Origin of the sequence: Thalassotalea nanhaiensis, assembly GCF_031583575.1 — a bacterium.
Classification (GTDB): domain Bacteria; phylum Pseudomonadota; class Gammaproteobacteria; order Enterobacterales; family Alteromonadaceae; genus Thalassotalea_A; species Thalassotalea_A nanhaiensis.
Genome location: NZ_CP134146.1, coordinates 4,036,999 through 4,094,669 on the forward strand (window position 1 = coordinate 4,036,999; position 57,671 = coordinate 4,094,669).

50 protein-coding genes (2 of these 50 only partly in view) are annotated in these 57,671 nt (G+C 38.9%); 34 read left to right on the forward strand and 16 right to left on the reverse strand.

Translation table 11 applies throughout. The features are described 5' to 3' along the window. Window positions 1-918, reverse strand: the 5' portion of a protein-coding gene (gene xdhA, locus RI845_RS17520) for a xanthine dehydrogenase small subunit (RefSeq protein WP_348387461.1). 543 nt of this gene lie to the left of the window's left edge; the window shows 918 of its 1,461 coding nt (coding positions 1-918); its start codon is at window positions 916-918; its stop codon lies beyond the left edge, outside the window. A gap of 526 nt (window positions 919-1,444) precedes the next feature. Here xdhA and RI845_RS17525 point away from each other — a divergent pair. Further along, window positions 1,445-2,173, forward strand: coding sequence for a helix-turn-helix domain-containing protein (locus tag RI845_RS17525; RefSeq protein WP_348387462.1), 729 nt, complete (start codon window positions 1,445-1,447; stop codon window positions 2,171-2,173). 140 nt (window positions 2,174-2,313) lie between these two features. Here the strand turns inward: RI845_RS17525 and RI845_RS17530 are convergent, their stop codons facing one another. Both RI845_RS17530 and RI845_RS17535 read right to left on the reverse strand, forming a co-directional pair. After that, entirely contained in the window at window positions 2,314-3,045 is a 732-nt protein-coding gene (locus tag RI845_RS17530) for an LrgB family protein (protein ID WP_348387463.1), read from the reverse strand. Next, window positions 3,035-3,403, reverse strand: coding sequence for a CidA/LrgA family protein (locus RI845_RS17535; protein WP_348387464.1), 369 nt, complete (start codon window positions 3,401-3,403; stop codon window positions 3,035-3,037). The genes RI845_RS17530 and RI845_RS17535 overlap by 11 nt, the downstream gene beginning before the upstream one ends. A gap of 208 nt (window positions 3,404-3,611) precedes the next feature. Here RI845_RS17535 and RI845_RS17540 point away from each other — a divergent pair, with 208 nt between their 5' ends. From RI845_RS17540 to RI845_RS17555, 4 genes are all read left to right on the forward strand, one after another. Further along, window positions 3,612-5,408, forward strand: a complete 1,797-nt coding sequence (locus tag RI845_RS17540; protein WP_348387465.1) for an acyl-CoA dehydrogenase C-terminal domain-containing protein — start codon at window positions 3,612-3,614, stop codon at window positions 5,406-5,408. A 227-nt stretch (window positions 5,409-5,635) separates the two neighbouring features. Further along, the gene (locus RI845_RS17545; protein ID WP_348387466.1) at window positions 5,636-6,505 is read left to right on the forward strand and encodes a mechanosensitive ion channel family protein; all 870 of its coding nucleotides are present in this window, start codon (window positions 5,636-5,638) and stop codon (window positions 6,503-6,505) included. A gap of 98 nt (window positions 6,506-6,603) precedes the next feature. Beyond that, window positions 6,604-7,230, forward strand: coding sequence for a DUF938 domain-containing protein (locus tag RI845_RS17550; RefSeq protein ID WP_348387467.1), 627 nt, complete (start codon window positions 6,604-6,606; stop codon window positions 7,228-7,230). After that, entirely contained in the window at window positions 7,220-7,531 is a 312-nt protein-coding gene (locus RI845_RS17555; RefSeq protein WP_348387468.1) for an antibiotic biosynthesis monooxygenase family protein, read from the forward strand. Before RI845_RS17550 ends, RI845_RS17555 begins: the two co-directional genes overlap by 11 nt. A gap of 27 nt (window positions 7,532-7,558) precedes the next feature. Here RI845_RS17555 and RI845_RS17560 read toward each other — a convergent pair whose 3' ends face one another. Next, entirely contained in the window at window positions 7,559-8,914 is a 1,356-nt protein-coding gene (locus tag RI845_RS17560; protein WP_348387469.1) for an APC family permease, read from the reverse strand. Window positions 8,915-9,251: 337 nt separating this feature from the next. Between RI845_RS17560 and RI845_RS17565 the strand changes: the two genes are divergently transcribed. From RI845_RS17565 to ubiB, 15 genes are all read left to right on the forward strand, one after another. Beyond that, window positions 9,252-9,713 (forward strand): hypothetical protein, encoded by a 462-nt coding sequence (locus tag RI845_RS17565; protein ID WP_348387470.1) that lies wholly within the window; start codon window positions 9,252-9,254, stop codon window positions 9,711-9,713. 80 nt (window positions 9,714-9,793) lie between these two features. Continuing rightward, complete coding sequence (locus RI845_RS17570; RefSeq protein WP_348387471.1) at window positions 9,794-10,498, forward strand: DUF445 domain-containing protein; 705 nt, start codon at window positions 9,794-9,796, stop codon at window positions 10,496-10,498. A gap of 123 nt (window positions 10,499-10,621) precedes the next feature. Further along, window positions 10,622-11,809 (forward strand): amino acid aminotransferase, encoded by a 1,188-nt coding sequence (locus RI845_RS17575; RefSeq protein ID WP_348387472.1) that lies wholly within the window; start codon window positions 10,622-10,624, stop codon window positions 11,807-11,809. Window positions 11,810-12,033: 224 nt separating this feature from the next. Further along, window positions 12,034-16,233: an alpha-1,6-glucosidase domain-containing protein gene (locus RI845_RS17580; RefSeq protein ID WP_348387473.1), complete on the forward strand. Its 4,200-nt coding sequence runs from the start codon at window positions 12,034-12,036 to the stop codon at window positions 16,231-16,233. Window positions 16,234-16,704: 471 nt separating this feature from the next. Continuing rightward, window positions 16,705-17,628, forward strand: coding sequence for an aminotransferase class IV (locus RI845_RS17585; protein WP_348387474.1), 924 nt, complete (start codon window positions 16,705-16,707; stop codon window positions 17,626-17,628). Window positions 17,629-17,661: 33 nt separating this feature from the next. After that, window positions 17,662-18,390 carry a sulfotransferase-like domain-containing protein gene (locus tag RI845_RS17590; RefSeq protein WP_348387475.1) on the forward strand — a complete coding sequence of 243 codons (729 nt, stop codon included), beginning with the start codon at window positions 17,662-17,664 and terminating at the stop codon, window positions 18,388-18,390. Window positions 18,391-18,493: 103 nt separating this feature from the next. Further along, a complete protein-coding gene (gene gmk / locus RI845_RS17595; RefSeq protein ID WP_348387476.1) occupies window positions 18,494-19,123 on the forward strand; it encodes a guanylate kinase in 630 nt (209 codons plus the stop codon). A 108-nt stretch (window positions 19,124-19,231) separates the two neighbouring features. Continuing rightward, on the forward strand, window positions 19,232-19,507 hold the full coding sequence (rpoZ, locus tag RI845_RS17600) for a DNA-directed RNA polymerase subunit omega (protein WP_348387477.1): 276 nt from the start codon (window positions 19,232-19,234) through the stop codon (window positions 19,505-19,507). A 157-nt stretch (window positions 19,508-19,664) separates the two neighbouring features. Next, a complete protein-coding gene (gene spoT / locus RI845_RS17605; protein WP_348387478.1) occupies window positions 19,665-21,782 on the forward strand; it encodes a bifunctional GTP diphosphokinase/guanosine-3',5'-bis pyrophosphate 3'-pyrophosphohydrolase in 2,118 nt (705 codons plus the stop codon). A gap of 9 nt (window positions 21,783-21,791) precedes the next feature. Beyond that, complete coding sequence (locus RI845_RS17610) at window positions 21,792-22,184, forward strand: RidA family protein (protein ID WP_348389557.1); 393 nt, start codon at window positions 21,792-21,794, stop codon at window positions 22,182-22,184. Between the two features lie 14 nt (window positions 22,185-22,198). Further along, window positions 22,199-22,909, forward strand: a complete 711-nt coding sequence (trmH, locus tag RI845_RS17615; RefSeq protein WP_348387479.1) for a tRNA (guanosine(18)-2'-O)-methyltransferase TrmH — start codon at window positions 22,199-22,201, stop codon at window positions 22,907-22,909. Beyond that, window positions 22,909-25,011, forward strand: a complete 2,103-nt coding sequence (gene recG / locus RI845_RS17620; RefSeq protein ID WP_348387480.1) for an ATP-dependent DNA helicase RecG — start codon at window positions 22,909-22,911, stop codon at window positions 25,009-25,011. The genes trmH and recG overlap by 1 nt, the downstream gene beginning before the upstream one ends. Before the next feature lie 138 nt (window positions 25,012-25,149). Further along, on the forward strand, window positions 25,150-25,905 hold the full coding sequence (gene ubiE / locus RI845_RS17625; protein WP_348387481.1) for a bifunctional demethylmenaquinone methyltransferase/2-methoxy-6-polyprenyl-1,4-benzoquinol methylase UbiE: 756 nt from the start codon (window positions 25,150-25,152) through the stop codon (window positions 25,903-25,905). A gap of 5 nt (window positions 25,906-25,910) precedes the next feature. After that, window positions 25,911-26,531, forward strand: coding sequence for a ubiquinone biosynthesis accessory factor UbiJ (locus tag RI845_RS17630; RefSeq protein ID WP_348387482.1), 621 nt, complete (start codon window positions 25,911-25,913; stop codon window positions 26,529-26,531). A gap of 26 nt (window positions 26,532-26,557) precedes the next feature. Continuing rightward, window positions 26,558-28,189 (forward strand): ubiquinone biosynthesis regulatory protein kinase UbiB, encoded by a 1,632-nt coding sequence (gene ubiB / locus RI845_RS17635; protein ID WP_348387483.1) that lies wholly within the window; start codon window positions 26,558-26,560, stop codon window positions 28,187-28,189. Between the two features lie 29 nt (window positions 28,190-28,218). Here the strand turns inward: ubiB and RI845_RS17640 are convergent, their stop codons facing one another. After that, window positions 28,219-29,097 (reverse strand): hypothetical protein, encoded by an 879-nt coding sequence (locus RI845_RS17640; protein WP_348387484.1) that lies wholly within the window; start codon window positions 29,095-29,097, stop codon window positions 28,219-28,221. 354 nt (window positions 29,098-29,451) lie between these two features. On the opposite strand from RI845_RS17640, the gene tatA reads away from it, so the two are divergent. From tatA to RI845_RS17675, 7 genes are read left to right on the forward strand one after another with little or no spacing between them, the layout of a single operon-like run. After that, window positions 29,452-29,691, forward strand: a complete 240-nt coding sequence (tatA, locus tag RI845_RS17645; protein ID WP_348387485.1) for a Sec-independent protein translocase subunit TatA — start codon at window positions 29,452-29,454, stop codon at window positions 29,689-29,691. Window positions 29,692-29,693: 2 nt separating this feature from the next. Beyond that, complete coding sequence (gene tatB, locus RI845_RS17650) at window positions 29,694-30,062, forward strand: Sec-independent protein translocase protein TatB (RefSeq protein WP_348387486.1); 369 nt, start codon at window positions 29,694-29,696, stop codon at window positions 30,060-30,062. After that, window positions 30,052-30,822, forward strand: coding sequence for a twin-arginine translocase subunit TatC (gene tatC, locus RI845_RS17655; RefSeq protein ID WP_348387487.1), 771 nt, complete (start codon window positions 30,052-30,054; stop codon window positions 30,820-30,822). Before tatB ends, tatC begins: the two co-directional genes overlap by 11 nt. Further along, on the forward strand, window positions 30,800-31,390 hold the full coding sequence (locus tag RI845_RS17660; RefSeq protein ID WP_348387488.1) for a hypothetical protein: 591 nt from the start codon (window positions 30,800-30,802) through the stop codon (window positions 31,388-31,390). Before tatC ends, RI845_RS17660 begins: the two co-directional genes overlap by 23 nt. Window positions 31,391-31,398: 8 nt before the next feature. After that, complete coding sequence (locus RI845_RS17665; protein ID WP_348387489.1) at window positions 31,399-32,184, forward strand: TatD family hydrolase; 786 nt, start codon at window positions 31,399-31,401, stop codon at window positions 32,182-32,184. Between the two features lie 8 nt (window positions 32,185-32,192). Further along, on the forward strand, window positions 32,193-33,206 hold the full coding sequence (gene hemB, locus RI845_RS17670) for a porphobilinogen synthase (RefSeq protein ID WP_348387490.1): 1,014 nt from the start codon (window positions 32,193-32,195) through the stop codon (window positions 33,204-33,206). Further along, complete coding sequence (locus tag RI845_RS17675) at window positions 33,188-34,078, forward strand: DMT family transporter (RefSeq protein ID WP_348387491.1); 891 nt, start codon at window positions 33,188-33,190, stop codon at window positions 34,076-34,078. The genes hemB and RI845_RS17675 overlap by 19 nt, the downstream gene beginning before the upstream one ends. Here the strand turns inward: RI845_RS17675 and RI845_RS17680 are convergent. Both RI845_RS17680 and rhlB read right to left on the reverse strand, forming a co-directional pair. Continuing rightward, complete coding sequence (locus RI845_RS17680) at window positions 34,071-35,576, reverse strand: Ppx/GppA phosphatase family protein (protein ID WP_348387492.1); 1,506 nt, start codon at window positions 35,574-35,576, stop codon at window positions 34,071-34,073. The two genes, RI845_RS17675 and RI845_RS17680, sit on opposite strands and share 8 nt — an antisense overlap. 7 nt (window positions 35,577-35,583) lie before the next feature. Continuing rightward, the gene (rhlB, locus tag RI845_RS17685; RefSeq protein WP_348387493.1) at window positions 35,584-36,867 is read right to left on the reverse strand and encodes an ATP-dependent RNA helicase RhlB; all 1,284 of its coding nucleotides are present in this window, start codon (window positions 36,865-36,867) and stop codon (window positions 35,584-35,586) included. A gap of 211 nt (window positions 36,868-37,078) precedes the next feature. On the opposite strand from rhlB, the gene trxA reads away from it, so the two are divergent. From trxA to rluF, 4 genes are all read left to right on the forward strand, one after another. Beyond that, entirely contained in the window at window positions 37,079-37,405 is a 327-nt protein-coding gene (gene trxA, locus RI845_RS17690) for a thioredoxin TrxA (protein WP_348387494.1), read from the forward strand. Window positions 37,406-37,657: 252 nt separating this feature from the next. Beyond that, entirely contained in the window at window positions 37,658-38,917 is a 1,260-nt protein-coding gene (rho, locus tag RI845_RS17695; RefSeq protein ID WP_348387495.1) for a transcription termination factor Rho, read from the forward strand. Window positions 38,918-39,111: 194 nt separating this feature from the next. Beyond that, window positions 39,112-39,348: a hypothetical protein gene (locus RI845_RS17700; protein WP_348387496.1), complete on the forward strand. Its 237-nt coding sequence runs from the start codon at window positions 39,112-39,114 to the stop codon at window positions 39,346-39,348. A gap of 199 nt (window positions 39,349-39,547) precedes the next feature. Further along, window positions 39,548-40,378: a 23S rRNA pseudouridine(2604) synthase RluF gene (rluF, locus tag RI845_RS17705; RefSeq protein WP_348387497.1), complete on the forward strand. Its 831-nt coding sequence runs from the start codon at window positions 39,548-39,550 to the stop codon at window positions 40,376-40,378. A gap of 168 nt (window positions 40,379-40,546) precedes the next feature. On the opposite strand, the gene RI845_RS17710 is transcribed toward rluF, so the two are convergent. The 3 genes from RI845_RS17710 to RI845_RS17720 all read right to left on the reverse strand — a co-directional run bounded on the left by RI845_RS17710 (window position 40,547) and on the right by RI845_RS17720 (window position 43,879). Continuing rightward, on the reverse strand, window positions 40,547-41,827 hold the full coding sequence (locus RI845_RS17710) for an amidohydrolase family protein (RefSeq protein WP_348387498.1): 1,281 nt from the start codon (window positions 41,825-41,827) through the stop codon (window positions 40,547-40,549). After that, window positions 41,824-43,239 (reverse strand): amidohydrolase, encoded by a 1,416-nt coding sequence (locus RI845_RS17715; protein ID WP_348387499.1) that lies wholly within the window; start codon window positions 43,237-43,239, stop codon window positions 41,824-41,826. Before RI845_RS17715 ends, RI845_RS17710 begins: the two co-directional genes overlap by 4 nt. A gap of 145 nt (window positions 43,240-43,384) precedes the next feature. Continuing rightward, the gene (locus RI845_RS17720) at window positions 43,385-43,879 is read right to left on the reverse strand and encodes a hypothetical protein (protein WP_348387500.1); all 495 of its coding nucleotides are present in this window, start codon (window positions 43,877-43,879) and stop codon (window positions 43,385-43,387) included. A 109-nt stretch (window positions 43,880-43,988) separates the two neighbouring features. On the opposite strand from RI845_RS17720, the gene ubiD reads away from it, so the two are divergent. Further along, window positions 43,989-45,488, forward strand: coding sequence for a 4-hydroxy-3-polyprenylbenzoate decarboxylase (gene ubiD, locus RI845_RS17725; RefSeq protein ID WP_348387501.1), 1,500 nt, complete (start codon window positions 43,989-43,991; stop codon window positions 45,486-45,488). 23 nt (window positions 45,489-45,511) lie between these two features. Further along, window positions 45,512-46,207, forward strand: a complete 696-nt coding sequence (gene fre / locus RI845_RS17730) for an NAD(P)H-flavin reductase (protein ID WP_348387502.1) — start codon at window positions 45,512-45,514, stop codon at window positions 46,205-46,207. A 19-nt stretch (window positions 46,208-46,226) separates the two neighbouring features. On the opposite strand, the gene RI845_RS17735 is transcribed toward fre, so the two are convergent. After that, window positions 46,227-48,755 (reverse strand): bifunctional diguanylate cyclase/phosphodiesterase, encoded by a 2,529-nt coding sequence (locus tag RI845_RS17735; RefSeq protein WP_348387503.1) that lies wholly within the window; start codon window positions 48,753-48,755, stop codon window positions 46,227-46,229. A gap of 375 nt (window positions 48,756-49,130) precedes the next feature. Next, entirely contained in the window at window positions 49,131-49,895 is a 765-nt protein-coding gene (locus RI845_RS17740; RefSeq protein ID WP_348387504.1) for a hypothetical protein, read from the reverse strand. A 273-nt stretch (window positions 49,896-50,168) separates the two neighbouring features. Here RI845_RS17740 and RI845_RS17745 point away from each other — a divergent pair, with 273 nt between their 5' ends. Next, window positions 50,169-53,042 carry a M14 family metallopeptidase gene (locus tag RI845_RS17745; RefSeq protein ID WP_348387505.1) on the forward strand — a complete coding sequence of 958 codons (2,874 nt, stop codon included), beginning with the start codon at window positions 50,169-50,171 and terminating at the stop codon, window positions 53,040-53,042. A 68-nt stretch (window positions 53,043-53,110) separates the two neighbouring features. On the opposite strand, the gene RI845_RS17750 is transcribed toward RI845_RS17745, so the two are convergent. The 4 genes in view from RI845_RS17750 to nirJ are tightly spaced (at most 18 nt apart) and all read right to left on the reverse strand, a layout consistent with a single transcriptional unit that may run on beyond the window. Next, entirely contained in the window at window positions 53,111-54,061 is a 951-nt protein-coding gene (locus RI845_RS17750) for an NAD(P)-dependent oxidoreductase (RefSeq protein ID WP_348387506.1), read from the reverse strand. A gap of 15 nt (window positions 54,062-54,076) precedes the next feature. Beyond that, entirely contained in the window at window positions 54,077-55,666 is a 1,590-nt protein-coding gene (locus tag RI845_RS17755) for a cytochrome D1 domain-containing protein (protein ID WP_348387507.1), read from the reverse strand. A 9-nt stretch (window positions 55,667-55,675) separates the two neighbouring features. Then, window positions 55,676-56,527 (reverse strand): uroporphyrinogen-III C-methyltransferase, encoded by an 852-nt coding sequence (gene cobA, locus RI845_RS17760; RefSeq protein ID WP_348387508.1) that lies wholly within the window; start codon window positions 56,525-56,527, stop codon window positions 55,676-55,678. A gap of 18 nt (window positions 56,528-56,545) precedes the next feature. Then, window positions 56,546-57,671, reverse strand: partial view of a heme d1 biosynthesis radical SAM protein NirJ gene (gene nirJ / locus RI845_RS17765; RefSeq protein WP_348387509.1) — the 3' portion only. Its footprint extends 65 nt past the window's final position; only the last 1,126 of its 1,191 coding nucleotides appear in the window; the start codon falls outside the window, past its right edge; the stop codon is at window positions 56,546-56,548.

Below are 57,671 nucleotides of genomic sequence, written 5' to 3' on the forward strand. Positions count from 1 at the left end.
AATGTTGCCGCCTAAGGTGCCATTGTTTCGTACTTGTTTGGAACCTATACGTTCTATCATTTCACCTAAGTCAGGGTAGTAATGATGCAACGTTTCAATAAACTTACTATACGGAAGTGCTGAGCCAATAATTATCTCACTGTCTGTTTCTTCAATATTGGTTAATTCTGCAACGTTACCAACGTAAACAAGTTTATCTATTGTCGCTAAGTTTTGTGTGACAGATAATGCTAAGTCAGTACCTCCTGCCACTAATGTAGAGTCTGGCTCACTGGTTAATTCATACGCTAACTCGTCGATATTTTTTGGGGCGATAAAATTATGACCATTACCACTTAATGTCGGGGCAGGTAATTTTTGTAACTCAGTGAGGGTTGCAACAGTTTGTTGGTAATGTTTTGCAAAAGAATCATCATCGGTATTGGTGCTCGACGTGATAGCCGCTTCTATGATTGAGCGGTATCCTGTACAACGACATAAGTTACCCGCTAATGCTTCGAGTACTTCAGCGCGAGTAGGTGTTTTATTATGCTTATGCAAAGCAAATGACGACATAACAAAACCAGGAGTACAAAAACCACATTGTGTGCCATGATTATCAACAAGAGTTTGTTGAGCATGATGCAACTTGGCACCGTCTTTTAAATCTTCTACCGTGATCAATTGCTTACCATGCAGATTACCAACAAAGGTAATGCACGAATTAATCGAATTATAAGTAAGTTGACTAGCGTTATCACTGTCCAACTCTGCCAGTACTACGGTACAGGCACCACAATCACCAGATGCACATCCTTCTTTGGTGCCAGTATTAAATTGTATCTCGCGCAGGTATTGCAGAACCGTTAAATTCGGGTCTATGTTTTCTATGGTCACAACGTCGTTGTTTAATAAAAAACGAACTGTACTCTTAGTCATAATTTCTTCCGTAGTTGATCTTGTGTTAATAGAATGTGATCAAATTCAATAACCTAAATATATCAGATTAAAAAGTTGACACAAGTGTCAATTTTATAAAATAACAATATTTAAGCCGCCAAAAACAAAAAATGGCAGTTAAATCATGAGGAAAACGTTATATAGAAATGACTAAAAAAAATTTAAATTAGCCCCCTTATATAAGCCATTTATCGCTTTTTCTTTCTAAGACTAAAAGCTGAAAGTCACTGAAAACCTGACTTTGATTGTTATAACTAAAAAGATTACTAAGCATCATTAGCTTAGCCTCACTCATTATTTCTGAGCGCAGGCTCTGCTAACTCGGCTTAGTTACACGTTTTGGTCTTTGCCTTAAAAAATAATTTTTGCATTTGTTTTAATCAAAGGAATATTCATCATTATTCACTGATATTCAGCTTTTTATCCCTGCAAGAATAACCAAGAATAAATCATGCAAAACACAGTAAATGTGATCTAGAATGGTTAACAATGCATGGAGTATGAAATGACATTTGGTAAACAATTAAAAAAATTACGCAGTGAAAGAAACTTAAGCCAACCACAATTAGCAGAGCTGGTGGGTATTGAGCAGTCGTATTTATCAAAACTTGAAAATGATAAGTCGATCCCCTCTAATGAAATTTTTCGTCAAATTCTACAAGCGTTAAATATAAAGCTAGGCGATTTTTTAACATCGATTAAATCGGCCAGCGACAGACAAAATTTGACGCAAATTCCTGACATAGAATTATGGTATCGACAACAAGACAATATAAATTTTAAACAACAACGACGTTATTTATATTTTTGTAGTGGTTTAATTGTTTTAGCGGTGACTCTATTTTATCTTGGTTTTAGTAAGCTAGCATTTAGTGAACTGCGCTATAAATACTATTCTCCAGGAGTGATTTTGGCAGGCGAACCGAAAAATATATTTAACGACTGGTCACGTTTGCTTGAAGCACCAATGGGAAAAATACATGAAATTCGCAAGAAAAAAGAAATTGAAATGACTAATCGAAAAGATGAAATAGAGATAGATTCAGCAACCTATCTTGGCTCATCTTTTATGCAAAAGGTCGAAGGTGGACAACGACACTTTTCACAACGCGATAGCATCAATATTCCTCGTACGATTAACTCCTGGTTGCAGGTGCTTGGTGTGTTATTGTTTGCGTGTGGTTTTATGGGTTTTGTTTTAGAACGAAGATTGTTTGCATCGACTAAGACATAATCTAAATTACTCAAAGCAGCTGTAGCTGCTATATCTTGCCATTAAAAAGTAGATACATTTTTAGCTATTTAATGGCAAGAAATAAGTGACATTGCTAAGACGTGATCTTTAACGAATAATTACCAATAAGCAGTTATCTTTTAATTGATGGCGAGCATGCCAAGTATCCAGGGCAACATAAATGCCGTAGTAAATGATGCTAAGGCCATACCTAGGCCAGAGAAAGCGCCCATGGTATTACTTTCTTTAAAAGCAACTGCGGTACCTAAACCATGTGAGGTTAACCCCATGGCAAACCCTCTAAAGCGGTCGTCTTTAACCCCAACCAGTGAAAATATTTTCAATCCTATTACACCACCTAAAACCCCGGTGGTAGCAGCTAACCCGGCAGATAATGACACTATCCCGCCTATTTGTTCAGATATGCCCATAGCAACCGGAGTGGTAACTGATTTCGGCGCTAACGATATTTGTGTAGCAAGGCTGGCACCAAATAAATCAGCAATACCTATAGCACTTAATGAACCAATAAATACCGATGCTATCAGGGTGATCAAAATAGGAATTAACAACTGTTTAATTCGGTGTAATTGGTGATACAAAGGTACGGCTAATGCTACGGTCGCCGGCCCCAGTAAAAAGTGAATAAACTTGCCGCCGGCAAAGTAATCTTCATAACTGATCCCAGTAATTAACAGCACGCTAATAACAACGATCATGCAGGTAATAAACGGGCTTAATATAGGTTTATAATTTGATTTTTTATAAAGATACATAGCAAGCATATACGCTAGCAAGGTTAAAATAATCCCTGTTAATGGCGAGCCTTGGATCATCAACCAAATCGCTGAAAGTTTCTCGTTAAATGTCATGCTTTGTCTCTTTAACCAAGAACTTGCTAGCAAAAGACATTAACAATGCCGTACTCGCTAGCATAATAATGGTACTTAGGATCAACGTTGCTGTAATTGGCAACCATTCATTCACTAACAATTCATAATGCGCCATCAACCCAACACTGACAGGGACAAACATTATTGATAAATGTCCCAACAAAGTTGTTGATGCTGTATTTAATGGCTTGCCAACACTGCCTTTTATAATAAGAGCAGTGAGTAACAGGACGATACCAACTACAGGTCCTGAAACGGGTAAATCGAGAAGAATAACCAACGCTTCGCCTAGTAGTTGGAATATTAACAACAAAGTGAAACCTATGATGAAGTCCATGATGAGCCCTTTAAATACGGATAATTTCTAAGCCAAAGGTATAAAGAAAGTAAATAATAACAGCACTATTGTTGAAATTCATTTGATTTATTGAAAACTAAGTTTTATTGTACCTATACAGGTCAGTGGTCTGATGAGTGTAACAATTGATATGATTCAACCTAATCTGACCAAAGATAAAAACAAGTAAATTACCTTTGAGTGAACCATGCCAGAATATAAAGCGCCAATCCGTGACACAAAGTTTGTCATGCAAGAATTATTAAATTGTGAAGATCATTATCAACGTTTGGGTTATGAAGATGCCAGCATCGAAATGGTTGATGCCATTATCAATGAAGCTGCAAAACTAAATGAACAAATCATTGCCCCTATTAACCAAGTTGGTGATCAACAAGGCTGTACTTTCGATAATGGGAAAGTTACTACGCCTGATGGCTTTAAAGAAGCCTATCAGCATTATGTTGAAGGTGGCTGGCCTACGCTTTCACAATCTTTAGAGTTTGGTGGCCAAGGCTTGCCACATTCTTTAAGTACCGCTATTGGCGAATATACTTCGGCAGCAAACCACAGTTTTGCGATGTATCCGGGATTAAGCCACGGTTGTATGGCTACTCTGGAAGCTCATGGTACTGAACAATTAAAGCAAATGTTTTTACCAAAACTGGTAGAAGGTACCTGGACCGGAACCATGTGTTTAACAGAGGCACACTGTGGCACTGATTTAGGTATGCTGCGCACTAAAGCAGAATTAAATGCCGATGGTACTTATCGTTTAACTGGCAGCAAAATTTTCATCTCTGCCGGTGAGCACGACTTATCAGACAATATTATTCATGTTGTTATAGCGCGTATACCAGGTTCACCAGAAGGCACTCGCGGAATTTCTCTATTTATCGTGCCAAAGTTTAACGTTAATGCAGATGGCACTGTTAGTGATCAAAACGGTGTCACCTGTGGTTCGATTGAGCACAAAATGGGTATTAATGGCAGCGCCACTTGTGTTATTAATTTTGATAATGCTACAGGTCATTTAATTGGTGACGTTAACCGTGGTTTAAACTGTATGTTTACCTTTATGAATGCCGCAAGGTTAGGGGTTGCAAACGAAGGGGTAGCTCATGCAGACGCTGCTTTTCAAGGCTCATTAGCTTATGCCAAAGACCGCCTGCAAATGCGTTCAATGTCTGGCCCTAAAAATCCAGATGGCCCTGCCGACCCTATTATTGTTCATCCTGATGTGCGCCGCATGTTACTTACCCAAAAATCAATAAGTGAAGGTGGCCGAGCATTAATTGGTTATTTAGCGCAATTAGTGGATGTTGTTCATGCCAGTAAAGATGAAGCTGAAGTAGCAAAGGCGGAAGCTAACTTAGCGTTACTAACCCCAATCGGAAAAGCATTTTTAACCGAATTAGGCTTAGAATGTGCTGGCCATGGCGTACAAATTTTTGGTGGTCATGGTTACGTCAAAGAATGGGGCATGGAACAGTTAATGCGCGATGCTAAAATAAGCTGTTTATATGAAGGCACAACAGGCATACAAGCGCTCGATCTATTAGGCCGTAAAATACTTGGCTCTAAAGGCGAGCTATTGAAAGGTTTTGCCACTGAAATAGGCACCTTTTGTCATATGAACGGTCAAAACCCAGAATTGACAAGCTATTGTATTACCCTTGGAAAATACAGCGAGGAATTAGCAAAGCATACTCAGCAACTTGGTGCTAAAGCTATGCAAAATCCTGATGAAATCGGTGCAGCTTCAGTGGATTACCTAATGTATGCCGGTTATGTCACCCTCGCTTATTTTTGGGCTAAAATGGCTAAAACCGCTGCTGAAACATTAGCAAAAGGAACTGCTGAAGAAGATTTTTATCAAGCAAAAATTAAAACTGCCAAGTTTTATTTTGAACGCATATTACCAAGAGCTGAAGGTCATGCTGCCTGCATGATTAATGGTGCTGATAGTATGATGGCCTTAGACAGCGAAGATTTTATTTTTTAATAAATAGCTAATTTAACTTTTCCATAACGCTCTTAATGTCTTCATTAAGAGCGTTTTTTATTTTATATAAGGCTGTTTGTTTAACTAAATAAAAATTCCTCCTCATACAATTTTATCAAAACAAAAAATAACAGCCTTTTTTAACATTCTATTCATCACTTTTATTTATTTTCTACTATATTCAATAGAGTAATAATTCATTGACTTAAAAGAATAAAGGTACATTTATGGATGCAATAGAATCCTCTGAGGTGTTAGAAAATATTGATATTGAAGTTATTCAGAAACATTTGGATACCTTTATCGATTTGGCCATAACATTCAGCACAAAAATATTGGTTGCGGTATTAGTTTTATGGATAACAACTTGGATTGTTAAGCGAATTGTTAGACTTGTCGATCTCGGTATGACCGCGCGTAAAGTTGAAGTTACTTTGCATAAATTCTTATTAAGCATTATTAATATTGCCCTAAGAACAATTTCAATTATTATATTTGCCTCTATGATAGGTATTGAAACAGCCTCTCTTATTGCTTTATTAGGTGCCGCAGGTTTGGCAGTTGGTTTAGCATTACAAGGCAGTTTAGCCAACTTTGCCGGCGGTATTATTATCTTATTCTTCCGCCCATTTAAAGCTGGAGATGTTATTGAGGCACAAGGTTTTGAAGGTACAATTCATGAAATTCAGATCTTTAACACCATCATGATCACTTATGATAATCGTAAAGTATTTATCCCTAACGGGTTATTATCGAATGGCTGTTTAGTAAATGATTTTACACAAAAAGTACGCCGGGTTGATATGAAGTTTGGCGTAAGTTATTCAGATTCAATACCAAAAGTTAAAGAAGTGATTCAAAGTGTACTTGACGCAGATGAGCGGGTATTGAAAAAGCCAGCAGCAGATATTTGGTTAGCGGAACATGGCGATAGCTCGATCAACTTCTTTGTGCGTCCCTGGGTAAGAAGTGACGATTACTGGCCAGCCTATTTTGGCATTCATGAGGAAATAAAGTTAGCATTTGATCGTGAAGGCATCAGTATTCCATTCCCACAACGCGATGTACATATGATCCCAGTAGAAAACAAAGCATAAAAGATATTAAATAACCAATAAGCAGCCACTAATTACTGGCTGCTTTATTTTTATCACCCTGCTATATTTGGTAAATATCCAATTAACCAATAAATGCCGTGTTACTCATCAACGAAGAAAACACCTTAAATTACTCGCCATCATGTGAGCGCAATCAAGATGTTATTTTAAAACAACTGTTACCTATTTTATCGTCGGTAAGTTCTGTGCTAGAAATTGGCAGCTACTCCGGTCAGCATGCTCTGCATTTTTGTTCATCACTAAGTCATTTAAATTGGCAACCTAGTGATCAACACAGCCTAGTTGCAAACTTAAATGAAAACTTGCATCGTCATAACATCGACAACATTAAACCAGCGATAGAGTTAGATGTAAGTGATCCCGTACAATGGCCAGAAACAAAGTTTGATTTAATATTTAGCGCCAATACGTTACACATAATGTCTTGGCAACATGTTGTTGAAATGTTTAACAATTTACCGAAATGCCTAAACAACCAAAGTTATTTATGCATTTATGGGCCGTTTAAATATAATGGTCAATATACCAGCTCAAGTAATGCTAACTTTCAATTGTGGTTGCAAAATAGAGATCCGGTTAGTGGTATTAGAGATTTTGAAAAAATTAATGAATTGGCTGAGGACATTGGTCTTACTTTACTACAAGACATCGCCATGCCTGCCAATAACCAACTTTTAATATGGAAATACGAAAATGTTTGCTAACACACCAAAGCCTCCTTATTACGCGGTTATATTTACCTCGACATTAAAAGCCGATGATCCTGAATATGACAAAATGGCAGACCTGATGGTTGAACTGGCCAGTAAACAAGATGGTTTTTTAGGTATCGAATCAGCACGTTCAGAAATAGGTATTAGTGTTTCATATTGGCGAGATCTTGATGCTATTAAGCAATGGAAAGCACAAACAGATCATCAAGTGGCTCAATCAAAGGGTAAACAACAATGGTATAGCCACTATATAACCCGGATCAGTAAAGTAGAACGAGACTATCACATGTAACGATGCTGCAATGTCTCGTGTTTAAATTCAGGCGTGTTTTCTTTTCGCCATTAAAAATAAGATTAAGCCAAGCACTGACCAAGCAATAATCATTACCCACTCATACGGCCATAACAATGAACTTGGCCCCCATGGTAGATATATCCACGCAAGGCAGATACTAACAATAAGTGCGCTCCATCCTACCAACTTGCCGTGCTTTACTTTAAATGGCCTTGGCATATCAGGTTCGGTTTGTCTTAACTTTAAAAATGCATAGGCGACCATGCCATAACCAATAACCACCGCAAAACTTCCGGCATTAATTAACCAAACTAAAATAGTTTTCCCAAAGAAAGGCGAGATACAACACAGTAACCCAATAAACAAAATCGCGACATATGGGGTATTGTATTTAGGGTGAAGTTTGGCAAAAGCTGCGGGCAATTGCCCTGCTTTTGCTAATGCATAAATTGCCCGACTGCCGCCTAAAATAAAAGCATTCCAACTTGTAATTATACCCGCGATACCGCCAAAAACGGTTAAATTGCCAGCCCATTGACCATGCCAAACATTCGCATGTGCATCAGCGGTGGCCATACTGCTATTACTTAATTGCTCCGAATTCATAGAAAGCGCCACACCAAAGCAAATAAGGCAGTACCACAATACCGCCATTGCTACAGAAAAGACTAAAACTTTACCTATAACTTTAGGATCTAAGTTTATCTCCTCGGCAGATTGTGGAATAACATCAAAGCCGATCATAAGTGCAGGTATCATTGCCAGAACAGCAAAAAAGCCTTTGTGATCATCAACAAATAGCGGTGTTAAATAAGTTAGGTCGAACTCACTAGCCACGCCCATTAAGAACATTAAACCCACAATTATGAAACAACTGGTAATTGTAGTTTGCACAACAGCCATAAACTTAATGCCTAAAACATTAATCGTTGTCATTGCAATAGTTGCAACAACTCCAATGATTGCATAGCTAATATATACTTCAGCATCAAACACTGACCATAAATAACCGACTTCTAAGTTTGGAAGTAAATATTCTATTGCCAAAGGTAACGCCGCAGATTCAAAGGTTGGAACAGTGACATAGGCCATAATAATTGCCCATGTACATATAAATGAACCGGTTCGACCAAACGCTCGTTCGGTATAAACATGCTCGCCGCCAACTTTTGGCATAGCAGAAACCAATTCAGCGTAAGTTAGACTTATCAGTATTATCGCAAAACCGCCCACTAAAAAGGCTAACAAAGTGCCTAAACTGCCCGCGGAGCTTAACCAAATGCCGGTCATGATCACCCAGCTCCAGCCAATCATAGCGCCAACAGCTAATACCAGCACTTCTCTTTTTGACAACGTTCGAATTAAGCCTTGACCCGACATAGTTACATGTTCTCTTTGTTTTTATTAATATTTTTTGTTTTAAACAGTATTATATGTTTTAAATTAAAAAGCCATTTTTGTGCTTATTTTTTCACCGGTAACAAACTCCCCCCTAACAATTACATCTCGGTAACAGCTTTTAATTTAAAGCGCTTTATAATGACAACTATTGAATGAATTATTCATTCGTTTTCTCTCCCTGAGATATCCCTTTAAGCACCTGATTAGGTGCTTTTTTTTTGCCCTAAGAAAGCTAAGCACTACTGTAATACTATCCTTGTTCCCCACACTGAAAATTTACGATAAACTATGGTCAAATTTACTACTGACCAACACTATGCGCTTACTTTCTTTTTTCTTATTATTCAGCTTTAGCAGTGGACTATTCGCTGCCACCCAAACTAAACCTGCAAATCCAGATGAAATGGTGAAACAGTTTTCTAAAATGCACGAACAATTAATGCCTATAGTTGCGGTTGCCGATATGTTTTATGGCTGTCATTTAAATAAAGCACAAGAACAGTACACACTTGAGTTTCTAATCAATGACATGGATAAAGAGTTATTGGCCACTAAATTAAGTGAATGTTTGGGTGAAGAAAACCTAGCTTCTGATAACGCGCTTAATTACGGAATAAAAGCATGTTTCAGTGATCAAATGAGTCACCTGCCAGATGATGAACAACAGAAAAACATTGAACAAGTCGATAATGTTTTAGCTGAACTGCCAAGATCTGAAAGACAGAAAAGCTTTACTCAATGTGTGAACAATCAAACCCTTAAGTATTTGGGCAATTAAACAGCTAAAACTTGAGTTTTCAAGGTGATGATTGATACCATAACGCCAACGTTCTTCCTAATGACTAAAATGGTTTTATTGTGAATAAAAGTATCATCACTAACTTAATTGCTCTTGCAGTTGCAATTTCTGGCTATGTGTTAAATCAGAGCATTCTATTTTCTATTGGTATTTTTGCAGTATCCGGTGCCATAACTAATGCCCTGGCTATACACATGCTGTTTGAAAAAGTACCAGGCTTATATGGCTCAGGTGTAATTCCGGCCAGATTTGAAGACTTTAAAGCTGGTATTCGTGACTTGATGATGAAGCAGTTTTTTACCACTGAGAACATTGATAAATTCTTATCTGAAAAAAGTGGCGCTGCCAGTAATTTTGATTTAGCACCGGTAATTCAAAAAGTTGACCTTGAACCTGCATTTAACTCATTAGTAACCACCATTGAAGAGTCTTCATTTGGCAGTATGCTTGCAATGTTTGGTGGCACAGAAGCGCTTACCCCTTTAAAAGAGTCTTTTATTGAAAAAATGAAAGCCTCACTTGTCGACATTACTGAAAGTGATAATTTTAATGAATTGGTTCGTGAAGAATTAGAGCAACCCAGTGTTGTCGGATCAATGAAAGAGAAAGTAGAAGACATCATTAACAAGCGTTTAAATGAATTAACCCCACAATTGGTGAAAGAAATCATTCAAGAAATGATAAGAAAACATCTTGGCTGGTTAGTCGTTTGGGGTGGTGTATTTGGTGGAATTATTGGCTATATTTCAGCATACGTAATGTAAAAATCATAAATATCTCAAAAAGACGGTAATTTAGCCTTAATTTTAACCGCTAACTGAGATATGCTTGCGCTTTAACACTGTAGTATTCACTCGGAATGCTCATCATAAAAGGTAAAAGGAACAATGTTCGGTAATCTTACAGCTCTACCAGCCGATCCTATCTTAGGTTTATTGGCAAAATATAGAATTGATCAAAACCCAAACAAGATTGATTTAGGTGTTGGCGTCTATAAAAACGAAGCAGGTCATACAGCAATTTTAGATTGTGTAAAATCGGCAGAGAAATTTCGTTTAGATACTGAAGATACCAAGGTGTATATTGGCCCTACGGGCTCAGCATCTTTTAATGATGAGATGGCCAAGCTTGCTTTTGGTGAGCATGATGTTATTGCTCAGAATAGAGTTCGCACAGTTTCAACACCAGGTGGTACAGGTGCACTTCGTGTTGCCGCAGAATTTTTAAAAGCCTGTAAGCCAGATGCTACCATTTGGGTAAGTGACCCAACGTGGGCCAACCACACAGGATTGTTCCAAGCAGCAGGCTTAACCGTAAAAACTTACCCTTATTACGATTATGAGAATAAATCTTTAAAGTTTGATGAAATGCTGTCGACTCTTGCCAACGTAGGTAAAGGGGATGTGGTATTACTGCATGCTTGTTGTCATAACCCAAGCGGCATGGACTTAAACCAAGAGCAATGGCAGCAAATTTGTGCCTTAGCATCTGAAAATGGTTTTACGCCACTAATTGATATGGCATATCAAGGTTTTGGTGATGGTCTGGAAGAAGATGCATACGGCTTACGATTAATGGCAGCCAGTGTTGAAGAAATGATTTTATGTAGTTCATGTTCTAAAAACTTTGGCCTATACCGTGAACGTATCGGTGCATGTAGTATTATTGGTAAAGATGCTTCGTCAATCGACGTTGCTAACTCAGTACTATTAAGTGTAGTGCGTTGTATTTATTCTATGCCACCAGCACATGGTGCAGCAATTGTTGAAACAATTTTAACATCAGATGAATTACGCAACCAATGGTATGAAGAATTAGCGATTATGCGTAATCGCATCAATGGTAATCGTCAACTGCTTGTTGATAACCTAAAAGCACAAGGTGTTACCCGTGACTTTAATTTCATCACTCAACAAAAAGGGATGTTCTCATTCTTAGGTGTTACACCTGAGCAAGTACAACAGTTGCAAGATGAGTACAGCATTTACATGGTTGGCTCTAGTCGAATGAGCATTGCAGGCATTGCGAATAGTAATGTTGAGTATTTAGCAGCAAGCATTGCAAAAGTGCTTTAATACTCCAACACTTTGAATAAAAAGCTTCCTCTGGGAAGCTTTTTTTTGCCTAAAAACACCACTTCACAGCGCTTTAACCAGATAAAATCTTCGTCAATGAATACGTATGCAAATGTATCGAAATCAACTGCATCTGTTATGAATACGTATGTAAAAACCATTAATTCTCATAAAAATAGGCTAGGTTAGAAATGTTAATTAGATGATAATAAAAGGCTTAGAAAATGTTACCAACAATGAAAAAGCTACTGTTAGTAACCTCACTCTCTTGTGGTGTGGTTGCTTGTGGCGGCTCTGATTCAAGCAAAACTCCAAAAGCAACGTCTACCAACAACCAAGCGCCAACGATTGCCGAGTTTACCGCATCGGTCGATCCAGCAGCACCTTTGGTGTATACATACACTTGGTCTGTTGCCGATCCAGATGGCGATACGTTAACCTGTACTTTAAATCCAGGGGACGGCCAACAAACACCAATCATTAGTGATTGTGCTAACAATAATTCAATTGAAATTACCTATGAATCCGCAGGTGATTTCACTCCCAGCTTTCGTGCTAATGATAGTGAAAACGCTTATGCCACGGCAGATATCGATATAAGTGTGACTACCGGCATCGTTATGCCTGAGCCTGTGCTTGTTGCAAGTGCGAACCAATTAGTCGTTTTTTATAATCGCCCTGATAATCTTTACACTGATTGGGTTTTACATTTATGGAACAATAGCGATTGTGATGCGTACGCAGATTTTCCTGCAGACGGTGGTACCGACTGGAACACAGGGCAAACCCAAAGTGGTGTCGATGAAAATTATGGCGCCTACTGGGTACTTAATTTAAAAGATGGCTATGGTGAATGTGCTAATTTTATTGTGCACAAAGGCGATGAAAAAGATTTAGGTGGTGGTGATCTTCAAGCCGATCTAACCGGTGGTAGAACATTTTGGACCTTATCTGGAAAAAGTTTCTTATACAACCAACCTACTTTATTCCCTACAGGCGTACAAATTGAAGGTATTGCTGCTCATTGGGCTAACGCCAATACCATGTACTGGAACGTACCAGCAGCAGACGTAACCAAAGTAAGAATTTACAGTTCTGCGTCTGATGATATGGAATTTGACAGTGCCTCCGGTATTGAGGGTGATAATTACATCGAATATATGACTGATATGTCAGAGACTCATCCAGCTATCACCTTAGGCATGCCTAGATACCAAGGGCAGGCAGCATTTACCACCAGCAATGCCGATGAGACTAAAGTCAAACAAATGCTTACAGGGAAATTGTTGGCCATTGCTTATGACGATACCGATAAACCTATTGCCGCTACTCACGTACAAACCCCGCGTATTCTTGATGCACTTTATACTTCAGGTACGATGGATGCCGACGAAGCAGAATTAGGCTTGCTTTACGACGGCAATGACATTATTAGTAACTTATGGGCACCAACCGCTCAGAGCGTTAAATTAAACATTTTTGATGCTGACAAAGTGTTACTTACAAGCAACGAAATGAGCTTGGATGCTGATACGGGTATTTGGTCATTCTCTGCGCCAAATACAGTTGATCGTTCTTTCTATCGTTTCGAGCTAACGCTTTACCATCCTCAGAATCACCGCTTTGAAACCGTACATGTTACTGACCCATATTCGGTATCACTGTCAACGAATGGTATGTACTCTCAGTTTGTAAATTTAGCCGACAGCGATTTAATGCCAACCGGTTGGGAAGAACATATGATCCCTACCGTTGTTGATCCAGAAGATGCCGTAATTTACGAAGGCCATATTCGCGATTTTAGTGTTCGTGATGCCAGTACAACAGAATTAAACCGTGGTAAATATTTAGCATTTACCGAGGAAAGCTCTGTACCCGTTACGCATTTAAAGTCTATGGTAGCCGCTGGTTTAACGCATTTTCAAATGTTGCCTGCAAACGATATTGCCAGCATAAATGAAGACAGCTCAACTCGTGTAAACATTACCGATACCGTTGCGGATTTATGTGCACATAACAGCTCTGCACCTGTATGTGGTGTTGAAGATGATACAGCAACGTTATTATCCGTATTTGAAAATTTCGATGCGAGCAGTACAGATGCGCAAGCCTTATTGCAAGCAATGCGTGGCTTAGACAGCTTTAACTGGGGTTATGATCCAAAACATTACACCACACCAGAAGGCAGCTATGCCTCAAACCCAGATGGTGTAGCTCGAATTTTAGAAATGCGTAAAATGAACCAAGCTCTACATGAAATGGGCTTACGCGTTGTGTTGGATGTAGTCTATAACCATACAAATTCTTCGGGTTTATATGATGATTCTGTATTAGATAAAGTAGTACCGGGTTATTACCATCGTCGTGATTTAGTGACGGGAAATGTATTAACCGATACCTGCTGTCAAGATACTGCGCCAGAGCACAAAATGATGGACAAGTTAATGTCCGATTCATTGATGACTTGGACCCAAGCGTATAAGTTTGATGGTTTCCGATTTGATATTATGAGCAACAATTCAGTTGATTCTATTTTAAATGCTCGCACCAGAGTACAAGCTGTCGACACTGATAATTACTTTTACGGTGAAGGTTGGACTCGTGCAGATCAAGGTTATAACCAAGCTCAACAAAACAACATGGCAGGCACTGAAGTTGCAACTTTCAACGATCGTCCTCGTGACATTATTCGAGGTGGTGACTTATTTAACGGGTCAAGTAATTTAAATAACCTCGACATTATCCGTTTAGGTCTGGCAGGAACATTAGAAAACTACGAGCTGCAAGATAAGAATGGTATTAAAAAGTTAGGTAAAAACTTCTCACAATCTGCCTACGCGAAAGACCCAGCAGATGTTATTAACTACGTCTCAAAACACGATAACGAAACCTTATGGGATCAGTTACAGTATGGCTTAGCAAGCGACATGTCGGTTAGCGACAGAGTTCGTGCGCAAAATATCGCAGCTACGTTACCATTATTGAGTCAGGGGATTCCATTTTTCCAATTTGGTGGTGATTTTATTCGCTCCAAATCAATGGACCGTAATACTTACGATGGCGGTGACTGGTTTAACTATGTTGATTTCACCAAGTCTAGCAACAACTGGAATGTTGGCTTACCATTAGCCGAAGATAACGAGTCTAAATGGGAGACAATTTCAGGCATTATCAGCAACAGTGAAACAACTGTTCAAAGCAATGATATTGCCATGGCAAGTATGGTGTTTAATGAATTTTTAAGCATTAGAAATACCAGTAAGCTTTTTCGATTAACCAGCGAAACTGATGTTCTACAACGTGTAGGCTTTCACAATACCGGCCCAAGTCAAACTCCAGGCTTAATTGTGATGAGCATTGACGATGGCGTAGGTTTAACTGATTTAGACGCCAATAACGATGCCATAGTAGTTGTTATTAATGGTTCATCACAACAACAATCGCATTCTGTAGCGACTGCGGACGGTTTTGAATTACACACTGTTCAACAAAACTCAGATGACGGCACAGTACAAGCTGCAAGCTTTATCGCTGATATTGACTCAGGTACATTTACCGTGCCTGCATTAACAACTGCAGTGTTTGTTAAACCGCAAGGAGATACACAAGGTACAGGTTTAGCGGCTGATGCTACTTCAAATCAACCAGACGTTGCGCCATATGGTGATACAGTTGTATATCTTCGAGGCTCAATGAATAACTGGGGTAACGATGGTTTAACTGAGGCTGATAGTTTTGTGTATGAAGGTAATAACACGTATAGCATAGACGTTACGTTAACTGCTGGTCAGCAAATATTTAAAATTGCCTCAAGTGATTGGTCTGCGGTTAACTTAGGCTATTACGAAATGACCTATGCTGCAGACTCGGTTGCTGTGTCAGACGATGGCGGCAACCTTACTTTTAATGTTGCAGAAGACAGCCTATATACATTCACTTTAGATGCATCAACAACCACGCCAGTACTGAAAATTGTTGCTAAAAGTGAATCGGTTAATTGTTCTGCACTTGTTGACTCTGCCGATCCTGCACCATTTTCCATTACCGGTGGCGGACATTTATATGTTCGTGGTTCACATTCCGGCTGGAATGCAGAAGCAGATTATCAATTGCATTACAAAGGTGAAAATAAGTACCAGGCGGTTGCAAACTTTGATGGAGAATTCCAATTTAAACTTGCATCGGACGATGGCAGCTGGACTACACAACTGTGGGCACAAGCACCAGGTACTACCGATTTAAATGCTGAAAACCTAGAAGTTGGTATTAACTATGCTGTTGCTCTTGGCGATGGCGGTCTAGGTAATAATCAAACAAACTTGGACGCTGGACAATACAGCATTTTACTCACGTTAAATGAAGACAACCCAAGTGCTGGCTTTGATGTGGGCAATATGATAATTCAGAAGTGTTCAGTTGAGTAATTTATCCTAAAAACTTAGAACACTAACTATTTAAGGCCACTCAATGAGTGGCCTTTTTAATATAAACATTTGAAAAGAGCTCAAATTTCATTCACCTATTTTCAAGCACCTTCATTAACCATATGAAATTTAACGATTATAATATTAATCAATACATTTAAATAATTAATCAATTCAAATTAGAACATTATTCAATCAAACGAGGGTTGTTTACATCGCTCCGCTGGTTTAACTTTTCAATTGCAAGGTTTACTCCCATTACCTTTTTTAAAAGTAGTAACAACCAATTGCTAAACTTTTAAAAAACTGAAAATTAACCATAGAAGTAATTATCAGCAGCTCTGTCTTTGGCCACTCTTTGAGTGGCCATTTTTATTTCCGCAATTTTCCAACGAATACCAATAAGATTATTAGACTTAGGATTAATTTACCGATAAGTTAAATTATCTGTATTTTAAATTAGAGTAATTTATGGGAACTGGTAGCCACCATAGTAATGACGACCCGCGTAATGCTGATATACAAATAAACATTAATGGCGAATTATTCCATCGTGACCAAGCAAAAGTGTCGGTATTCGATTCCGGATTTATTCTTGGTGACGGCGTTTGGGAAGGTTTGAGGCTGCACCATGGAAAATTGCCATTTATAAACCAACATATGCAACGCCTTTATGAAGGCGCTAAAGCATTGGATATGGAAATTGGCATCAGTAAAGTCGAACTTATAAATCGTATATTTGATACCTGCCAAGCTAATGATATGCAAGATAACGTACATATTAGATTAATGGTAAGTCGTGGGGTTAAATCGACCCCTTATCAAGACCCACGAGTGACTATTACGCCTGCAACCATCGTTATTATTCCAGAATATAAAATGCCATCGGAAGACTCCTTAGATAAAGGCTTAAACCTGTATACCGTATACGTTCGACGTGGATATCCCGATGTTCAAGACCAAAAGTTAAACAGTCACTCTAAACTCAATTGTATCTTTGGCTGTATTCAAGCAACCAAGGCAGGAGCCGATGAAGCGTTGATGCTCGATCCTCATGGCTTTGTTTCTACCTGTAACTCCACTCACTTTTTCATCGTTCGTAACGGTGAGGTTTGGACTTCAACGGGTGATTATTGCCTTTCCGGGATAACTCGTTCGAATATCATCAAATTATGCGAAGAAAATAATATTAAAGTTTATCAAAAAAACTTTACGCTTTCTGAAGTGTACGGTGCTGAAGAAGCGTTTGTTACAGGAACATTTGCCGGAGTTACACCGGTTAAATCTGTAGATGGCAGAGACATAGGTGAATACCCTGAGCGACAAGGCAAAGGGGAAATGGTATCCCGTTTACAAGAGCTTTATAAAAACATGATCGCGACAGATTTCGGTTAAAGTAAATCCTCAATTATTAGCAAAGGAAGTAAAATGACGTTAAAAATTGCAATGTGGTCTGGTCCAAGAAATATCTCTACTGCAATGATGCGCTCATGGGAAAATCGTAAAGACACACAAGTTGTTGATGAACCATTTTATGCTTATTATTTGGCGCAAACTAACGCTGATCATCCAATGGCGAAAGAAGTATTGGCTAGTCAATCAACTGACTGGCAAGACGTTAGCGAGCAGTTGAGCAAAGTAAAATACCAACACAATATTTTTTATCAAAAGCATATGACTCATCACATGCTCGAAGATATCGATTTAACCTGGACCAAAAAATTAACTCATTGCTTTTTAATTCGTGACCCCTTGTGTGTGATCAATTCCTATGTAAAAAAAATGCCTTCGGTAAGTAACGATGACATTGGCATTAAACGCCAGCTCCAATTATATAAACAAATAACTGATATTACCGGACAAGATATACCCATTATCGATAGCAAAGATGTGCTGCTCAATCCTAGAGGCATTTTGAGTAAATTATGCGAAACATTAGGCATTGCTTTTGATGAAAACATGCTTAGCTGGCCAACAGGTTCACGCGCTTCTGATGGGGTTTGGGCAAAGCATTGGTATGAGAATGTCGAAGCATCAAATTCATTTGCTGCCTATCAAAAGCCATTGCTCAAACTTACCGAACAACAAAGGCTGTTAGCACAAGAAAATGATAACGATTATCAACAGTTATATCAAAAACGGTTATTAGCCGATTAAGGACACAGTTCTATAATAAAAGAATCATTTATAAAGTCGTATGTTTTCAGTTAGAATAGCTCGATTAAAACAATGAAAACTCATTAAATATTTGGAAACTGTTGTGGCTACTATCGGCAATTTATTTATTTTATCAGCACCAAGTGGCGCTGGAAAATCAAGCTTAATCAAAGAATTACTTGAGCAGAACAATCCTCGTCCACTGCAAGTTTCAGTGTCACATACAACTCGTGCACCGCGCCCAGGTGAAGTTGATGGTGTTCATTACCATTTTGTCAGTGTTGAGCAATTCAAAAAATTAATTGCTGAAGGCGCATTTTATGAGTGGGCAGAAGTATTTGGTAATTATTACGGTACATCTGAAACAGCTATTGATCATCAACTGCAACAAGGAATAGATGTATTTTTAGATATTGATTGGCAAGGTGCCCAGCAAGTACGTTTGAAAAAACCTCAAGTAACCACTATTTTTATTTGCCCACCAAGTAAAGAAGAATTACAACAAAGGTTACGTAATCGTGGACAAGACAGTGAAGAAACTATTGCCGAGCGAATGGCAAAAGCAGAATCTGAATGTTCTCATTATCAAGAGTTTGACTATATTGTAATTAATAATGATTTTGATATCGCGGTTACAGATTTAAATACCATTATTAACAATCAGCGTTTAAAACAATCCCAGCAAGCTGAAAAATATAACCAGTTATTAACAAAGCTTGCAGGTAAAGCATAAAGAAGGATCAAAACATTAGTTGTTTTGATCAAATTGCTAGCATAAAGTTTAAGCATTTAGTAAACTATGCGACTTATTCAAAAATTTTTTGTTCTCTGGAGTAGTTTAATGGCTCGCGTTACTGTTGAAGATGCAGTTGATAAAGTTGGAAATCGTTTCGATTTAGTATTAATAGCGTCACGTCGTGCACGTCAAATCGCCACTGGCGGTAAAGATGCATTAGTTGATATTGAAAATGATAAGCCTACCGTTCTAGCACTTCGTGAAATTGAACAAGACCTTATCAACGAAGAAATTATGGACAACGCTGATCGTCAAACACAGGTTCAACAAGAATCTGCTGAACTTGCCGCTGTTGCCGCAATTGTTGGTAGTCAAGTTTAAAACTAAAAGGTAAGCCTTACCAATTTAGTTAAAAATTAGATTTAAATAGGAAGCCAATGGTATTTGCCATTGGCTTTTCTTTTAATTTAACCATTAATACCATATTATTTAGTTAAACCAGATAAAATCACCCTTCATCGAGCATTTGGAGTAATAGGTGTACCTTTTTGAACCGCTGAAAAAACAAGCTGAAACCTATTTACCGGCAGAGCAAATTGAATTGCTGAAGCAGGCTTATGTCGTTGCCTTTGATGCCCACGATGGCCAAATGCGCTCAAGTGGCGATCCTTATATAACCCATCCAGTTGCTGTTGCCCGCAATCTTGCTGATATGCACCTTGACCATGAAACGTTAATGGCGGCTTTATTACATGATGTTATTGAGGATACCGAAGTAACCGGCGATGAATTGGCTGAATTATTTGGCAATACCGTTGCTGAATTAGTCGAAGGTGTGAGTAAGCTTGATAAAGTAAGCTTTAGTGACAAACAAGAAATGCAGGCGGAAAATTTCCGCAAAATGATCATGGCGATGGTGCAAGATATACGGGTCATATTGATCAAACTTGCTGACCGTACCCATAATATGCGTACTTTAGGTGCTTTACGTCCCGAAAAACGTCGCCGAATAGCCAAAGAAACACTCGAAATATATGCACCAATAGCCAACCGCTTAGGTATTCATGGCATTAAAAGCGAACTTGAAGTGCTCGGCTTCGAAGGTTTATATCCAATGCGTGCCCGTGCTTTAAAAGAAGCCGTAAATCAAGCTCGTGGTAACCGCAAAGAAATCATCGATAACATTCGTGAAGAAATTCAAACTCGCCTAGAAGAGTCTGGTATTCAGGCTGAAGTTATTGGTCGTCAAAAACACTTGTATTCCATTTACCGTAAAATGCTGAACAAAGAACTAATGTTCAATGAAGTAATGGACATTTATGCATTTAGAATTATTGTCGATAACGAATTTGATACCTGTTATCGCGCTTTAGGTGCCGTACATAACTTATTTAAACCTATTGAAACCCGCTTTAAAGATTACATTGCCATACCAAAAACCAATGGTTATCAATCGTTGCATACTTCATTAATTGGCCCACATGGTATTCCTGTAGAAATCCAGATAAGAACCTGGGAAATGGATCAAATGGCTGACAAAGGTGTCGCCGCGCATTGGGTTTATAAACAAAAAGGTGATGATGTTACAGGTACAGCAGCACAAGTACGTGCCCGAAAATGGATGCAGAGTTTAATGGAACTGCAACAAAGTGCGGGTAGTTCATTTGAATTTATTGAAAACGTTAAAACCGATCTTTTCCCTGAAGAGATTTATGTGTTTACTCCTGATGGTAAAATCATTGAATTGCCTATGGGCGCTACTGCTGTAGATTTCGCCTATGCCGTACATACTGACGTTGGTAATAGTTGTGTAGGTGCAAAAGTTGAGCGCAAACCTTATCCACTTAGAAAACCTTTATTGTCAGGTCAAACCATTGAAGTCATTACTTCAACCGGCGCTCGTCCAAATGCGACCTGGTTAAACTTTGTTGTAACGGCAAAAGCTAGATTACAAATACGTAATTATCTACGCTCAATGGAACAAAACGAATCGCTCAATTTAGGTAATCGCTTATTGAACCATGCCTTAGGCCAAACTAAACTGGAAGACATCGATTCAGATCGAATTCAGCAGGTCGTTGTTGAAGCTGGCTATGAAACCTTAGATGAGTTAATGGTTAATATTGGTTTAGGTAATGCCCTGAGTATTGGTATTGCGCGTCGTTTAACAGGCGAATTTACCAGTGATAGCGAAGAACCAAATTACGGCAAGGCAAAAATGCCAATTAAAGGCTCTGAAGGCATGTTGGTTACTTATGGTAAGTGCTGTCATCCGATTCCAGGTGACGATATTGTCGCTTACATCAGTTCCGGCAAAGGCCTAATGGTGCACCAACACGGTTGTCGTAACATTAGTGGTCGAGAAAAAGAATTAGGTAAATTCTTCCCGGTGAAATGGGATAAAGACATCGATAAAGAATTTATCGCGGCGTTAAGAGTTGAAATAATTAACCATCAAGGTGCATTATCTAAATTAACCTCAGTGATCACTAAAAATGAATCAAATATTAGAACCTTATCGACTGAAGAGAAAGATTCAAATTTATACCTAATAAGTTTAGAAGTTACCTGTCGAGATCGTATACATATTGCCAATATTATCCGTCAAATAAAAATTATGCCTGATGTGCAACGTGTGATCAGACCAAGAAAATAAAAAGAGACAATTATGAAAACAATTATTTCTACAGAAGATGCGCCAAGCGCAATCGGTACATACAGCCAAGCAGTAAAAGTTGGCAATACAGTATATTTATCAGGTCAAATACCATTAGACCCTAAAACTATGGAAGTTGTTAGCCAAGATTTTGCCGAGCAAGCAGATCAGGTATTCAAGAATTTATCTGCCGTTTGTGAAGCCTCTGGTGGCGATATCAATAATATGGTGAAAGTAAATATTTTCATGACTGATCTTTCTAACTTTGCCACCGTCAATGAAATCATGAGCAAATATTTCTCACAACCTTATCCTGCTCGAGCAGCAATTGGTGTTAGCCAGTTACCTAAAGGCGTTGATATTGAAATTGATGGCATAGTTGAACTTCCAAATACAAATTAATCTATAGGACAATTATGACTCCTGAAAGACACCAACGCATTCTTGAAATGTTAAATAAACGCCAAGTAGACTTAACAGTATGCATGGAAGGTGTACATAAACCGCATAACCTAGCCGCCGTAGTTAGAACTTGTGACGCCATTGGTGTGAATGATGTACACGCCATATGGAAAAATGAAGTAATGCGTGTTGGTGGCGGCACTTCTGTTGGTTCACAAAACTGGGTGAATGTTCACAGTCATGAATCAACAAAAGAAGCAATAACCCGCTTAAAAGAACAAGGCATGCAAGTACTGGTAACCAACTTATCAGATACTGCAGTAGATTTTAGAGAAATTGATTACACCAAACCAACGGCTATTATTCTTGGCCAAGAAAAATTTGGCGCATCTGATGAAGCACTGGCTTTAGCCGATCAAGATATTGTTATTCCTATGGTTGGTATGGTGCAATCGTTGAATGTATCGGTTGCTTGTGCCGTAACTCTGTACGAAGCACAACGTCAACGTCAAGCCGCTGGTATGTACGACTCGCCTTCAGACTTAACTCAAGAGCAACGTAATAGAGTTCTGTTTGAAGGTGGTCACCCTATTTTTGCCGAAGCTTGTAAACGCAAGGGCTTACCTTATCCTGAGATTGACGATGATGGCCAAATTGTTGCTGCTGATGATTGGTGGGTTAAAATGCAAATGACCAAAGATGCCTGGCAGGATCTCGATCAGTAATGAGCACGGCGTTACGCGAAGGACTGCATAACCTAGCAAGCACTCCGGTAACTGTACTAAAAGGTGTAGGTCCGAGTATTGCCACCAAACTAGAAAAGCTTGGTCTGTATACCCTACAAGATGTGCTTTTTCACTTACCACTTAGATATGAAGACAGGACCCGGGTTTATCGTATTCGCGATTTGATGCCCGGCTTGCACACCAGTGTAATTGGCGAAGTAGTAGACAGTCAGGTGTCTATGGGCCGCAGACGAATGTTATTGGTTAAGATCAATGATGGCAGCGGCGAACTCACCTTACGTTTTTTTCATTTCTCGGCCGCACAAAAAAACAACCTCAGCAAAGGTACGCAAGTTCGCTGTTTTGGTGAAATTCAACGTGGTGGTCGCGGTTTTGAAATCATTCACCCTGAATATAAACCCGTCGATAGTACCGCTAACATTGTGCAAGTGGAAGAAACATTAACCCCGGTATATCCAACCACTGATGGCTTAAGGCAAATTAGCTTACGTAATATATGCGACCAGGCATTATTGCGCCTACAGCGGGGAAATATTGAAGAGTTGTTACCAGATAACTTTTTTGCAGAGCCTATCAGCCTGAGTCAAGCGATCAAACTTATTCACCGTCCACCGCCTGATGTTTCTATTACTTTGATTGAAGAAGGCAGACATCCGGCACAATTGCGACTGATTAAAGAAGAGCTGTTAGCACATAATTTAAGTATGCTAAAGCTGCGTCAATCCAGTGATAAACACCCGTCTATTCCACTTACTATAGATAAAGAGTTGGAGCAAAAGTTTCTGCAAAGCTTGCCATTTTCACCAACGAATGCACAGCAGCGAGTAGTGAAAGAATTAAGGGAAGATCTTGCTAAAGAACTGCCCATGATGCGTCTGGTACAAGGCGATGTTGGCTCAGGTAAAACCCTAGTTGCAGGCTTGGCAGCACTAACCGCAATTGGCCAAGGCTATCAAGTAGCCTTAATGGCGCCTACGGAAATTTTAGCCGAACAACACGCCATTAATTTTGCCAATTGGTTTTCTCCACTAGGTATTCAAGTGGGTTGGCTGGCAAGTAAAAGCAAGGCGAAAATAAAACAACATGCCCTTGCAGCAATTAGCGACGGCAGCATGCAAATGGTTATAGGGACGCATGCACTTTTTCAAGAGCAGGTAGTATTCAACAATATGACTTTGTTGATCATTGATGAACAGCATAAATTTGGCGTACATCAACGCTTATCATTGCGTGAAAAAGGCAAAATTGGTGATTGTTACCCACACCAACTAATTATGACTGCAACCCCGATCCCAAGAACACTGGCAATGACTGCCTATGCCGATTTAGACACCTCTGTAATTGATGAGCTACCTCCGGGCAGAACTCCAATTAAAACCGTTGCAGTTGCCGACATTCGCCGTGACGATGTTATAGAGAGAGTAAAACATAATTGTTTAAATGAGCAACGCCAAGCGTATTGGGTATGTACCCTAATTGAAGAGTCAGAAGTGCTCGAATGCCAAGCAGCAGAAGACACCGCAGCATATTTGCAGCAACAATTAGGTGAACTGAAAGTAGGCCTGGTTCATGGCAGAATGAAAGCCGATGAAAAGCAAGCAGTGATGGACGAGTTCAAAGCCGGCAATATTGATCTGTTGGTTGCAACAACCGTAATTGAAGTTGGCGTCGACGTTCCTAATGCCAGTTTGATGATAATAGAGAATCCTGAGCGCTTAGGCCTGGCGCAATTACACCAGTTACGCGGCCGGGTTGGTCGTGGCTCAGTAGCTTCACATTGCGTGTTAATGTATAAAAGTCCGTTATCTAAAACAGCAACCAAACGGCTTGGCGTGTTACGAGAGTCTAATGATGGCTTTTTAATTGCCGAACGTGATCTTGAAATACGAGGGCCAGGAGAATTGCTCGGCACTAAGCAAACTGGCTTAGCTGATTTAAAAATTGCCGACTTGGTTCGAGATGGTGAACTTATCCCTGAAGTTCAACAACAAGCTTATTTGCTCTGGCGCCAATTTCCTGAAAAAGCGGAAGCTCTGATAAAGCGCTGGCTAGCCAATAAAGAAAAGTATTCAAACGCCTAATATAATTAGATCAGAATCAAGTTTATTTATTAAACTTTACTCTCCCCCCAGATTTTGCATATTTAATTTAGACCTGACCCTAATTATTCAGTAAACTAAGGCTATTAATTGTGATTCACTTCCAACGAGCAAAAATCAATGAGCACTGAAGAAAAAGATACTACTCACTTTGGTTATAAAACCGTAAAAACTGATGATAAAGAAACTATGGTTGCCAGTGTTTTTCACTCAGTTGCTAAGCAATACGATGTTATGAATGATCTTATGTCATTTGGCGTACATCGTTTATGGAAAAGATTTACCATTGATGCAAGCGGGGTTCGTCCTGGCAATAGCATTTTAGATTTAGCCGGTGGTACAGGTGACTTAACCGCTAAATTTTCAAAACTTACTGGCCCGCAAGGCAAAGTAATTTTAGCCGATATTAACTCTTCAATGCTGAATGTTGGTCGTGATAAATTGCGCGATTTGGGCATAGTGGGCAATGTTGATTACGTACAAGCCAATGCTGAAGCGCTACCTTTTGACGATAACAGTTTTGATATTGTCACTATTGCTTTTGGTCTTCGTAATGTAACCGATAAAGATAAAGCGCTTCGTTCAATTTATCGTGTGTTAAAACCGGGTGGTCGCTTACTGGTGTTAGAATTCTCTAAACCTGAACATGATTTACTCAATAAAGCCTACGACTTTTATTCATTTAACATTCTACCTAAAATGGGTGAGTTAGTTGCAAAAGATGGTGAGAGCTACCAATACTTAGCCGAATCAATTCGTATGCATCCTGATCAAGAAACATTAAAGTCGATGATGGAAGAAGCCGGGTTTGAACAAACAACGTACCACAATTTAACCGGTGGTATTGTCGCCTTACATAAAGGTTATAAGTTTTAGTCACAATGGATATTGAGCAATTGCTACCCAAGCAACTATTTACCGCTTTGTTAGAGATGATCATTAACAAAGCGCTTAGCTTAGATCCAAAGATTAATAACGCCTTAGCCAAGGTGAATAATAAAAGCCTAACCTTATTATTGTCTGAACTTGGCTTTCCAATAACCATTCAAGTTCATCAGCATGAAGTAACCGTTTTAGCCAGTAAGCTATCAACAGACTGTGTCATTCAAACCAGCATTAAAGCGTTACCCAAATTAGCTCAACCAGAACTGTTAACATCACTGATTAAAACCGGTGAACTAGACATTATTGGCGATCCTAAGCTGGCACAACAGTTTGCCAGCATTGGTGAACAATTGGATATTGACTGGGAACAGCAAATTGCCAGCAGAGTTGGCGATGTGCCAGCATTTAAATTAGGCCAACTAAATAAAACAGTATTGGATAAGTTACACTTCGCTAATCAACAAATTGGCCAAGATGCCAGTGAATACTTATTACACGAACAACGAATATTGGTTTCTGAAACTGAACTTAAGCAGTTTAACCAACAAGTTGACGATGTAACGCAAGCCGTTGATAACTTAGTAGATAGATTGACAACATTGACTAATACTTTATAACAGATTCATCATTTTAGGGAATTCGAGTGCGCAGTAAACGCCTTTATCAAATAGTAAAAACATTTCTAAATTACGGTTTAGATGAATTGTTGCCTGCACATAAAAAACCGTTTATCGCTAAAGTAGCTCGGCATAGTTTATTTTGGTTACGTAATAAGCATAAAAATGAACCCATTGAGCGACGTTTTCGCTTAGCGATTGAAACTCTCGGGCCAGTATTTATCAAATTTGGACAAATGCTTTCTACCCGACGCGACTTGCTATCAATTGAATTAGCCAACGAATTGGCTTTATTACAAGACAAAGTTAATGCCTTTGACGGTGAGCAAGCGAAAGCAATTATAATTGACGCTATCGGTGAACAAGCTTTCCAAGAGCATTTTAGTGATTTCGACACCACGCCATTAGCTTCCGCCTCAATCGCGCAAGTTCATACTGCTACTTTTACTGACACACAGTCACAAGAGCAACAAAACGTAGTCATCAAAGTTTTACGTCCTGGTATTGAAAAAATCATTCATGCCGATCTAAAGGTAATGCAAACGTTCGCACGTTTAGTCACCCGTTTTTATAGTGAAGGTAAGCGACTTCGTCCTGTAGAAGTTGTCAATGAATATAAAAAAACCATTCTTGATGAGCTGGATTTATTACGCGAAACAGCGAATGCGATTCAACTTAAACGCAACTTTGTTAACGACAAAGTATTGTATGTTCCAGAAGTACACAGCGAATATTGTTTTAAAAACGTTATGGTTATGGAGCGTATTTATGGCATTGGCGTTGGTGAAATTGAACAGTTAAAAGCAAATAATGTTAATTTGCAGCTGCTCGCCGAGCGTGGCGTTGAAGTGTTTTTTACGCAAGTATTTCGTGATAGTTTTTTCCATGCAGATATGCATCCTGGCAATGTATTTGTGAACGCAACCAACCCAGATGACCCTACTTGGATAGCGATTGATTGCGGAATAGTCGGAACGCTAAACAAAGAAGATAAACGATATTTAGCAGAAAATTTTGTCGCCTTTTTTAACCGTGATTACCGTAAAGTTGCACAATTACACGTTGATTCGGGTTGGGTTCCTGTTAATACCAGTGTTGACGAATTTGAATTTGCCATACGTACCGTTTGTGAGCCTATTTTTGAAAAGCCTTTATCTGAAATTTCTTTTGGCCAAGTATTGGTTAACTTATTTAATACTGCTCGTCGCTTTAATATGGAAGTACAACCACAGTTGGTATTATTACAAAAAACGTTACTTTATATAGAGGGCTTAGGCCGACAACTATACCCACAGTTAGACTTATGGAAAACGGCAAAACCATTTCTAGAAGACTGGGTTAAAGAGCAAATGGCACCAAAAACACTGTTTAATTCAGTGAAAAGCAGCTTTCCATTTTGGGCTGAAAAAATGCCTGAATTACCCAACTTAGTCTATGACTATTTAAAAGCCGGTAAAGAAAGCGCTATCGCTCAACAAACCTTGTTGGAAGAATTAAAACTGCAACAGCAAAGGCAACATAAACGCCTGCGTTCGGCAATATTGGCAAGCACTTTACTGCTTGTTGCTACAGTGCTTTTTATTGATCAACAACATCAATTTGCAGCACTGGTATTAGCCCCTAGCGCTATTTTTGCATTGCTAGCTTTTAAGAAATAGCTAATCACTATCTCGACAATTGCTAATAGCTAGTCTGCTTGAAAATAACCTTCGACACGTAACGCTATACCAGGTGTTGTTTTGTAACTTTCGTCTTCTGGCCATTCAATAAAAGGCTCTACTTCAAAATAAAGCCAACGCCGATAAGCGTTAACTCGATAACGCCAACTCAATGTATAGTTATCAACAACAAAGCCCCTACCTGCATTGTTTTCACCGTTAATGGACACACCTAAAGCCGAGGCGCGAAAACGATCAAGTTGGTGAAGATAATAATAACCATTTCTCCAACGTGTGCCTTTAAAAGCTTCTGAAGTTTTAACACTGTAATTAGCGCGAAATTGTTTTCTATCAGCAAAGTTAAAATCATATTCAAAAAATAATCTACTGCCAAAACCGTCATCCAAATAATAAAAAATTGATGGCTGAAATTTAAACAAATGCCTCTCAGAATACTCTGCTTTTATTTTTGCTCGAACTTTTGCAAAAATATCTCCTCCTGATATACCGACTCTTGAATCGACAAAATCATCAATTGTGTCGAGGTTAATGAGGCGGATAGCAGCAGTAAAGGAGTCGTTATTATGGTCGCCAGTTAACGCTCTGCCAGAATTATTTTGGTCATCCGTATTATCATCATCTTCTTCATCTGAAAGTATTATATCGACTTTATTTTCAAGATTAGGTAATTGCAGGCGTAGACGAAATTTTTGCGTAAACACCTGAAGGTCTCTGGCCCTGGGTTCGAAACCAAGGCGGATACGAGCTAAAGTTTTAGGTGAGGTTTCTTCCTCCTCGTCAATGGCAAAAAAGCTATCAAACCACTTTGCTGAGCCAAAAACTGAATCACTAATACTATTATGAAAACCAAATAACCAATCATCCTCAGGGTCGGGATGAATGATCATTTTTTCATCTATTGGTGGTAGAGGTTGCTCGTCTTCACTGGCTAAGCAATCTACACATATCAATAAACTCAATAGCAACACATATTTTAGCAATTAATTTTCCTTAACTAAGCTCTTATGTTGATTAATATCAATACCCATACTTGTAAAATATAAGTAAATAACCCCATACCGATTCATCAACATGGTATAAGTATAACAATCACAATAAATAATATGAAAATCAATAACAATTGTATAATTTATAGTGAAAATAATTACTGAAAACAAGCATCAATCATAGTATCTTGCTATGATGTGAAGAATACCAATATTATTGGTAATATATATTTTTAAGCATTTAAGGAATACATCATGGGCGGCATTAGCATTTGGCAATTATTGATCATTTTTGCAATTATCATTTTATTATTTGGTACTAAAAAATTACGAAATATTGGTGGTGATCTAGGCTCTGCAGTTAAAGGTTTTAAAAAAGCGGTCAGCGATGAAAAAGAAGAAGCTAAAGAACCTGAAAAGTTAAGCGAAACATCACAAAAAAGTGAAGAAGCTCCTGTTACAAAAGCAGAAACTAAAGAAAAAGATCAGGCGTAAATATGTTTGATATTGGTTTTTGGGAACTAACAGTAATTGCCGTTATGGGCTTAATTGTACTTGGGCCTGAACGTTTACCAACAGCAATACGCAGTATTAGAGGCTGGATTAAAAACATAAAACAGTTTAGCAGCAGTGTTCAAACTGAGCTCAAAGAAGAACTGCGTATTCACGAGTTACATGAAAATTTAAAAAAAGCAGAACAGCAAGGCTTAAAAGATTTAGCGCCTGAACTGCAAGAATCTGTAGATAGCTTAAAAGCAGCGGCACAAGAAGCTACAAGACCTTATGCTAAAGATTCAGACGATACAAAATTAAATGATCGTGCAACCACCCACAAACCAGAAAGTGATGTAAACAATGACAAATGATGCCAATACTGGCGCGTCCTCTTTATTTGAACATTTATTAGAGCTACGTAGTCGTTTACTCGCGATAGTACTTAGTATTTTATTGATATTCATTTCTCTGGCTTATTTTGCTCAAGATATTTATCAATACTTGGCACTACCATTGTTGGAGGTAATGCCCGACGGTAGCAATATGATTGCAACAGATGTTGCCTCGCCATTTTTTGCCCCATTCAAACTAACATTAGTAGTCTCTATTTTTGCCGCAATGCCTTACATTTTGTATCAAGTTTGGAGCTTTATTGCTCCAGGGTTATATCAAAATGAAAAACGTTTGGTAGCACCATTATTGTTTGGCTCCAGTTTACTGTTTTATGGTGGTATTGCCTTTGCTTACTTTATTGTATTTCCGCTGGCATTTGCTTTTTTTAGCAGCGTAGCTCCTGAAGGGGTAACAATAGCAACGGATATATCAAGCTACCTGGATTTTGTGTTAAAGTTATTTTTTGCATTTGGTGCCGCTTTTGAAATTCCAATAGCCATTATTTTGATGTGTTGGACCGGTTTCACCACCCCAGCAAAATTAAGAGAAAAACGTCCCTACGTTATTGTCGGAGTATTTGTTGTCGGCATGTTATTAACTCCTCCAGATATTATTTCTCAAACGTTATTAGCAATTCCGATGTGGCTATTATTTGAACTAGGCGTGATTTTCGCTTCTTTTTATACAAATAACAGCGATGAAGATGAACAACAGAATGAGCAAGCAAACGATGTTTAACAAGATACCTTCAGTCCTACTATTAACCTTATTTAGCACAACGTGTTTTGCCGATATTCCAAAAGAATTAGTCGCTTGTGCTGATATTGATAATAAAGAAACGCGCCTTCAATGTTATGACAATTATATGTTAAAACAAAGCCGTACTGAGAGCGAAGGAACAGCAGTAGCTGTAGAAACACCGCAACCATTGGTTTTATCTTCAGAGCCAGAAAGTGAAACATTGATCAGTACCCCTGTGCCACCGCAAGTAAGCAGTAAGAAAGAACAAGGATCAGTGCAGAAAGAAGAGCAAGCAATTAAGAAAAATTTTGGCTTGGAACATAAAAAAACGTCGGTAGAAGAAGCTACAGATTCACTTATTTTCACCATTGCAACAGCCAAGAAATCAGTTCATGGCAAGTGGACTTTGACCTTTACTAACGAGCAAAAATGGGTGACCATTTCCTCTGAAAGAATGAAGTTTAAAGCAGAACAAGAAGTTATTATCAGCCGCGGCATGTTCAATTCATTTATGTTAAAAGTTATGAACTCTAATCGTTCAGTTAAAGTTAAAAGAATTAAATAGGTCACCTTTTGTTGATTGATATTGGTGTTAACCTTACCAACTCTCGCTTTGATAAAGACAGAGATGATGTCATATTGCAGGCGCAATTAGCGGGGGTAGAAAATCTACTGATTACTGGCACCAATGTGTTGGAAAGCCAACAAGCATTAGATATTTGTCAGCAACACAGCCACCTATATTGCACTGCAGGCGTTCATCCGCATGATGCAGATAATGTTAGCGAAAATTATTTAGATGAGTTAACTGCTCTAGCCCATCATGAGCAGGTTAAAGCGATTGGTGAATGTGGCTTAGATTTTAATCGCAACTTTTCAACACCTGACAATCAGCAGCGCGTATTTAGAGAGCAGTTAGCGCTTGCTAAAAAATTATCAATGCCAGTGTTTTTGCATCAACGCGATGCCTTCAATACTTGGCAAGCTATTTTAAACGAAGAGTTAAATCATATTCCCGGCGGTGTAAGCCACTGCTTTACCGGCAATCTAACCGAATTAAAGGCGTGTTTAGACATGGGGCTCTATATTGGTATCACCGGATGGATTTGTGATGAGCGTCGCGGACAAGAGCTATTTGATATCGCTAAATACATTCCTTTAGACCGAATTATGGTTGAAACAGATGCTCCTTATTTAACCCCGAGAAATTTACGACCAAAGCCGAAAAGTAGCCGTAACGAACCAAAATATTTACCTTATGTTGTTCGCACATTAGCGAGTGCTATGAAGGTAGATGAAGATGAATTAATAAATTGTTCCAGCACAAATGCAAAGCAACTATTTAAGCTTGCTGGATAGGAGAAATCATGAATAACAATAATCAATTTGGCCAATACCCAGCTCGACGTTTACGCCGCATGCGTAAAGATGATTTTTCGCGCCGTCTGATGGCAGAAAATCAATTAACCGTTAATGATTTGATTTATCCGGTATTTGTTTTAGAGGGTGAGAATCAAGTCGAAAAAATTGCTTCAATGCCTGGTGTTGAGCGAAAGAGTATCGACCTTTTACTCGAAGAAGCAGCTGAATTGGTTGAATTAGGTATTCCGGCAATTGCCCTATTTCCGGTTACCCCTATGGATAAAAAATCATTATTAGCTGAAGAAGCATTTAATGATGATGGCTTAGCTCAACGAGCAGTCAGAGCGTTAAAAGAAAACTTTCCTGATCTCGGCGTCATCACCGATGTTGCACTAGACCCATTTACCACCCATGGTCAAGATGGAATTATTGATGATGAAGGCTATGTATTAAACGAAGTCACCAAAGAAATTCTAGTTAAACAGGCGCTATCTCATGCAAAGGCTGGTGCTGATATCGTCGCGCCTTCAGACATGATGGATGGTAGAGTTGGAGCTATCCGCGAAGAGCTGGAAAATCAGGGTTATGTGAATACCAAAATACTTGCTTACTCAGCAAAGTATGCATCAAATTATTACGGTCCATTTAGGGATGCCGTAGGCTCTGCCAGTAACATCAAAGGTGGTAATAAGCATTCTTATCAAATGGATCCAGCTAATTCAGATGAAGCCTTACATGAAATTGCCCAAGACATTTATGAAGGGGCCGATATGGTGATGGTAAAACCTGGGATGCCATATTTAGATATTGTGCGTCGGGTAAAAGACAACTTTCAAGTACCGACTTACGCGTATCAAGTAAGTGGCGAATATGCCATGCATATGGCTGCAATACAAAATGGCTGGCTTGCTGAGAAACCATGCGTTATGGAAGGTTTATTAGCCTTTAAACGTGCCGGTGCAGATGGCATTTTAACCTACTTTGCTAAACAGGTAGCTCGTTGGTTAAAAGAGAGCTAAACAGTACTCACACGTCATTTTTATCTCTGCACGGGGCAGTAATATTACTTGCCCTGTGCGCATTATTTGCAAAATGGCTAACCTTGCCAGCGATTTATATTGTTGTTGGTAGAAGTTTATTTGCAGCCCTTGCCTTATTCATTTTTTGCAGCTTCACAGCTAAACGTCTCAATATATCAAAACAATTATTATTAAAGCTTGCGGTCAGTGGATTGTTACTTGCCATACATTGGTGGAGCTTTTTTCATACGATACAAATTAGTAGTGTAACGCTGGGCTTATTAACCTTTGCCTGTTTTCCATTATTCGTCGGGGCAATCTCTGTCATATTAAAGTGGCAAGAATTTAAAATAACGACGTTTTTGCAAGCCCTACTGTGTATCATCGGAATTTACTTAGTGGTATCTACCCGACCAATAGACACTATTAACTTATCTGCATTGGGTTATGGTTTATTTTCGGCGCTCAGCTTTGCGGTACTAACATTGTTTAATAAAATTGTTGTTAAAAAGAATACCGCGATCACGGTTGCCTTTTGGCAAAATTTATTTGCCGGTATATGGCTTTGTCCGGCCTTTTTCATCTATCAAATGTTACCGTCTAATGATGAGCTAATGTTAATCGCTTTACTTGGAATTGTGTTCACCGCGTTCGCCCACAGTTTGTTACTGCATTCACTGCAGTTGTTCAGCGCGTTTACCGTCAGTCTAACGCTAACATTAGAGCCCTTATATGGTATTGCCGCTGCCTGGTTTTTTCTTGATGAGAGATTAACGATGGTAATGCTGATTGGTGCTACTTTAATAGTTGTTGTTAATTACTGGGCAGGAAAAGAGCAAGTTAAAACACTGACAAATAAAGAACCTACTTAGAATTTATTACCAGCGTCACACCCAAGGTTGATAGATCGATACACTCTTGTTTTAAATCTGCAGAAATTAATGGATGATTACGAACAAAAACTTCCGGTAGGTGTAAGCTAACATTCATCTGATCAGCCGTTAGACTGAAGCTTGGCATCACATCATCTGTTCTGCGCTTAGATAAAATCACCGCAATACGTAATATCACAATAAGAAATATTGCTTGTTGCTTACTGGTAAGGTATTGATTTTCAATCGCGGTTTCATCAATATCTGTTTTGTGGTTTGTCACCAGCGCAATTAATAATTTCCGCTCAGAGTTAGAAAAACCTGCTAAGTCAGTATTTTCCAAAATATATTTGGCATGTTTTTTATTACCTTTGTACTCAAGTAATAATCCGATTTCATGTAGAACACACGCTGATTGTAAAATAGTCCCAAGCTCATTGGTTAATTGCCACTGTGTTTGCAATTGTTCAAAGGCGTTATTGGCAATATCAGCGACACGATAAGCATGGCGCTCATCGATACTAAAACGCTGAATTAAACCTAATAGAGTACGCTGTCTGATATTTACATTGCGCATGTTTGGCAATAATTCGTACAACACACCTTCCCTAATTGCGCCGCCGGCAAGATATACCTCAGCGATGTTAAATTCAGCAAAGATAGCAGTTAATATTGCTAATCCAGGTGCGAATACAGGTTTTCGTTCTGCTTCTAAACCTAGAATATTAAGCTTGTCGATAGTCTGAAAACTAACAACTTGTTGTTGAATATCTTGCAAATTTGCTAGGGTGATTTTTTGCACTTTACCTTGCGCGGTTAACACCTCTGCAACGGCTTGTAACGTACCTGAGATCCCTAAAGCAGTATCCCAGCCAATACCTTTATATTGTGCAGATACGTCGGACAAAATAATTCGGGCTTTATTAATTGCTTGCTCAAAGGCGTTTTCGCTAAATGTTCCATCAGCAAAAAACTCACCATTAAATGTAACGCAGCCCATATTTAAAGAGCAGGCTTGTTTAACATCAAAACCACTACCAACAATAAGCTCAGTACTTGCACCACCAATATCAATCACTAAACGCTTATCGGCACTACTTGTGGTATGCGCAACGCCTAAATAGATATTATGAGCTTCTTCAATGCCGGAAATTAAGTTAATTTTATGGCCAAGAATTGTTTCAGCTTTAGTAATGAAGGTATTTGAATTAGTCGCTAAACGAAGGGTAGCTGTGGCAACTATTTTAATATTTTGATCGGGAATATCTTGTAAACGTTCGGCAAAAAGGCTTAAACACTCCCAGCCACGCGCCATGGCTTCATCACTGAGAGCATTGTCAACATCCAAGCCTGAAGCCAAACGTACTTTACGTTTTACTTTATCAACTACCTGGACGCTGTCTGCGACCAGGCGAGTGATTAACATATGAAATGAGTTGGAGCCCAAATCAATAACCGCATAAAGCGGCTGTGAGCAAGAAGGTACGCTTGCAGACACCGTTTAACTATCTCGGATTATGAGGGCGACGATGGCCACGGTTATTAGAACTACCTTGTCGACCACCTTTGCCACGGTTGGCATTTGGTTGATGACGACGAGGCCTGTGTGCAGGCTTAGGTAAGTCTGTTAATAGCGCTTCAGAATCATATTTACTTACTGGCAAACTATGCCCGATATAATCTTCAATCGCAGGCAAGTTAAACACTGAGTCTTCACAAGCAAAACTAATTGCATGACCTGTTGCACCAGCTCGACCAGTACGGCCAATACGATGTACATAATCTTCAAAGTCGTCAGGCAAGTCATAGTTAAATACATGGGTAACACTTGGAATGTGTAAGCCACGTGCTGCCACATCTGTTGCCACTAAAATATCTAATTGACCTTTAGTAAACTGCTCAAGAATTTTAATACGCTTGTTTTGTGCCACATCACCGGTTAATAAACCAACACGATGTTTGTCTGCTTGCAAATGCGCCCAAACTCTTTCACAAATATGCTTGGTATTAGCAAAGATAATAGCTTTATCAGGCCATTCTTCTTCAATTATGGTTTGTAGCAGTGCCATTTTTTCGTCATTTGACGGATAAAATAGCTCTTCTGAAATTCGTAAATTAGTTTTTTGCTCAGGCGCTACCTCAACACTTTCAGGATCGTTCATGTGTTCGAAGGCTAATTCTTTAACTCTGAACGAAAGCGTTGCTGAAAACAGCATATTTAAACGTTCTTTAGCACCCGGCATGCGATTAAACATAAAGCGGATATCTTTGATAAAGCCAAGATCGAACATTCGGTCAGCTTCATCAAGTACAACAGCTTCGATATTATTAAGCTGGTATACACCCTGCTTTAAATAGTCAATCAAGCGTCCACAAGTACCGATAACAATATCGACTCCTTGCTCTAATTCTAGACGTTGGCTTTCATAGCCTTCTCCGCCATAAACTACGCCAAGACGTAAGCCTGAACTTTTTGCCATCTCTTTGGCATCATTATGTATTTGAATCGCCAACTCACGAGTAGGCGCCATAATAATAGCTCGAGGCTGGTTGTGTGCTGGTTTGTCATTTTTAAGTAAATGATGAAAAACCGCAGCAAGAAAGGCGATTGTTTTGCCTTCACCAGTTTGTGCCTGACCAGCAATATCTTTACCAGATAATAAAATCGGTAATGATTTTTCCTGAATTTCAGTACAATAGTGAAAGCCCATGGTTTCTAATCCGGTCACTACTTGTGGAGCAAGACCAAGACTTGAAAACTTTGTTTCAGTTAAGTGTGTTTTTTTCATAGGCGATAGAATAACACAATTAGTTTATCTATTAACTAATATCTCATTGATATTGGGTTAAATTTAAATACTTATTAGCTATTACAATTAGGAATATAAAAAATAGACTTGTATTTCTTGCAAATAATCCCAATATCGATAAACATAGCCCAACATAGTACAGGGCAAAAATACATTATTATGGCGATTTGCCAATTTAACGGAGAGAAAAATGAGCGATAAAATTGTTCAGCTAACAGATGACAGCTTTGATGCTGATGTAATTAATGCTTCGGCCCCAGTTTTAGTAGACTTTTGGGCTGAGTGGTGTGGTCCATGTAAAATGATCGCTCCGATCCTTTCAGAAATCGCTGAAGAATATGATGGCAAAGTAACCGTTGCTAAATTAAATATCGATCAAAACTCTGGCACTCCACCAAAGTACGGTATCCGCGGCATTCCAACATTATTATTGTTTAAAGATGGTGCTGTTGCCGATACTAAAGTTGGTGCGCTTTCTAAAAACCAATTAAAAGAATTTTTAGACGCAAACGTATAATTGCGACTTAAATGTTAAAAAGGTCAACAAAAGTTGGCCTTTTTTCGTTTTTATAAACAAAAGTTGCCTCATTATTAAGCAGTTACTTTACCTATTCTAGATTTAGTGCTAATTTATACAAACTGGTATTAATCATACCGATCCAAATTCTTAACTCTCTCACTTTGGCAAGTTCTTTAGCCTGTTTTAAACGAGAGCAATGCAAAATAAACTTAAGCAAAAACTTAATAACATCACAAAGACCCATCAAATATGAATCTAATCGAACTCAAAGATAAATCCATTGGCGAATTAATCAAACTCGCTGAATCGATGAAACTGGAACATTTAGCCCGTACCCGCAAACAAGACGTCATTTTCGCAATATTAAAATCCCACGCAAAAAGCGGCGAAGACATTTTTGGCGGTGGTGTTTTAGAAATTTTACAAGATGGCTTTGGTTTCTTACGATCGGCAGATTCTTCTTTCTTAGCAGGCCCAGATGATATCTACGTTTCACCAAGCCAAATCAGACGATTCAGCTTACGTACCGGTGATTCTGTATTCGGTAAAATTAGACCTCCGAAAGATGGCGAACGTTATTTTGCTTTACTAAAAGTCAACGAAGTTAACTTTGACCGACCTGAAAATTCTCGCAATAAAATTCTTTTTGAAAACCTTACTCCTATCCACCCAAATGAACGCTTAACCATGGAACGTGGTAATGGCAGTACTGAAGATATTACTGCCCGTGTATTAGATTTGGCATCTCCTATAGGTAAAGGACAACGTGGGCTAATTGTTGCCCCACCAAAAGCGGGTAAAACATTATTACTACAAAACATCGCTCAAAGTATCGCCCATAATCACCCTGAATGTGAATTAATGGTATTACTTATCGATGAGCGTCCAGAAGAAGTTACTGAGATGCAACGCCTAGTTAAAGGCGAAGTTATTGCTTCAACATTTGATGAACCAGCTAGCCGCCATGTACAAGTAGCTGAAATGGTTATTGAAAAAGCAAAACGTTTAACAGAACATAAAAAAGACGTGGTTATCTTACTTGATTCAATTACACGTTTAGCTCGTGCTTATAACACAGTAATTCCATCATCAGGTAAAATCTTAACTGGTGGTGTTGATGCAAATGCTTTACACCGTCCTAAGCGTTTCTTTGGTGCTGCACGTAATATTGAAGAAGGTGGTAGTTTAACAATTATTGCTACAGCACTAGTCGATACCGGTTCTAAAATGGATGAAGTTATCTACGAAGAGTTTAAAGGTACAGGTAATATGGAATTACACCTTTCTCGCAAAATTGCTGAAAAACGTGTATTCCCTGCTATTCACTTTAACCGCTCTGGTACTCGTCGTGAAGAGTTGCTTACCAAGCAAGATGAGCTACAAAAAATGTGGATATTACGTAAGATAGTTCACGAAATGGGTGAAATTGACGCAATGGAATTCATGATCGATAAGTTAGCAATGACGAAAACGAACAAAGAGTTTTTCAGTTCAATGATGCGAAAATAATTCCAAACAATTAGGAATTATCCCAAACTTATTTTGGGATCCATTAAGTAAATTTTTAATAACCCGGCAATTGCCGGGTTTTTTATTTTTAAAGCTATACTAACGTTTGAAATGTAGTCTGAATCAGCTATTTCAAAATTTGACCATGAGAAAAGGTTCGACAATTTAACCATTTGACAAAGTAGAGGGTACATATGAGCTTTTTTGACATGCTGCGTGAGCGCGATGAACTTGCCGAACAAGTTGAAACGAAAGCAACCATAATTACTATTATGGCAGAGCGATTTGAACCAAAAGAAGATATATCCCCTTATGAAATTGCGTTAATACTAAAAGCGTTTGCAATAGCTTCTGTAAACGGTCTATCTGAAGAAACCAAACAAATGATGCTTGATAATAAGTTAGACCGCCATTTTGCACCGCTTAAATAGCATATTGGCTGATTAATAATTCTGAACTGACGGCTACGTGTCGTTGGCTTTCATAGTCCGATATATTATTTGTTTAAACGTTAAGAGCAGATAAACAGTGTTCACCTCAGTAAATAAATAATGTGATTTTTGCAGATTATCTATTCATTTTAAGCGATAATTACCTCTGACCTATGTAATTGAACCAATGGTATCGATCTTGAATACAGAAAGCGGAAAACGCCTAAATAAATATATTAGTGAATCAGGGTATTGTTCACGCCGCGGCGCTGATAAATTGATAGAACAAAATTTAGTGACCATAAATGGCAAGCAACCAGAGCTCGGCACTAAAGTAATGCCTGGCGATGTGGTAAAAGTTGAAGGCAAGTTAATTTCAGCGGCACCAGAAAATAAATCTGATCGTATTTATATCGCTTATAACAAACCAATTGGTATTATCTGTACCACTGAGCTTGATGTACGAGGCAATATTATTGATGCAATTGGTCATAAAGAGCGCATTTTTCCTATTGGTCGATTAGATAAACCATCGGAAGGTTTAATATTTTTAACCAGCGATGGCGATATTGTTAATAAAATCCTACGTGCTGAAAATGCCCACGATAAAGAATATGTGGTAACCGTTGATCAACCGATAAGTGAACGTTTCCTTGAGCGTATGGCCAGAGGCGTACCAATTTTAGGAACGATTACCAAACCATGTAAAGTAAGCATGGTTGGTAAATTCGTATTCAAAATTGTATTAACACAAGGCTTAAACCGACAAATTCGTCGAATGTGTGAATACCTAGGTTATGAAGTTACAAAATTATCCCGCACACGCATTATGTCAATTTCGCTTGGTAATTTAAAACCGGGACAATGGCGTAATTTAAACGCGCAAGAAATGAAAGATATTAATGATGCTGTTGCTGGTTCAACCAAGACAGCACCAGAAAACCATCGCAAAGTTAATCCTAATGAAAAAGTAAACCCTTGGGCGCAAGTAGAAGCCGAGTTAAATGCTAAAGGGCCGAGTAAAGAGTAGATTTTTAATTTCTATAAGCCCACTCTAAAGGCTGTCCATGCCTGTCGTGGATAAGTATTTCCATATACAAGCCCACTCTAAAGGCTGTCCGTGCCTGCCGTGGATAAGTATTTCCATATACAAAAAAGCCAGCTTTCGCTGGCTTTTTATTTTAAGTACTTAAAATAATTAAGGACGTGTATATTGCTGTGGTTTCTCGTTATCAATTTTTAAATATCGATCACGAAGCTTAGTTTGACGTGACTCTAATGGTACTTCTTCGCCATTAATAATAACGTTCGTTGGTGCCTGCATAACTTCTAAAGGGTCACCAGACCAAATGACAACGTCTGCTTGCATACCTGCTTTAATGCTACCAACTCGGTTATCAATACCATAAATTTTGGCTGGTGCCGTTGTTAAAGAAGCAAGACCTGCCTGCCAAGGTAAACCATTGGCTACCGCATTACCTGCATGTTGAGGGGCAAGGCGAATGTTATGCGTGCTCATGCCAATAGCAACGTTAACACCAGCATCATTTAAACGGGCAGCGTTCGCTAACGTCGCGCCATTTTGCTCGAACGTATAAGGCAAGTTTGATTCTGGGTTTAGTATCACTGACATGCCTGCAGCAGCAACTTCATCGGCAACTCGCCAAGCTTCACTCGCACCAACTAGGGTAACGTTTAAGCGTTTGAAGTTCTTAGTAAGTTTAATTACACGGCGAATATCACTTGCACGATGCACTTTAACTAATAAAGGCATTTCCCCTTTAATTACCGGGATCAACGCTTGTACATTGGCTTTACTTAACGTGCCATGCCATTCAGTTTGCGGAGTAAACGTAATGCTTTGTGCATAAATAGCTTCATTTAACGCATTACGAATGTCTAGCCAAAGAGCTGCACGACTACCACCACTAACATCAGCACCGCTATTTGATAAATCTATCGACATAAAGGCACGCTTTTTCATTACAGGGTCAACATCATCACCTAAAGTAATGATAGCACCACGACCTTTATAGATTGTATCGCTGTAACCTATTGATGTTGCTGCGCTGGTAATACCTTCGATGCGAGAAATATTTCTTAGTGTTGTATCCGGGTTTACTGCAGCAGTTGCATCTAAAGCGGCGTGCAAATCTGACTTTCCAACACTGGAGTCATTTGTACCCGCCCAAGATGGTACTTCAACTAAACCAAGCGACGTATACGCACCAATAAAACCTGGTGTTATCACTTTACCTTTCGCATCAATAACGCGATAGCTGGCATCAGTAGATACTTCTTGCGCGATCACTTTACTGATTTTGCCGTCTTCAATTAATACTGTTGCATCTTCAATTGTCCCTTGTGCTGTCATGGTATGCACGGTGCCACCGATAATGGCAATTTTTTCAGCGTGTGCGCCAGCACTGAAAGCAAGGGCTGTTATTGTTGCGATTGCGCTTAAAGTTAATTTGCTCATTTGTGATCTCCTTCTGCAACTTGTCCTAACTCATAATCACTTACTGCCCACGTCTCTGGTTTGTTGCGATCAAACGCTACTCCACCGTCAATAAAGACCATTTCAGCTTGTGAATAAGTTGAGAAAGGCTCGCTGCTCCACATAACAACATCCGCATTTTTACCTACTTCAATCGAACCAGTCTGTTCAAAAATACCCAATGACTTAGCAGGGTTTGCTGTTAACCAAGTCCAAGCATCCGCTTTGCTGAAATCGATGCCAGCACGCTGACCATCAGATAACGCTTTTGCAGCTTCTTGATTTAAACGTTGAATACCTTGGTCACTGTCAGAATGTACTATTGCACAGGCTTTTGCATTAGCAACCATTGGAATGTTTTCACGAATACCGTCATAGGCTTCCATTTTAAAGCCCCACCAATCGGCCCACATAGCAGAACAAATATTATTTTCGGCTAATTTATCTGCAATTTTGTACGATTCAACGGCGTGTTGGAAAGAGGCAATTTGGTAATTAAACTCTTTCATTACATCTATCATGGTGCCCATATCATCGGCACGATAACAATGCATATGAACTAAAATATCACCGCGTAATACACCGGCTAAAGTATCTAGATTCAAATCACGTTTTGGCGCTTTAGCATCTTTACCTGCTTCATAATCTGCTTTGTATTTGTCCCATGAACGCTGATAATTTTCAGCATCAGCCCATGCTTGACGATAACCAGCAACATTACCCATACGAGTCATTGGCCCACCTTTTTTGCCATACACGCGTTTTGGATTCTCACCACAAGCCATTTTCAAGCCATAAGGCGCATCTGGAAATTTCATGTCTTGGATAACACGATTAGGTAAATTTTTAACGGTAACCCCACGACCACCAATTAAGTTACCTGAGCCAGGTAAAATTTGCATCGACGTAACACCACCAGCTAAAGCGCGACGGAAACCTGGATCTTGCACTAAAATTGAATGTTCAGCCCAAACAGCAGCAGTTACCGGCTTAACCATTTCGTTACCATCAGAATGAGAACCTGTATCTGGCGTAGCATATACACCTAGATGACTGTGTACATCAATAATACCGGGAGTAATCCACTTACCCTTTCCATCTACAACTTTTACATCATCAGCAGCTTTTATAGAGTTGCCAATCGCTTTAATTTTACCATCGGCAAGCAATACCGAAGTATTTTCAAAAAAACCACCAATACCATCATATACATTGGCATTAGTAATTAAAGTAGCAACGCTTGGTAAAGCTTTATAAGTACTCGGGTAAGGGTCTTTGTTGATCTCTACAAATGGTGCTTGCGCTTTTTTAGCTTCAGAACCGCCACAACCAACTAAGGTAGCAGCAGCGACTAAGCTAAGGCCCGTAAACAGGGCTTTATTTAGTGTTTTCATAGTTTCACTTTTTTATTTCTTCTAAAGTTGCATTTACTCTAGCAGTGGATCCAATTAATGTCATGGTAACTTATCGTAAATATTCGGTTAACTAACTTAACCATATTGATAAAAATCGTTATTTTTTAAGGATATATACCAAAATCTAGATACGGGTATATGTTCCGTCAAATAGAGTCACCCATGAACTCCCGGCATCAACACTTTGCTGCCAATGTTGTCTAACGTTATTATTTTCCAATAAACTCCAAGTTATCTTTTGCAATAGCTTTTTACCCTTGTCGTCAGTAATAGCCCCCTCTAATATCATAGCGCCATTAACTAACCCACCATTAAGCTGTAATAACAAACCACTATTATCGGTCCAGGACTGGTGCCAAGTTTTCTGTTGTTTATTATAAATATTTAAGCTTGTCCCTTGAAAACCTGAAGGGGTTTTATATTCTTCAAGCAGTACACAACCGCCTAAAATCTTAGAAATTTTACTCTCGCTTACCTGATCATTTTCTGGATTAGTGACTTGCCATTCACCTAACCAAAAATCAAATTGCTTATATTCCGCCTCTGTACAACTCTCCTTAGCGTATGCACTACAGGCGATAAAGAGCAGGGTAAATAGAGTAATAATTGTTGTTTTCATATTGTTTCCTCTCAGTTTAATACTATTGAGACTAAGCTTGATTGTTAAATAATTCAAATTGCTATTACTTACAGGTATAATGCCGACAAACAAATACTTGTATAAGATTATGAAATATAAGGATCTACGCGATTTTATTGCTCAATTAGAAAAAATTGGCCAGTTAAAACGTATAACACAACCTATCTCGACAGACTTAGCAATGACTGAAATTAGCGATCGCACATTGCGCGCAGAAGGTCCGGCTTTGCTATTTGAAAACCCTATAGGATACGACATGCCTGTGCTTACCAATTTATTTGGTACGCCTGAACGTGTTGCATTAGCAATGGGACAAAAAGATGTAACCGCACTTCGTGACGTTGGCAAACTTTTGGCCATGCTGAAAGAGCCAGAGCCGCCAAGAGGCTTTAAAGATGCCTTTGATAAGTTGCCGGTGTTTAAGCAAGTATTGAATATGCCAACTAAACGCTTGAAAAAAGCGGATTGTCAGGAAGTGATCATTTCTGGTGACGATGTTGATTTAACTAAATTACCCATTCAAACTTGTTGGCCTGGTGATGTTGCTCCACTAATTACCTGGGGTTTAACGGTTACACGAGGGCCTGAAAAAGAACGACAAAACTTAGGTATTTATCGCCAACAATTACTTGGGCCAAATAAAATTATCATGCGTTGGTTGTCTCACCGAGGCGGAGCGCTCGACTTTCAAGACTTTAAAAAGAAATTTCCAGGTGAGAAATATCCGGTTTCTGTTGCTTTAGGTGCCGATCCAGCAACAACGCTTGGCGCGGTAACTCCAGTACCAGATACATTATCAGAGTATGCCTTTGCCGGCCTACTTCGTGGTAGCAAAACCGAAGTCGTTAAAAGTATCAGTAATGATCTGGAAGTACCGGCTACCGCTGAAATTATACTCGAAGGCTACTTAGATCCAGATGAAGTGGCGCCAGAAGGCCCTTATGGTGATCATACAGGTTATTACAATGAAGTAGATAACTTCCCGGTAATGACCGTAACCCATATTACCCATCGTAAAGACCCTATATATCACAGCACGTATACTGGCCGTCCACCTGATGAGCCCGCTATATTAGGTGTTGCCTTAAATGAAGTGTTTGTGCCTATTATACAAAAACAGTTTCCTGAGATAGTCGACTTTTATTTACCGCCTGAAGGTTGTTCATATCGAATGGCAGTAGTCACCATGAAAAAGCAATATCCCGGCCATGCAAAACGCGTGATGATGGGGGTGTGGTCATTTTTACGCCAGTTCATGTATACCAAATTCGTCATTGTATGTGATGACGATGTAAATGCCCGAGATTGGAAGGATGTTATTTGGGCAATGACAACGCGAATGGATCCAGCTCGAGATACTGTTTTAGTAGAAAACACTCCTATTGATTACCTTGACTTTGCTTCTCCAGTATCAGGTTTGGGATCAAAGATGGGGATGGACGCCACTAACAAATGGCCTGGTGAAACTGACCGGGAATGGGGTGAGCCAATTACCATGACCGACGAAATTAAACAGCATGTGGATGATATTTGGGACGAATTAAATATTTTCGACCTAAACTTAGATACTAACGAACCACAAGATTAATAGACAAATTTAAGAAACAAATAATGAATACCATAAATTGCCAAGTGCAATCATTAACACCGTTAACTGATAATGTTTTTCAAGTATTATTAAAACCAGATCAAAGCGTTAGCTTTTCTGCAGGGCAATACCTAAATTTTGTTATGAGTGAAGACGATAAGCGTCCTTTCTCCATTGCTTCAAGCCCTGGTTCTGAGCTAATTGAATTACAAATAGGTGCTTTTGCTGCCGACGGCTGGGCAATGCAAGTTATTGAACATATACAAAACAATAACAACGTAACGGTTGAAATGCCCGGCGGGCAAGCACAATTACGAACAGATAGTCTGCGCCCTATCATTCTTTTAGCTGGAGGCACGGGATTTTCATACATAAAATCTATCCTTGGCGATTTGGTAAGCCGCAAAGCTCAACAACCAGTGCTTGTGTACTGGGGATTAAGAGATACCAGCGCATGTTATCAATTAGATGAAACACAAGCCTTGGTGGATCAGCTAAGCCATGGTCAATTTATGCCGGTTGTGGAAACACCTGATGAAAATTGGCAAGGCAGAGTCGGTAAAGTACATGAACCTTTATTGCATGATGTAATTAGCTTAGAGCCATACGACATTTACATGGCTGGCCGTTTTGATATGGTAGGTTTTTTAAGAAGTGAATTTATAGAGCATGGCGGCATTAAAGAGCACATGTATGCCGATGCCTTTGCGTTTATTTAACGTAGTTTAGTAAAGGCTTTTAAATATGAGATTGAATAACCTGTTCAATCTCAGTTTGAGCTAAAGGTTTTGAATAATAAAAACCCTGCCCCGATTGACACCCCATCTCAGTTAACACCCTAACTTCACTTTCATGCTCTATTCCCTCAGCAACAACTGACATTCCTAAATGCTCTGCCATATCAATGATAGTTTTAATCATCACTGCTTGTTTTTTATCTTCGCGCATATTATTTATAAACGACCGATCAATTTTTAAGGTATCAAAGGGAAATTTATACAAATAACTTAATGAAGAGTAACCGGTACCAAAATCATCAAGTAATAATTTAACCCCTAATTCCTTTAGTTTAGTCATGTTTTCATTAACCAAATCGCCATTTTCAAGCAATGCTCTTTCGGTTAACTCTAAGCGCAATGAATTTTTCGGAATTTGATACTTCGAGATAATCCTACTTATGTGGAGAGTTAGATCACTATTGATAAAGTGGCCGCTAAATAAGTTACAGGTAATAAACAGCTTGTCATTTTTAAACTTTTTTTGCCAAAGCCTAAGGATTTTAGCGGATTGTTCTATGATTTCTAAATCAATATTGTGAATTAAACCTGTTTCTTCTGCTTTAGCTATAAATTCGTTGGGGTATGTTAACCCTCGTTCACTTGATTGCCAGCGTGCCAAGGCTTCAAAGCCAACTATTTTATTTTCGTTCAAGTTATAAATGGGTTGAAAATAAGGAATAAATTCCTGATTTTTAATCGCGGTTTTAATGTCTAATTCTAACTTTATCGAGGCTAAAAGTTCATGGTGCATATTACTATTAAATAATTCATAGCGACCTTTACCAAACTCTTTTGCCTTATACATTGCGGTATCGGCATCCCGCAACATATCTTCTGCGTTGCTATAGTGTTGGTTACTAGCAACAATACCAATACTTGCACCAATATTAATCATACTTTCGTTGATATATATATGCTGTGACAGAGTTTCTATAATTTCATCCGAGACTCTAATACCAACATTTATGCTTGGAATTTCATCTAATAATACAACGAACTCATCACCACCTAAACGCGCTAAAATATCATTATTGCGGATCAGTTTTTTTATCTTATTGGCTACATTTTTTAGTAACTTATCACCAGCGTGATGCCCTAAAGAATCATTTACCGTTTTAAAGCGATCAAGATCTATGAATAATAAAGCAAAGTTATAATTTTTATTCTCATTAACATTAGCAATTTTATGCTCAAGAATTTTATTAAAATAAGAACGATTGGGTAATTCAGTTAAGCTGTCATGGTTTGCAGAATACTTTAATTGTTGTTCAGCAAGTTGCCGCTGGGTAATTTCTTCAACAAGCTCTTCGGTTCGCTGCTTCACTTTAATCTCTAGTTCATCTCGAGATTGTTGCTGTAATATTGCCAATTCCCGTTGAAATAACGCAATTGAGACATGTTGAGAAACAAAATTCAAAAAATCGGCATCTTTATCACTGTAACTGAATGCCTTTGAATAGCTTTGCACAACCATAGCGCCAATGATTTCACCATGTTTATATAACGGTACTCCAAGCCAAGAGTGAGCTTCACCTGACTTGATATCAACAACTTTGGTACGAATTAACTCCCTAATGTGTTGCTTTGATAATAACTGTGGTTGACCACTATTAATTAAATAATCCGTCAACCCTTGGCCAAATTTTCTTGGGCTAAACAGACTTTCATGATCATTGATTGCTGAGTCTGCAAAATAGGCAAAACGTAAGGTCTCTCTCTTCTCACATACCCTGGCTATATAAAAATTATCTGCGAATAAATATTTTCCAATTACAGTATGAACTTCTTTATAAAAGGTTTCTAAATCTAAATTTGCCTGACTTAAATCCGATATTTCATACAGTGATTGTTTAGCGGCTTCTATCTTTTCTATTTCGCCAATTTTCTCTTCCAGTTCTCGAGTTCGAATATTTACGTCATACTGTAATTGTTCTTTATATTCAAATCGTGAAAGTGCAGAAATTATATGCTGGCCAGTAATAGACATTATCTCTTTATCAATGGCTTTATATCTCACATCGTTATTATAACTTTGTATAACCATCAACCCGACAATATTATTATTTTTAATTAACGGTACCCCTAGCCAGTCAACCGCCATATTGCCTCTTTCTTTAATAATACCTTTGGCTAACAGGCGCTCAAACTTTTTGGCTTGCATTAACAGTGGTCGGCCTCTAGTTAGAACCAGTCTAGATAAAGAATCTGATAGGTAACTTTGCGGCATTTGATAGTTTGTTAGGGTATCTTTTTCATCAACATGATAACTAAAATCTAACGTTTGAGTTTTGTCGTTGGTAAATGCAATAAAAAAGTTTCGAGCATCGATGAAAGTATTCACTATTTGGTGAACTTGTTGATAAAATTGTTCGATACTGCCACTGGTAAAAGTTGACTCGGATAATTCATAAAGAGCATCTTGTAAAACTTTTAAGTCATAATGCTCTTTTTTTAAAGCATCTAATTGATGTTGTAGTTTAGTTGTCATGATGAATCTAAAATTATCCGTAGCATTTTATGTTTATTTCAACCGATCACTTCGTTAATCAGAAGAAATTCTAACCGGCTGTTAACTTTTATCACAAAGGGTTAATACACACTATAATTTAACCTTGAAAGTTACAAATCAGTAACAACGAATCGATATATATTATATACAAAGCTGAAACCTTCCATGGCGGTTTGCATTCCTTCATCCCTGAATTTACAAACCTAAAACCCTCCATGGTGGTTTGCATTCCTTCATCCCTGAAGTAAAACATAAAGTACGCCATCCATGGCATTTCTGCATATAGCTCTTCCTTGAGCAAAAAAAAGGAGCAAATTTGCTCCTTTGGTTTAACTAAACTCTAGGGGAAAACAATTATGTTTCTTGTTTGATTGTCCACAAGTAGTCTTCATGTGAGCCACAAATACTACTGAATTCTTCACCAATTTGTTTGTCACCTTCCACAAACAATTTATTAAGTATAGCAGCCCGTGCTTTTAATAAATCATCATAGTTTTCAGCACTCATTGTGGCTAATTTTCTGTATTTACCCCCAACAACATGAGCAAGCCACCCCCAAGACGTTAGCTGTCCTTTGCCGACAAATTCGTTATATACCGGCGCAAAGACTTTTTTTACAATTTCATCGGCTCTCTCTTCTGTCGTAAAGTCACATTCCATATAAACTGACATGCTTGCTTTACCTCTAGGAGAGTTATCACTGGCAGGTCTAGAGCCAGCAACAAATTGCCAAATATAGTCAACATGACTAGTGCAACCGGTCATAAGAGCATCAGGGCCTTTGCCTAAGGCTTTATCTAACTTTTCACCCATCTTTTTCTGAGCACTAAGTAATCCACTTACACTTGGTGCAGCATGATAGAGAATGCGTCGCCATTCGCCGCCAGTTTGATGTGCTAGCCAGCCCCAACCGGATATTGTGCCATCTTTTACTGCAGCATCATAAATTGGAGCATAACTGTTCTCCACTAGTTCATCAGCCGCAGCCTCTTTATCAGGTGCACACATAAAATATGTTGCATAACTGTACATTTCTGGTTCTTTCGGCTCGGCAGATAGTGCCGCAAACGGTAGTAATAATGAGACAGCAAAACTCATAAGAATCTTAAAACGTTTCATATTATTATCTCCTCATCCCATAATGGGAAAATACCCATCTAACAAAGGCTTTTGTACATAGGTAATAGATTCAGCTAAAGCATAGTGCATAGGTGTTATCTTTTTAGGTTAAATAAATATAAAAAACTATGTTTTTATATTGTATGGAGATATGCGCAAGATCTAAGTGATTAAAAACATTGCCTTTATAACCAAGCATTTATACCGAACCTCGCTTTTTAACGCGATTTAGGTATATAGTAAACTAGGTTAAAAAAACAATAAGAGGGATCTATGATATCCATTAAACAGCTAACATCTTGGCTATTACTGGCCAGTGCAAGCTTTACCGCAACAAGCACCGAAGTAATGAAGCCTACCCCTTTAGCACAGGCAGAGTATCCAAACATATTAACGGGCACTTACAACAGTGCAATAACGTCCCCTGAAAAATTTTTAGGGTTTGAAGTTGGTCAAAAAACCGCAACGCCAGAGCAAATTAATACCTTGGTAAATATTTGGGCTAAAGAAAGTGAACGCGCCAGTATTATTGAATATGCAAGAACCTATGAAGGTCGTCCGCTGCATTACTTAATTATTTCCAGTAAAGAGCATGTTGCCAATATTGATACCATTAAAAGCAACATAGACAAACTCAGCACACCTGATGACTTGTCCAACAAACAAGTAAAAGCCTTAATAAAAGAGACTCCGGCTACAGCATGGATGGCGTACTCTATTCATGGAAATGAATCTTCTGGCGCTGACTCTTCTTTGGCGCTTATTTATCATTTAATCGCCAGTGAAGATGAGAACGTTAACGCTCTTTTAAATAATGTTGTAGTGCTAGTCGATCCAATGATGAACCCAGATGGAAGAGCTAGATTTACCAAACAATTGCAACAAAATCGCAGCGCTAGCGCAAATTTTGATACCCAATCGCTATTACACTCTGGTGTTTGGCCATTTGGTCGAACCAACCATTATCACTTTGATTTGAACCGTGATTTTTATTATGCGGTGAACCCAGAATCGCGCGGTCGTATTAAAGCTATCAACCAATGGTATCCATTGCTGATGATTGATGGGCATGAAATGGGCGCTTTGGATACGTTCTTGTTTGGCCCACCGCGTGAGCCTATTAATGAACATATTGCTCCAAGTATTAATCAATGGAGTAAAGTATTTGCCAGTGAACAAGCCGCTGCTTTTGACAAGAAGTCTTGGCCTTATTATACCGGCGAATGGTTTGAAAATTTATATCCGGGATATTCAAATTATTCAGAATATAAAGGCTCTATTCATATTTTGTATGAACAAGCGCGTACAGCTGAAGACGGTGTAAGGCTTGAAAATGGTCAAATACGCAGTTATAAAAAATCGGTTCATCACCAATTTTATAGTTCGATGACAAACTTAACTACATTAAGCAATCATCGCGAAAAAATCTTTACCGACTTTGTTAAAAACAGAAAAAACCATGTGGCTAAATCAAGTATTTATGCAAATAAAAGCTTTGTTGTTTTACCAACAAAAAATCAGTCTCGACTCAATAAATTTCTAGATCTTATGGATTTGCAGGGTATCGAATACTACACCAACAAGACTGAACTAAAGGTACGTAATGCGACAAACCAACTTGGTCAAAAGTTAAATTCTACTACCATACCTGCTGCCTCAATCATTATCCCTAATCGTCAATATGATGCACCTTTAATTGCAGCAATTCTAGAATTTGATGCAAAAATTAAAGAGCAGGTCATATTAGAAGAGAGACAGAAAACCCTGCGTGACGGTAGCTCGGTAATGTATGATGCTACTGCTTGGAACTTAACGATGCTATACGGTTTAGATGCACTAGAAGTTGACCAACACCTGCAAAGTGGTTTATCTAAATTGGCACGCGAAGAGACCTCATCTACTATCGCTTTAGAAAATACTATCGCTTATATTGTTGATGGCGCTAATGATGCTTCTGTTGGTTACGCTGCGCGTTTATTAGAACAAGGTGTACAAGTAAGGGCATTAGACCGTAAAGGCTTATTTAACGAGGTGGAATTCAGTCGCGGTTCTATTGTTGTGACTGTGCATGATAATAAAAATTCAACGCAGCTATTAAGCATAATTGAAACTACGGCTAAAGATACTGGCGTACAAGTACGGGCAATTAGCCAGGGCTTGGGCGAAGAAGACTTACCAGATATTGGCGGCGAACATTTTAAATTATTAAAACGTCCGCAAATCGCTATGCTTACCCAAACGGGCATTAGTCCTTATGATTATGGCCATATTTGGCACATGTTAGATACAGAATTAGGCGTACGTCATTCTCATTTGAGCCAAGAATTGTTTAACTCTATGGATTTACGCTCTTATAACGTATTAATAATACCAGGTCGTTGGTATGGAGAGCTTAGTGCAGGCAATGTAAGTGCTATTGATACTTGGGTTAAAGCCGGTGGCACACTTATCGTAACTGGTAATTCAACAGTTCAACTGGCTAAAACTAAAGATTTTACCAGCACCACATTGTTAGCTGATTCATTCGAAAATATGCAAGATTATAATATTGCGCTTTATAAAGAGTGGCTTGCAAAACAAACCAGTGTATCTAATCAGGACGTTCTGGCGAATCACGTTGTGGCTGATTCCATCTGGTATCCATGGCAAAATCTTGACGAATTAAAGCCGATGAATAAAGAGCAATTAACCCGATGGGATGCGTGGACGTCACAATTCATGCCTTCAGGAGCACTTGTCGGTACTCGCACAGATCAAAAGAGCTGGCTTACGTATGGCGTAAACGAGATATTACCGGTATTAATCGATAACTCACCGCAATTAATGAGTAAGCGACCTGCCAGCGCCATTGTTCGCTACGGGGTATTGATCGATAACCCGAAAGCCAAAGAACGCTTAATCGGTTGGTCAACTATCCCTGAGGGCAAAGATTTATACCTACGCATGAGTGGGTTAGTTTGGCCAGAAGCGGCTCAGCGTATTAGTAATTCAGCGTACTTGACCCGCGATAGAAAAGGCAATGGCCAAGTGATAATGTTTGCTAATTCGCCGAACTTTAGAGGGGCAACCAAAGGTACAGCAAGGTTGCTACTAAACGCGATAGTTTACGGTCCAGGGCTTGGCAGTAATCAAGCGATAAACTTGTAAACCGATTTCAGCAATTAGGATAAATTACCAAGTAGGCGAAATAACCTACTTGGTATTAGTTCTTTTACTTATATCGCTGCCGCCGATGAAAAGTTGAACACTTGGCAATTCATCTGCTTGGCCTCATTGACAAGTGTTTGGCTTAGCATTGAATTAACATTGTTAAGATAACAGACTCGCTTGCCTTGCTTTAATAGCGTCAGAGCTTTATTCATATTTTCTTCATTTAACACTGTTTTTGGCGCATCTCGTCGGCATAAATCTATTATTACGCTACCAACATCCAAATCATGCACAATATTATCTGCTTTTTGCATATTTCTTACTGCACCTAAGGTTAACAAGTCGGGGTGCAGTGGCGTATCAACAATCAATAGTTCAGCCTGGCTCATAGCAACATCCTCGCTATCGGCCAGTTGTGTATTAAACGTGTGCTCGAGATTTTCCCCCTGCTCGATACCTGTGCCACTGAAAAATGTTTCCCAAAATAACCGGCGGTTGGCAAAATTAGTAAAGTGATCTTTGACCGATTGACGCTTTTCTCCGGCAAAAGATGCCAGTTTACCAAGTGATTGTGGAATGATGGTTTCTAGTTTTTCTCGCCAATAACGCAATAATACCGGCGACTGACCAGAGCTGGTCATGGCAAAAACCATAGGAGTACGATCGATAATTGCCGGTGTAATAAAGTGACACAAGTCAGCATTGTCGACCACATTGGCCAACACACCATTATCCAATGCATCTTTACTTATTTGTTCATTTAAGACGCGGTTTTCCGTTGCCACAAATACCAGTTGTTTATTGGCTAATTGTGACTTTTCATAATAACCATCGATGTAATTAATTTTATCTGCATCAATCAGTGCTTGTACGTTTGCTGACACTTTGGGTGACACCACCGTTACGCTTGTCGGACTTTTTATCAGTAACTCAATTTTAGCACTGGCAATATCACCGCCGCCCACAACTAACACATTCGTCTTTTTCGCATCCAGGAAAATAGGAAAGTAATTCATTATTTTTATAGCTCTTTAATGACTAGTTCCGCGTTCATAATGAGTTTTATTATAAACATTATACTTACCAGACGGCTTCTTCATCGGTAATCGTTTGATTTCTTTCAAACTATTAGCATCATACACAATGACTTCACCATCATTATCCCAAATGCTCAATAATACGTATTTTCCGTCTTTGGTAAATTCAACATGCGCAGCTGTTTTACCCGGTGACGGTGCTAAAGTTTTAACGATCTCTAATGTATCTTTTTTAATGATATGAACTTTTTCTTTATTTGGACCAAAAAACACATCAACCCAAGCATACGGTGATTTACTATGACTGCGCATAAAAAATCCAGGACCTTCGGTTTCAATTTCTTTGATCACTTGCCAGTTGTCCATATCAATAACAGTCACTCGGCCATCTTTGATATTTGGTGAGGCAAATACCTGTTTTCCCTGATAGTCCCAAGTAATGCCTGAGCCTAAATGTGGCATGCCCGCCATTTCAATGGTTGCAACTTTCTTTTTTGCATCCAAATTAATCACTTGCCCATTTTGACTGTCGCGTGAAGCACCAATTAAATTTATATACTCAGGATCAAAGAAGAAATCATCGAGGTAGTCTTCAGTTGTTATGCGTCGAATTGGGAATTGCTCTTCACTCTTCCAATTTTCAACTTTTCCTTCACCACCATCTTTTCGATAATCGTGCGCCCAACCTTTATAAACCTCAACACCACCTGCTGAGCTGTAAGGTATCTCCCAAACTTCTTTCACATCTTTTAACGCGACAATGAAGCTTGTTCTTGGAGGAGCGTTATAAACGGCACTAACTCGAGATGATTTACCGTCTTTATCGGCTGTAGGTACCACTTTAATCGGCGTTAGGTTTTCAGTATCTAAAATTACAATATTATGCGGCAGGTAATTACCAACAATGGCGTATTTTCCATCTGATGAAACTGCCATATTTCGAGTGTTGATACCGGCGCGGATCTCCGCCACAGTTTTCATATTGTAAATATCATATTTACTGATCCAACCGTCACGTGAGGCAAAATAAACAAACCGCCCATCTGGGGAATATTTAGGACCACCATGAAGTGCAAAGCGGGTTTTGAAGCGTGTTATTGGCTCAAATGTATCACCATTTAATAAAGTAGCTGAGTGATCGCCAAGCTCCACCACGATAAATAAATTCATTAAATCAGCATCAAATTGCGGTTCATTTGGTAATGTACTTTGATCAAAATGCTGCACATGAGAAGCATTAATATCTGCCAAGCTCCACTCTGGTACCGTTTCAGCCGGCGTGTAAATATACTCGACCAGTTGGTCAATATCATCTTTAGATAATGTTTGTGCAAAAGCGGGCATTTGCGTAGCGACACGCCCCTTACTTATAACACCACTGGCTTTATTTTTACGTAGTCGCGATAGATTTTCTGGAAATAACGCCGGTCCCATACTGCCCATACGATTTAAGCCATGACAGCTTTGACAGTGTTGCTGATAAAGTTGTTCAGCATTTTGTTTTTCTGCTGCGAAAACACTATAACTGAGCAGTAAGGTAATACCTGTAACAAGTATATTTACAATGGATGTTTTATTGTTCATTAGTAATTCCTATCCAACGGATAACTCAGGGATTTGGCTAAACGGTTGCGCTGCATTTTCCGCTTGAAAATATCCCACTCCGGCAACGTGTTTAGGATCAAGTTGCTCAACGACATTGCCAACAACGATAAGCGCAGGTGGCTTAATATCATTATCAATAACCATTTTCTCAAGCGAGCCTAATGTGCCTCTGAACACTTGTTGATCAACTCTGGTGCCTTGTCTGATTATTGCAGCAGGTGTACTGCCAACACGGCCATGCTCGATCAGTTTTTCTGAAATCATTTTCACCGCGCTTATGCCCATATAAAACACCACAGTTTGGTTGTCATTATTCAAGCTTTGCCAAGGTAATACTAACTGACCATCATTTTGCAAATGTCCGGTAACAAAAGTACAACATTGAGAAACTCCGCGATGTGTTAACGGGATCCCAGCATATGTTGTCGCTGCGGAAGCGGCGGTAATACCTGATAACACATGGCAATTCACGCCGTGTTTAAGCAAGTGCTCAGCTTCTTCACTGCCGCGACCAAAAATAAACGGATCGCCACCCTTTAAACGTAAAACACGTTTATTTTGCAATGCATAATCCACCAAAACTCGATTAATGTCCCCTTGCGGTACGCAATGTTTTGCCTGTTTTTTTCCTACGTAAAAACGTTCACAATCAGCAGGTAATAGGTCCATAATGTCATCGCTAACCAAGCGGTCATAAACAACAACTTCAGCTTGCGCGATAAAGCGTACCGCTTTCACTGTCAGTAATTCTGGGTCGCCAGGACCGGCACCAACTAACGCTACTTCGCCTTTAGCAAAGTTAGTTCGTTTAGCTATTTTATTAATAAGGAAATCAGCCATAATAAATTCTCTTTATTTTTAAATGTTGGTAACCGTAATTGCTTCACTTGCAACAGAAGTTAAACCAATTTCTTGATCGGTTAAGTAGCAGCCAGGATCTTCTGCCCATACATCACCAGACTGTGCAAAAGCTCTGGTACGAGTGTTGCCCCCACAAATATTTAAATATTCACATTTTGCGCAACGACCTTTAACTGGTCGCGGACTTTGTCTAAAACCAAGCATTAATGGGTCTTGAGTGTTTTTCCAAACATCTGAAAACTTTTCAGTTTTAACGTTACCAATAGGATGATTCCACCAATAGGTATCAGGATGAATAACACCGGTATTATCAATGTTTGCAACATTTACACCGCTGGCATTTCCGCCCCAATTGATTAATCGTTGTTCTAAATTGGCAACACGTTGTGGGTATTTATTTCCGAATTTCTTCATCGCCCATTGTAATAAAAACGGACCGTCTGCATCGTTATTACCGGTAACAAAATCGCTTTCAATACCCTGCTCTAAATGTGACCATGCACGTTCAAATAATTGTTCCATTGCACCTTTAGTCATGGCAAACATTGCATCATTTTCAGCACTGCGTTTGCCTCGGCCAGAATAGTTTAAATGTGATAAATAAAATTTATCAATTTTGTGCAATTCCATTAAATCGAGAATCGCCGGCAAATCATCGTAGTTTTCTCTTGTTAGGCATAAGCGCATACCTACTTTTATTCCCGCTTCTTTGCATAATTTCAGTGCATGCATTGATGTTTTAAAACTACCTTTCTGACGACGAAATTCGTCATGAAACTCTTCTAAACCGTCAATGCTTATACCAACATACTGATAATCTGCAGCTTTAATCTTCTCAATGTTTTCTTCGTTAATTAATGTGCCGTTCGTTGATAGAGCAACATAAAAGCCTTTCGCTTTTGCATAGGCTGTTATTTCATATATATCAGGTCGTAATAACGGCTCTCCCCCAGAAAGAATAAGAACCGGCACTTGAGCCACTTTTAAATCATCGATGGTTGCCTTTATTTGCTCAGTGCTAAGCTCATCTTTGAACTCAATATCAAGCGATGTTGAATAACAATGTTTGCATTGTAAATTACATCGACGGATCAGATTCCAGATGACTACTGGCCCCGGCATT

Bases quoted from the DNA above. Each gene is read 5' to 3' on its own strand.
- RI845_RS17525 (WP_348387462.1), top strand. From the start codon at position 1,445: ATGACATTTGGTAAACAATTAAAAAAATTACGCAGTGAAAGAAACTTA.
- RI845_RS17530 (WP_348387463.1), bottom strand. From the start codon at position 3,045: ATGACATTTAACGAGAAACTTTCAGCGATTTGGTTGATGATCCAAGGC.
- RI845_RS17535 (WP_348387464.1), bottom strand. From the start codon at position 3,403: ATGGACTTCATCATAGGTTTCACTTTGTTGTTAATATTCCAACTACTA.
- RI845_RS17540 (WP_348387465.1), top strand. From the start codon at position 3,612: ATGCCAGAATATAAAGCGCCAATCCGTGACACAAAGTTTGTCATGCAA.
- RI845_RS17545 (WP_348387466.1), top strand. From the start codon at position 5,636: ATGGATGCAATAGAATCCTCTGAGGTGTTAGAAAATATTGATATTGAA.
- RI845_RS17555 (WP_348387468.1), top strand. From the start codon at position 7,220: ATGTTTGCTAACACACCAAAGCCTCCTTATTACGCGGTTATATTTACC.
- RI845_RS17560 (WP_348387469.1), bottom strand. From the start codon at position 8,914: ATGTCGGGTCAAGGCTTAATTCGAACGTTGTCAAAAAGAGAAGTGCTG.
- RI845_RS17565 (WP_348387470.1), top strand. From the start codon at position 9,252: ATGCGCTTACTTTCTTTTTTCTTATTATTCAGCTTTAGCAGTGGACTA.
- RI845_RS17575 (WP_348387472.1), top strand. From the start codon at position 10,622: ATGTTCGGTAATCTTACAGCTCTACCAGCCGATCCTATCTTAGGTTTA.
- RI845_RS17580 (WP_348387473.1), top strand. From the start codon at position 12,034: ATGTTACCAACAATGAAAAAGCTACTGTTAGTAACCTCACTCTCTTGT.
- RI845_RS17585 (WP_348387474.1), top strand. From the start codon at position 16,705: ATGGGAACTGGTAGCCACCATAGTAATGACGACCCGCGTAATGCTGAT.
- RI845_RS17590 (WP_348387475.1), top strand. From the start codon at position 17,662: ATGACGTTAAAAATTGCAATGTGGTCTGGTCCAAGAAATATCTCTACT.
- rpoZ (WP_348387477.1), top strand. From the start codon at position 19,232: ATGGCTCGCGTTACTGTTGAAGATGCAGTTGATAAAGTTGGAAATCGT.
- trmH (WP_348387479.1), top strand. From the start codon at position 22,199: ATGACTCCTGAAAGACACCAACGCATTCTTGAAATGTTAAATAAACGC.
- recG (WP_348387480.1), top strand. From the start codon at position 22,909: ATGAGCACGGCGTTACGCGAAGGACTGCATAACCTAGCAAGCACTCCG.
- ubiE (WP_348387481.1), top strand. From the start codon at position 25,150: ATGAGCACTGAAGAAAAAGATACTACTCACTTTGGTTATAAAACCGTA.
- RI845_RS17630 (WP_348387482.1), top strand. From the start codon at position 25,911: ATGGATATTGAGCAATTGCTACCCAAGCAACTATTTACCGCTTTGTTA.
- RI845_RS17640 (WP_348387484.1), bottom strand. From the start codon at position 29,097: ATGATCATTCATCCCGACCCTGAGGATGATTGGTTATTTGGTTTTCAT.
- tatA (WP_348387485.1), top strand. From the start codon at position 29,452: ATGGGCGGCATTAGCATTTGGCAATTATTGATCATTTTTGCAATTATC.
- tatB (WP_348387486.1), top strand. From the start codon at position 29,694: ATGTTTGATATTGGTTTTTGGGAACTAACAGTAATTGCCGTTATGGGC.
- tatC (WP_348387487.1), top strand. From the start codon at position 30,052: ATGACAAATGATGCCAATACTGGCGCGTCCTCTTTATTTGAACATTTA.
- RI845_RS17660 (WP_348387488.1), top strand. From the start codon at position 30,800: ATGAGCAAGCAAACGATGTTTAACAAGATACCTTCAGTCCTACTATTA.
- hemB (WP_348387490.1), top strand. From the start codon at position 32,193: ATGAATAACAATAATCAATTTGGCCAATACCCAGCTCGACGTTTACGC.
- rhlB (WP_348387493.1), bottom strand. From the start codon at position 36,867: ATGAAAAAAACACACTTAACTGAAACAAAGTTTTCAAGTCTTGGTCTT.
- trxA (WP_348387494.1), top strand. From the start codon at position 37,079: ATGAGCGATAAAATTGTTCAGCTAACAGATGACAGCTTTGATGCTGAT.
- rho (WP_348387495.1), top strand. From the start codon at position 37,658: ATGAATCTAATCGAACTCAAAGATAAATCCATTGGCGAATTAATCAAA.
- RI845_RS17700 (WP_348387496.1), top strand. From the start codon at position 39,112: ATGAGCTTTTTTGACATGCTGCGTGAGCGCGATGAACTTGCCGAACAA.
- RI845_RS17710 (WP_348387498.1), bottom strand. From the start codon at position 41,827: ATGAGCAAATTAACTTTAAGCGCAATCGCAACAATAACAGCCCTTGCT.
- RI845_RS17715 (WP_348387499.1), bottom strand. From the start codon at position 43,239: ATGAAAACACTAAATAAAGCCCTGTTTACGGGCCTTAGCTTAGTCGCT.
- RI845_RS17720 (WP_348387500.1), bottom strand. From the start codon at position 43,879: ATGAAAACAACAATTATTACTCTATTTACCCTGCTCTTTATCGCCTGT.
- ubiD (WP_348387501.1), top strand. From the start codon at position 43,989: ATGAAATATAAGGATCTACGCGATTTTATTGCTCAATTAGAAAAAATT.
- fre (WP_348387502.1), top strand. From the start codon at position 45,512: ATGAATACCATAAATTGCCAAGTGCAATCATTAACACCGTTAACTGAT.
- RI845_RS17735 (WP_348387503.1), bottom strand. From the start codon at position 48,755: ATGACAACTAAACTACAACATCAATTAGATGCTTTAAAAAAAGAGCAT.
- RI845_RS17740 (WP_348387504.1), bottom strand. From the start codon at position 49,895: ATGAAACGTTTTAAGATTCTTATGAGTTTTGCTGTCTCATTATTACTA.
- RI845_RS17745 (WP_348387505.1), top strand. From the start codon at position 50,169: ATGATATCCATTAAACAGCTAACATCTTGGCTATTACTGGCCAGTGCA.
- RI845_RS17750 (WP_348387506.1), bottom strand. From the start codon at position 54,061: ATGAATTACTTTCCTATTTTCCTGGATGCGAAAAAGACGAATGTGTTA.
- RI845_RS17755 (WP_348387507.1), bottom strand. From the start codon at position 55,666: ATGAACAATAAAACATCCATTGTAAATATACTTGTTACAGGTATTACC.
- cobA (WP_348387508.1), bottom strand. From the start codon at position 56,527: ATGGCTGATTTCCTTATTAATAAAATAGCTAAACGAACTAACTTTGCT.